Consider the following 57671-nt stretch of genomic DNA (forward strand, 5'->3'; position numbering starts at 1 on the left):
CTCCCTGAGATAGCCGCGGCCCTTGAAGACCGGGGCCAGAAGGGCAAGACCTGCAAGGTCTCCGCTGGCCGCAGCGTAGCGATAGGCGAGACCTGCGCCCAGGCCCTGCCCGACCACCGCGATCCGGGAGACGCCGGACAGCGCCTTCAACTCCTCGGCGGATCTTTCAAGCGCAGCGGCGAAGGCCTCGATACCGTCCTCGGTCGGATTGTCCGTTGCGTTGCCTGTTCCGGGAAAATCAAAGCGAAGGCTGGCGATACCTTCGGCCGAGAACCGCTCGGCGAGATGCCTGAAGAATTTCCGTGTCAGGAATTCCTCCAGCCCCCAGGGGCTGACAAACAGAACCGCGAGGTTGCGCGGTGCCCCGGCGGCGGCAGTGAACAGTCCGGGAAGGTTGGCATAGGTCACGGGCCGGGCTGCCGAAAGCCCTGGTACGTCCCGTTCCTGCTCCACCGTCACGTCCATGTTCTTGCCTGCCCTCGTCGAGGGCTTTTCCTCTTTTCCTGTGATTTCAGGTGTTTGTAGGCTCGTTAGTTTAACGGAGTTTTTAAGGCCGACGGACAAGTGCCCTTCAGACCGGTTTCAGCCTGTTCAGCACCACACCGCGCAGACCGGCGACGTTGAGAACAAGAACGGCGATTCCATAGCTTATCGCCCCGGTCATGACGGGTACAGCGAGCGCAAGGAAATCGTTCGTCAGTCCAAGATGCAGCGACAGATAGGTCGGGAGCGCCATGAGGGCCGTGGCCAGGCAGATCCGCAAGGTCGGCCCGATCACGACAGGAAGGGGATAGGCGTATCTGGACAGGGCGAACCCTGCGACCACACCGACGACCTCCGCGACGACCAGGGAAAAGGCGGCCGCCGGAAGTCCGTAGCGGGGCACAAAGACCAGCATGGAGACAACGCTGATCGTTGCGATGACAAGCCCTTGAATGCCCATCAGAAACGGCTTCTTGGCAAGCTGGAAGCTTACATGCACATACTGGTAGTTGATGGAACGGAACAGCCACGCGAAAACCAGCACCGGGATAAGCACCGTTGCAGCATCCCGGAAATCCTCGCCGAGAATGAAGGTTGCCAGTTGCCTGGCCGTCAGCGCCATGCCGACCGTCGCGGGCAGGATAAGCGTCATCAGAAGCTCGAAGCTTCTTGCCATGTGCTCGTTTGTGGCTTCCAGGCCGCTCTTCGCATAGAGCCGGATGGCGATCGGCACCACCGCGGATCCGATCGCTACACCGAGCATGAGGATGATCTGCCGTACGAAGTCGGCGGAGGCACCGTAAACGCCGGCCGAGGCCTCGCCCAGGATGGAAACGATCAAGATGCGGTCGAAATAAGCGTGCAGGGTGAATGCCGCGCCTGAGATGGTCATCGGCACGCCGAATTGCAGCATCATCTTCAAAATGGCGGGATCGAACCCGTGCAGCGGCCGCTGGCACACCTTCGGCAGGTAGAGCAAGAGCGTGAGAAGGTAACCGCCCGCCACGCCAAGCAGCAGCCCCTCTCCGCCGAGATCGAACACGATCACAAACAGGCAGGAAAGCGCAAAGGCGAGCGCGCTGCGCAGGATCATGGACGTTGTGAAAAGGGCAGTTTTCTGGTGCGCACGGAACAAGTCCTGCATGAACTCGAACAGGCCGACACCGATCGCGACGCACAAGGCCTCGGTGATATAGCTGATCGGCTCGCCCGTCGTCAGAATGAGGATCTCGAACAGCACCGGGCTGAGCAAAAGGATCGCCGCAAAGGCCACCAGCGCGGTGACGCGCATGTCGAAGCTTTCACCCTCCGAACTGAAGCGTAGCAGGGAGGTCTTGATCCAGTTGAACAGCAGCGAAGAAAACAGGGTGGCGATGCCCATGCCGACGACATAGATGCCATATTCCTCCGGCGAGAGCACACGCGTGAACAGCATCACAAGCGCAAAGCCGAAGATGGCCGAGACCACGTTCGCGGTCATGTAGGACGAGATCTGGCGAAGCACTATGAACCTGCTCGGGTAAATTTCTGCAAGATCTGCATCATCGCCTTGGGTTGATAATTTTCATCTAACGGCAGCGGCCGGTTCGGCATTCCGTCGCGGCGGGAGAACCAGATCGGAACCCAGGTGTATTTGTCGGATATGCCCCAGGTGAGGATCGCCTTCGGCTCCACGGCGTCGCAGATCGCCGTGAGATAGTCGTTGACGCGCGTTGCGACGATCTGGTCGCGGACACCGACATTCGCCGGCAGATTGTTGTCGATGACGTCCAGTTCGGTCACGAGGATGTCGAGGCCAAGTGCCGACACGTCCTCCACGAAACGAGACAGGCCTTCCTTGTCGATTTCCGCTTCCCCGGTCAGATGACCCTGCAGACCGAGTGCATGAACCGGCACGTCCCTGTCCTTGAGGCTTTTGAGGAGATCGAGCATCAGCACCCGCCGCTGGCGGCAGACAGGCAGGGTCTTTTCGAAATTGAAGTCGTTCAGGACCAGCTGGGCGTTTCCGTCAGTCGCAGCGGCCGTGCGGAACGCCATTTCGATATATCCCTCGCCGAGCTGCTGCAGCCACAGGGAATCGCGCAAGGGTCCTTCCTTGTCCGGATCCTCGGAGATCGGTTCGTTGACCACGTCCCAGCTCGGAATGCGTCCCCGGTAACGGCCGGCAACCACCTCGATGTGATGGATCAGCTCGTATTCCGCCTCTTTCGGTGTGTCGATTTCAGAGGTCCAGTCCGGCATCGCCGCGTACCAGATGAGCGTGTGTCCGCGCATCGTCATGCCGTTGGCATCGGCAAAGGCGATCAGCCGGTCGGGCTGGTCGAACTCGAAGGTGGAGCGTGAAGGACGCAGATCAATCCATTTCAGACCACCCTCGCCGACAAGCTGCTGGCAATATTTGCGGACGGCTTCCGCGTAAGGCGGATCGCTTTCCAGGAAGTCGGTCCGGATCGCCGCCCCGTAGGGGATGGACCCGTTGGTCGCTGCCCGGACGGGCGGCGCGACGAAATCGAGCGGGACGGCAGACATCAGTCCGGCCCCGAGGCCTCCCAGCAAAAAGTCCCGTCTGTCCATTGAATTCATATCCTTGGCGCCGGGAGGAAAGTTGCAACGCCGATGGTCGCAAGGCGCGTTTGAGATGGGTCGTAACATAGCTTGCCGTTGCGTGAATACTAAATTATCAGACAGGTTAGCGTATGCTTAATCGGTTCGCGGTCTGCTTGAGATACGATTCGCCGCACCAATCGGATGAGACGCTTTTCGCAATGTATACCGCTGCACCATATGGCCAGGGTCCCGGCGTCGTTTCCGCCGCCGGAGCGCGCGGTGCACCCCTGTCCCGTCTGCTGGCGGCGGCGCTCTTTCTCGGCGTGTTTTTCTATTTCTGGATCGGTCTCAATCCGTTTCCCGACCCGAACGCAAGCAACCTGACCACTCCCTATGGCGGCAGCTCCAACAAACTGAACCAGATTGTCGTGGTGCTGATGTCCGGCTTGCTGCTTTTCGCCGTGCTCGGCAAGCAAAACCGGTGCTACCTCCTTTGTCCCCGCATTTTCCTCGGCGTGCTGCTGGCCTGGTTCTCCTTTGCCAGCCTCTTTGCCGGTGATCCGGGGACGGCCTTCCGCCGGATCGTCTTTGCCATCCTGGTCGTGAGTTGCAGCAGCGCGATCCTGCTGTTGCCGAAGTCCCGGGAGCAGTTCACCAATCTGGTCTGCATCGGCTTGCTGGCGGTCATCGGTATCGCCTATTACGGCATCGTCGCCCTGCCGCATCTGGCCATTCACCAGTTGACCGATGCGCTGGAGCAGAACCTTGCCGGCGACTGGCGCGGCCATATGGGGCACAAGAACGCCGCGGCCGCGGCCATGGTCTTCGCGGTCTTTTTCGGGCTTTACCTTACAAAATCGAAGTCCGTTCTCCTGGGCGCGGTGCTTGTGGTGCTCGCAACGCTCTTTCTCTGGAAATCGGGCAGCAAGACCTCCTTTGCGATGATGCCGATGGTACTTGTACTGGCCTGGTTGTTCGAACGGATCGCCCTGCTGCGCCCGCTGATCGTGATCGGCGGCATTGCCCTGATCAATGCGCTTCTGATCTCGGCCGCCGCGTCCGACAGCGTGCAGCAGCTGCTTGCCGCGGCCGGCATCGATCCGACCTTCACGGACCGGACGTCGATCTGGGGCATTGCCCTCAACGTGATCGGCCAGAGCCCGTTCACCGGTTACGGCTTCCAGTCCTTCTGGCAGACAGAGGCACTGTTTCGAAGCGGCTTCTCGCTCTACAGCTGGGCCGTGACCGCCGCGAATTCGCACAACGGCTATCTCGAACAGTTCATCAACGCCGGCATTCCGGGATTTCTCCTCACGATCACCTGGCTGATTTTTTTGCCGCTGTCCTATGCCAACCGGGCCCTGGCAGGCGGCAACGACATCCTTCTGACCCGGCTGTTCCTGAGGATCTGGATCTTTTCGCTGTTCTTTGCCTGCCTCGAGAGCCCGTTTTTCAGCAACGTGGGGCCGATCTGGTTCACCACGCTGATCGGTATCTTCGGCCTCAGGCTGCAGGCGTTTGCACATCTCATCGTCGAAGCGCCTGTCCGCACTGCGATGTCTCCCGCAAGACCGCTTGCAACAAACGCACGTTAACTTCTTGCCTTTAAAGACCTCTCTAGTGGTTCGATTCTGACATTTGCATCCCCTTGCTGCTAGTTCTGGAGCAAATGTCAGAATCATAAGAACCACTAGATAAATATATGATTCTAGTGGAGCTATTGAATTTGACATTTGAGCATCAGCCTAGCCGCGAGCGGGACTCAAATGTCAAATTCGCTCCACTAGGACACGCCCTAACGGCATCGGCGCAGCGAAGGACTTCTACGGAGCAATGGACGGCATGAAAGAGCAGGGGAAGATCAGCGCCGTCGTCTGCATACCGACCTTCCGCAGACCCGACTGGCTCGCCCGGACACTTGCGTCCCTGGCCGCCCAGACAGCGGAGTTCCGCTTCGCGGTCGTGGTGGTCGACAACGACGCTGCCAATCCTCAGGGCGCAGCGGTGGCACGGGATTTCTTTGCCCGCCAGGCGTTGCCGAATGCTGTGTTTCTGGAAGAAAACCAGGGCAATTGCCACGCCATCAACCGGGCCTTCAGCGAAGCCCTGACAAGCTTCCCGGACGCCGACCACCTCCTCATGATCGACGACGACGAAATCGCCCATCCCGACTGGCTGCGCGAGATGGTGGGCCTGGCCGAGGTCAGGTCGGCGGATATCGTCGGCGGACCGGTTTTCAGGCTGTTCGAAAGCGACGCCCCGGCAGGCATCCGCACTCATCAGCTTTTCATTTCCATCAACGGCGAGACACGCCAGATCGACCAGTTGCACGGGTCCGGCAACTGCCTTATCCGCCGCCACGTCTTCGGCAAGCTGGGCGCGCCGTTCTTCGATCTGCAGTTCAATTTTCTCGGCGGCGGCGATCTGGACTTCTTCACCAGGTGCCGCAAGGCCGGGTTCAAAACCTGGTGGTGCTCGGAAGCGGAAATCAGCGAGTTCGTGCCTGACAGCCGGATGACCTCCAGGTTTCTGATGACCCGTTCCATCCGTACCGGTTCGATCAACTATCTGGTAGATCGCAAAAACGGCCTGCCGGCACCCGCCGCGCTCGCCAAGAACGTGATCAGTCTCGGGCTCAGTCTGGGGCGGTCGCTTTTGGTGCTTGTGCGGACCGGCCGCGCGTTGCCGGCGAGCCATCCCTTCCTGGTCTCGGTCGGACGGTTCTACGCCGCGCTCGGATTTCTCCCGGCTCCCTACAAGGCAGCCCAGAAGTCCTAGTTGAGCCCTCTGATCGCAAGCGCGACGTGCCGGACCTCCGGAATTGACTAGGCGTTTGCCCCCCTTGGCGTATCGCCAAACGCAACGTCGCGAATGACGTCGAGAGGCGTTGCCGTATGCGACTGGATGGTGATCGCGTGCTGGTAGGGCTGTAGATCCTTCATGAAATCGATGAGGCCTGCCTTGTCGAGCTTCGGGCCGGCCCAATAGGTCAGGCAATAGTTCCGGTTTGTCAGTTCATGACGGGCGGCAAGTTCCGGATCGTTGGCGACCGCGATACCGTAAGTCAGATACTCCGAAAAATGCCGCTGCCGCGCCAGACCCACCCACCACGGCAGACCGCTGACGCGTTCGATCCTGGACAGGATCTTGCGGACGGTGTCCCGGTCCCAGACGATCAACGGGCCGATATAATCGTTCCCCGGAAGGTCCGGCGCATCGAGCCCGAGAACCCGGTGCGCATTCTTCCACCAGGTCACGTGGCGGGGCCGGGTGGCATTGATGTCTCCAGGCACCTGGAAATGTGGCACTTTTTCCCCGCAAACCAGGGCCTGCATATCTGTCGGCCTGCAGAAGACACAATCGCTGTCGGCGAAGATCACACGGTCGCTGTCCTGCGCAGCGGTCATTGCGAACTTGCGCAGTTGCTGGAGATGCCAGCCATAGATCGGCAACCTGATCTGCGGAGACCACCAGTAGCGCCGCCCGCGCCACTTCGGCAATGGCAGCATGCGCGGCAACAGGCTTGATGAGGCTATGACCTGCCGCCCTGGCCCGGCCAGCTTTTCAAACAGCGGAACGTCCTCGTCACCAACCACGATATAGTGGGTGTCGAAGCCGGTGACATGCCTGTCGACAGTTTCGCACAGCAGCTCGCAGCGCTGCAGGTCAGCGTGATAGCTGGGCGTGATGAGGGAAACCGACGGCGACGGCATGGTCTTGCCTCTTGCAATGGAGGATGCGCTTGAGCGGCAGGCGCGCCCTGTCCGGGCTTTGTTCGCCGTCCTCAAAAGTGCGAATGTCATTCGTGTCACTTTTTTGGACACTTCTTCTAAAGATCTTCTTTATATCGATGTCCCTTGACGGCACGACACCACGCAACCGGCAACTTTCGGCATGGCTTCGCAGCACTATCTCGTTCTGATCTCGAACGCTTCCCAGACCTGCGGCGTCGAGGAGTTTTCGCGGCTCCTGGCGCAGCGGCTTGAAGCGCGCGCGCGGACGCATGTGCTGGACTTCAGGATTTCGAACCTTCTCGCGGCGCTGAAAGGACACGACACGCTGGTGCTGAACTTTCCGGTGGTGGCGTGGAAGAAAAAACTCCTGGAACCGGCTCTGGCGGCGCTTGCCGCAAGGATCACGGGAAGGAAAGTTGTTGCCATCCTGCATGAATGGGCCGCCCTGGACTGGAAACGGCGCATCGTGCTGGCACCTGTCGCGCTGCTGGCGAACAGGATCTGCTTCTCGGCACCGGAAATTGCCGCAGAATTCGCCGCAAGCCCCTTGTCGCGTCTTGCCACAACGGCCCGCACCCTGATCCCGATCCCGCCCAATCTGACGGCGCCGTCAGCCCTTCAACCGGGAAGTTTCTCAAACCGGCTTAAGGAGGAACGGAGCAAGGGACGTCTGATCCTGGGTCAGTTCGGTTCGATCTACCCGCAGAAACAGGTGACCTCGGTGCTTGCCGTCGCCGCCGAACTGAAGGCGCGCGGCGAAGACGTCTTCGTTGCCTTTGCCGGGTCCTTCATCAAGGGCCTCGATACGGTCGAGGCGGATTTCTTCGCCGCGGCCGACCGGCTCGGCCTCGCCGACAGGGTCGCCGTCAGCGGCTTCATCGACAGCGAAGAAGAGCTCTATGCGATTTTCGAGGAGATCGACGTCTTCTGCTATCTCCTGCCCGGCGGACTGACTGCGCGCCGCGCCAGCGTGCTGGCAGCCGCCGCTTCAGGCAAGCCTGTCGTTGTCAATGCGCCGCAGGACGGGACTGCTCTCAACCATCACCGGCTGTTTCAGCGCCTGATTGCCGGTGGACAGGTGCGTCTTATCCCGACGGATGCAGGCGCAGCGGAAGCGGCGGAGGCGGTTCTCGAAGCCGGCCGGACAGAGATTGTTCCGGCGGATCTCTCAGCTGAAATCGATGCGCTCTGGGACGATGTCATCGCAAGGGTCGACGAAGAAACCTGAACCAACCCGCCTCGCACCCGGTGCAGCCATGCTGACGATCTCTATTTGGAATTGCGGAGAATTTCGCGGACAGCGATCGGATTCGTGACGAGATAGCGTTTCGTCAGACGGCGCGGCTCCAGGATGGTGCGGTAGAGCCATTCCAGCCCGAGATTCTGCATCCACACGGGCGCCCGGCTGTTCTTTCCCGACAGAAAGTCAAACAGGCCGCCGCTTGTCTTGATAACGCCGATGCCGCGCAGTTTCTGCAGGTTGCGGACGACGAACTTCTGCTCCCCCGGCACTCCGAGACCGATCCAGAGGATGTCCGGCTTCGCCCGGACGATGCCATCGACTACCGCCTCTTCTTCCTCGGCGGTGAAATAACCGTTCCGGCGGCCGGCAAAAACGAGGTTCGGATAGCGCTCCTGCATGCGCTCGACGGCTAGTTTGTTGACCGCTTCCTGCGCCCCGAGAAAATAGAAACTGACGCCGGCCCTTTCGGCGTCGCGTGCCACCGCATGCACAAGATCGGTGGTGGCGACCCGCTCGCTCAGGGGATGTTGGGTAACATGGCGCGACAGCAGCACCATCGGCATGCCGTCGGCATGGATCTGGTCGGCGCACAGAAGCAGTTTCTTGAACTCTGCATCCTTTGCGGCCATGGCGATGACCTGCCCGTTTGCCGAGGTCGAATAGAACGGCAAACCGTTTTTGCCCCTCGCCTCAAGTGCAATCGCGACGAACTGATGCGCCGTCTCGTCCATGCCGATATTCGCAATAGGCAGGCCGCCGAGCACGGTTTTCACCTGGGTCCAGGTCTGGTCAAGGTGCTGCCAATGGTCGGCGTTGGTCGAAATCATTCAGGATCTTGGCTCGGTTGGAAGTGACGGCATTATGCCTAGGCGATAGCATGTCGACAGTTAAGCACGGGTTAGACCTGCTAAATAGTTACGGTTATTTCATTTTTCCAGTTCGAATAGCGTTAGCCCCGTCTTAATCAAATTGCTAAAATCGAGCGTGACAGGCTGCAAGGCCCAGCCGGCAACGGAAAGGTCGGTATGCCACGATGTCAATTTGAAAGACATTAGCCAGTTGCTAACCAAGTTTGGCTATTTTAGCCGAATGTACAGAGTTAACAGTGTCTTAAGACAACGACGCGGACAGGACGGATAAGTGGCGGAGAAAGCGCCGACATTTCAGGATATTCTGGATCTACTCGCCGTTTTGCGGCGCAGGCTCTGGCTGGTCGCCGCCTGCTGCCTGATCGGTGCGGTTGCGGCTGCAGCGATTTCGACGACGCTGAAGCCGATCTACCGCGCGACAACCCAGGTCCTGATCGACCCCTCCGTGCGTCAGCCCTTCGAGGACAAGGGAACTCCAGCGCGGTATCTGGAGGATACGTTCGTCGTCGACAGCCAGGTGACCGTGCTGCAATCCACATCGGTGCTGCGCAGCGTCGTCACCCAGCTCAACCTGACTGAAGATCCCGAATTCGGAGACGGCGCGCCGAGCGGCGGCTTGTTGTCCTCCCTCTTCGGCGGAGCGGGTGCCCGCTCGCCGGAAACCCAGGAAATTGCCGCCAACAAATCGGTCGAGGCGCTGCGCGATGCGATGCAGGTCGGCCGCGAAGGCCTGACCTTCGTCATCAACGTCTCGGTGGATTCCGGGTCGCCGGTGCAGTCTGCCATTTTGTCCAACGCCATTGTCGAGACCTATATCACCGACCAGAAGGGCCAGGTCTCCAACATCTCGCGCACCGTCGAGGAAAAGGTCGGCGACCGCTTGAAGGTGCTGCGGGACCAGCTGCGCGAGGCCGAGGCGAAGGTCGAGGCCTTCAAGGCGGAGAACAATCTGCAGTCCACGGGTCAGAACGGGCTCCTGACCGACCAGGAACTGACCGACCTCAACAAGCAGCTGACGGAGGACCGGGCGGCCATGGCCGCGGCCGAGGCCAAGGCCTCCGAGATCCAGCGCCTGATTGAATCCGGCGCCAGCGTCGATGCGTTGAGCGACGTGACCACGTCAACGACGATCGCCAATCTGCGCCAGCAATATGCGACCGCCGCGCGCGCCCAGGCGAACCTGTCGGCCGAGTTGCTGCCGTCCCATCCGGAGCTGATCCGGGCCCGCGCACAGACCCAGGAAATCCGGAGCCTTATCGAATCGGAAGTGCGACGGATTGCCAGCACGGCGCGGCTCGAGGCGGACGTTCTGAAAGACCGCGTCGCCAAGCTCGAGCTCCAGCTCGACGATGTCCGTGCGAAATCGAATATCGATCAGAAATCGCGGATCGAGCTGCAGGAATTGCAGATCGAGGCGGAAGCCAGCCGGACGCTTTACGAGAACCTGCTCAGCCGGACCAAGGAAATCACCGAGATCGAGCAGATCAACATTCCGAATGCCCGCATCATTTCGGCCGCCATTCCGCCGGAAACACCGGTCTGGCCGAAGAAAAAACTCCTGGTGCTGGCTGGTCTCGTGCTTGGCGGCATGATCGGAGTGCTGCTTGCCATCGGCCGCGAAACCGTCGCGCTCGTAATCCGGTATCTGCTCAATCCGCAGCAGGATGTCGCCTATGCGGCGGCCGGACCTGCCGCAATCATGCCGGCTCCGAGGGAAGCGCCCGTATTGGCGGCACAGTCATTCGGCGTGCCTGCCAATCCGGCTGCGCTTGCGGTCTCCTACCTGCCGCGGCTGCCCTATGCCGGGCGCGCGGCGGAGATGGATCCGGAAGAACTGCTGCAGTCCCTGTGGGATTTCAAGGGCGGCACAGTCGACCGGGACATGCGGCCCTACTGGAAATCCGTCTTCACCATCCTGAAGCAGATCCAGGGTGCCCGTGTCGACGGGTTCGCCAGCACGGTGGCCGTGACCAGCATCGACGGCAATCACGCCATGGCCGCCCTGTCGGTGGTGTTCGCCGCGGCCAGCCTGAAGAATTTCCGGGTGCTGCTGGTGGACAACAATGCAGCCGGCGCCCGCCTGCCGACAAGGCTGCTGACACAGCAGCGTCCGGCCATGGATCTGAAGAATGCGATCAAGCTCGCCGACCTCGACATCGACTTCCTCAGCCTTGTCCATGGACGCCGCAAATATCAGGGCGAGGAAAAGGGCAGCTATCAGCTTCTGAACGAATCCGGCCTCGATCCGGAATTCGACCTGATCGTCATTTCTGAATCGCCGATGGCGCCGAAGCAGATCGAGATCATGCTGCAGGACACCGCCGATCATGTTGTCGTGTCGATGGAGCGGCCTGCGGCGCTTATCTGAAGGTTGATGTCCCGGAGAAGGTCAGCGCGGTGACACTTCCTGCGGGCCTCTGCCCGGCGTCAGTGCCCGTTTCCGGCTGCAGCTCAACCCTGCGCGCGTCCCCCGGGGACAGGTGAAAGCCGTTCTCTACCGGACGGAACCCCTCCACCCGAATCGTGAGGGCGCAGAGAAGCCGGTCCGTTTTCAGCTCCAGCCACCAGCGTCCATCTTCCTCGATGAGATCTGCCGCCAGGTTTGCCTGCACCCGCGCCGCTGTCCGTCCAAGCGGGAAATGAAAGGCATCTGCCAGCAACTCACCGGAAGTCTCATCGCGCAGTTCGACGACGGTGACATCGTGGGAGGGCGGGCCGAAGCGATAGGCATAGGTCACGTCGAAGAAGGCGCCGATCAGGTCGACCGCGTTGAAGGAGCGCGCGCTGTTCGGGCCCAGGTCCAGTTGCCTTTCTCCGGACACGACCGGCACCTGGCCATCGCGCAGGCATTTGAGACTGAGCTTGACCGGCCTTGCCTGCGGCCGCTCGTTGATCACATGGATCGCAAGGCCGTTTGTCCCCTCGTCGGTGAGGCAGACCTGAAGCGGCCGGAAGGCGCGTTTCAGAGCGTAGTAAGCGGGTTTTGGCCGGCCGGTTGCATCGATCAGGCCCCATCCGGCTCCAAGTGCCAGATCCAGGAAAGTCCAGACCAGCCCCCCCCGGCAGGAGGAGCCTGAACGGCGCCATTCTGCAAAGGTCGCCTCCATCACCTCACCGGTGACAGCGCGTCCGAGATCGAGGTACCGGTCGGGGTCGCCGTAGCGCAGTGTTGCTGGATCGACGCCGTAGAGTGCCTTCAGATAATGATCGCGCACATCCTCGAAATCCCAACCCGCCCCACGGTCGCGCGGAACCCGCGCCTTCCAGCGCGGATCGTAACCGGGTTTCACGGCCAGGCCCTCGTCGAAGCTCTGCTGGTCCGGAATGTTGGAAAAGGCGAGGCACTCGCCGGCAAAACGGACTTCGGTCCTTCGCGCATCTTCAAGCGGCCTGAGATAGGCACCGACACCGTAATAGTGGGCGATGCCTTCACCCGGCAGGAAAGGCAAGGCCCCGCCGCAGGGAGAATTCGGCGCGTAGGGAACATCCGGGCGCAGCTCCGCCGCGAGAGCGGGCAGAATTTCCTCGCAGAGCGGTCCCTTCCAGCGGTCCTCGGCAAGCCCCATCATGGCGCCCTGCTGGTAGATCTCGCTGCCGCCGCACAGGACCGCCAGCGACGGTGAGCCCATGCTGACATCGAGCTGGTCGCGGATCTCGGCGTCGATCTCGGCCAGAAACGCCTCGTCCTTGACCGGATAGTCGTAATTCGCGAACTGGAAGTCCTGCCAGACCAGAAGGCCGAGTTCGTCGCAGAGCTCGAAGAAGGCGCGGCTTTCGTAAAGCATGGTGCCGCCGATGCGCAGCATGTTCATGCCGGCATCGCGCGCAGCTTCCAGAAGCGGGCGATAGGTTTCCCTGTCCGAGGAAAGGGTCAGGAGATCCGCATTGGTCCAGACGGCACCACGGCAGAAAACCGGAACGCCGTTGACCTTCAGACCGAAGCCCTTGCCGTCGGGGCCATCGTCCGGCTCGATGCGGCGGAACCCGGTGCGGCCGAGGGAAAGACGTTCTTCACCGGCCTGTACCATCACATCATAAAGTGCCGGCTCGCCATGCGTATGCGGCATCCAGGGTTTCACGCCATCTGGTCTGAGCGTTGCGGCAAAAGACCCGTCTTCCTGCCGGGTCATCGCCACAGATGCGCCGGCGCAGGCCAGGACGGGGACGGCCTCGGAGTTTTCCAGCGTCAGCGACACCGTCAGGGCAGCACTGCCGTCCGGCGCCAGATCGGCCAGGATATGCTTCCTAGAAATTCGAGGTAGATCATCCCGTTCGATCCGAATCGGCCGGTAGGGGCCGACGGCATGGATCTCCGGGCACCAGCCGGGCATATGGCCGAGCAAAGTGGTGCGGACAAGCCGCAGCCCCTGGCTCGTCGCCAGTTGCGGTTTCCAGCGGGCACGGGGACCTTTGGCGGCAAGTTCCGGCTCCAGCGCCCGGAAGCAGATCTTCAGGACGTTCTTTGCCTGAAGCGTGACCGTCACCGCGTAGCGGCGGAACATATTGCGGCTGGAAAGGACACGTTCGTCGTTGAGATAGACTTCGGCAATGGTGGCCAGACCGTCGAGGCAAAGGCGGCAGGTGCCCGGTTCCGCATCGAACCAGGTTTCGTACCAGGCATCCTTGCCGTGGAGCGGAACGGGATGATCCAGATCATAGCGCCCGGCCGCGGCAAGCGCGCCAGCCACCGTCCCCGGGACCTCAGCCGGAACATGGTCCCACAGGTGACCTATCGGCAGCGCGCTTGCAAAAGCGCCCGGTTCCGTCAACGCCAGTGACCAGGACAGGCTGGAAAGATCGATCATCCGGACCCTTTCAATCCAGCCTTGAGAGACTGGAAGTCTGCGAGCGACAGATTGTTCGGCGAGAAGAATGCATACGCACCACCAATCTCTCCCTCATCCTGAGGAGGGCCAAAGGCCCGTCTCGAAGGATGGGCCAAGGGCACCGGAGCAAGCAGCCCATCCTTCGAGACGGACCTGGCGGTCCTCCTCAGGATGAGGTGGAAAGTGTCGCTGTCATTGGTGTGCACAGCGGTTTGAAAATCCACATTCACACCCCGGCGGCACTGACGACGGGGGTAAACCTGGCCTCGCTTGAGCCATAGTGGCGCTCCAGAAGCGCCACCAGGGCATCCCAGGCATTGACGGCGGGCAGCAGGCCCTCGTCGAGCCCCTGGAACTTCTTGCGCATCACCGCACGGGCCAGCTTGAACTGCACCATCTTGCAGGTAGAGGAAATGGTTCTGGCCAGATCGGCTCCTTCCGCCAATTCACTCCTGCCCTGGCCTGCGAGCCAGTCCAGATAAGACGAGAAGAGCTCGAAGTTGGCTCCGAGCTGGCGCAGCGTGTTGAAAGCGTAGAGATGGAAGAAGCCGAATTCCCGCTCGCTGACCTTCTCCACCTGCGCCGGGAAGACGCGGGCAAAGGACGCCACCGGGTTTGTCGCCGGCCGGCGTTTCAGGTGATGGCGCAGCAGGTCTTCCGAAACGCTCAGAACATGCTCGGGTGACGGCAGAACCTCCGGGAACTTGACGAACTCGGTATAGGGCAGGAACGGCATCGGCTTTTGATGCGCACCGCGCTGGAAAATGCCGTCGAAATCGTCGCCCTCGAGTCGGTGCAGGCCGAGGCCGTGAAAATATTCCATCTCCCGCTTGTCGAAATCCATCAGGTTGACCGCGACTGTGGTCTTGCCGTGGGCCTCGTGATAGCCGACGCCATGGGTGTCGGGCAGGAAATAGCTGTCGACTTCCACCAGCGACAGGCGGCCGCGGCTTATCTGCTGCAGAACATGGCTCTCGACCCGGTCGTAGATCGCAAGCTCGGTCACCTTCAGGCCGTAGAGCGCCTCAAGATCCTCCAGCGGCACCTTGAAGAACGTGAACTGGTCGCCTTCGAAATCCTGGGTGATGGAATAGGCAAGACAGGCTTCCGGCGGCAGGCCGAGCGACGGCAGCACCTCGATCCAGACGTCGAGATAACAGTTGGTCTCGGGCCAGTCCCGCTCCTGGGCATGGAGCGGGCTGCGCTGATAGGTGGCCGCGTTGAGGCGGTCGAAGACGGCATCAACCATATCGTTGCGGTTCCTCAGCCCCACAGCGTCGCGCGGACGCCTTCAGGCCATTTGGACGTTTCGAAGCCGTGGTGGCGGAAAAGCGCCAGTGCCAGGCGTTCCAGGCCGAAACCGACACAGGCGGTGTGGGCCGGCGAGCCGTCCGCCTGCCGGATGTCCCAGGCCTTGCCGAAATTGTCCATGTGATAGTTGAAGCTCATGCAGGCGGTCGGCTTTTCTTCCGACGTGATCGGCACCAGCATTTCGAACTTCAGTTCCTGGTCGCGCTGGCCGGACGCCATGATCTTGCCGGCCCGGCCGAAGAAAGGATCGTTGGCGACATCGACGTGATGCGGCAGCTGAAGCCGTTCCATCATGTCCGAGCCGCGCTGTTTCCAGGTCTCGCGGAAAGCCATGGTCTGCTCGGCGGAGCCGACGCGCACATATTCGCGCTGGCGGAACATCTGCATGCGGGCCGGATCCTTGGACGGCTCATGCCGGAAACAGTAGGACTGCAGCGCCACATAAGCCCCTTCCGCCGGCAACTGGCCGCGGCGCGAAAGGATCGGATAGAGCGGATAACAGGCGGCGGGTGTCAGGGCGACCTGGGTCGGCTTCTGATCCTTGGACCAGTCTTCGCCCGCGGCCATGCACTGCAGCAGGCCCATGTGATCGCGGTCGTTGCCGCAGAACGCATGAACCGTGCCCGCGAGCTGCGGGAAGTTCTTCATGTAGCCGCTGGTCTCGAAATCCTGCATGGTCATGCCCGGCGGAAAGACCATGGCTTCGGAAATCTCGTCCTGGCCATAGGTCAGGGCAAAGGTCTCGAAGCGGGAAATCACCTCTTCGAATTCGCCGCTGCGGGCATAAAGCCCATCGACGCCGCTGTCATGCAGCACGCCCTTGGCGAACAGCTGATCGAGAAAAGAAACTTGCGCGTCCATGGTCACCCCAACAGGCTTGTGTCTTGTTTGTTGACCAAAAGCATCGTCGACGTGTTGCCAAGGATCCGGTCGTTGGAAATCATCAACTGCGCCGAATGGGCGTCCCGCAGATGGCGGCCAAGGCTGAACGGCGTGCCGTTCTTGTAGCCGGCGATCCCGCAAATCAGCATGCAGTGGTTGATGATCGTCAGGATGGTCTGGGACGTGCCGATCTTCACGTTGTTCATGGCAACGGAAAAGCTCATGGCGTTGAGCGCATCGCTGTCGCCTTTGCAGCCCTCGAACTGCTTCAGGCCGGCGACCACATTCGCCTTGACGAGTTGCAGGAGGCTGGAGGCTTCCGCCAGCCTCAATGCGCCGGGAGGAACCTGACCCGGAGCCTTGCGGGCGGCGTTCTTGACGAAGGCCTGGCCGCGGGCCACCGCGTCGGCGGCAATGCCGTACCAGAGCGCGCCCCAGAGCAGATGCGATACGGCAAGCATGGACTGCGCCGCGATTTCGGCGAAGGGACGCGGCAGGATCTGCTCTGCGGGCGCTTCCGCCTTGAAGATGTAGCCGTCGGAGCAGGTGCCGCGCATGCCGAGCGTGTCCCACTTGCTGGTCTGCTCGAGCGTGAACTGGTCCTTCAGGTAAATGGTCGCGACCTGGTCCGAATGGGCCGCGTCCGGATGACGGCGGGAGGTGACCATGATGGCATCCGAATGGGCGCCATAGGAGATCACTGTCGCATCCTTGGTCAGGCGCGCAATGTCGCCGTCGACCTCGATGGCACAGATGGAATTGCGCAGGTTCCCGCCGATGCCGGCCTCGCTGGTGGCGGAGGCGATCAGCAATTGATCGTCACAGATCCGCTTCTGGAACGCTTCATGCCAGGCACTGCCCACGGCATAGTCCGCCAGGCTGGCGATCTGGATCTGGTGCATGGCATAGGTCATCGCGGTGGCCGCGCAAGCCTGCCCGAGAATGGCACAGATATCGGCGACTTCCGTCAGTGTCGCACCTTCACCGCCCAGTTCCGGACGGATCATGATGCCCATCAGCCTCTCGGCTTTCAACGCCTCCATGCCCTCAGCCGGGAAACGGCCTTCGATATCGACCCTGTCGGCGAATTCGGCGGCGACCTTGGCGGCGCGCTTCGCGCGCTCGGTCAGGCCGATGGCGGTGATCCTGGCTGCGGCGGTCATGGATCAGGCTGCCTGGTCTTCGAGAATTTCGGTGAGTGCCGCTTCGATCGCTTCAACGGAAGAAAAGGATTTGCGGTTCAGAAGGTGTTCCGGAAACTCGACATCGAATTCCTCTTCCAGCGCCAGCATTACCTGAACGGAAGCAAAGGAGGACAGGCCGGCATTGTAGAGGTCCGCACCGTCCGCGACGTCTTCAATCGCGACGGGAAGATTGCCGTGTTTTGCCAGAAGGGTCCGAATGGTCTGTTTCATGTTCGTCCTTGCCACTGTCTGTCGTTCGGTTACGTGAACCATTGATTGAACTTTGAAGCGACTTTTACCGCAAAAAAGAATAAACCGCACTTAAGGGGCATGGTAAAAAATTACAAAACAAAAGAATTAAATTTTCTTAAGTTAATCCTTCATTAATCTTTCAATCCCGCCCGAAGAACAAACCGTCCCCTGCGGCATTTTAGTTCCATTGCTCAAACCATCCGGCTCAAAACACCGTCTCGGCGGATAATGCCATGATAGAGCGCTGCGGCAACGTGAAGGAGCACTGCGGCAGTAAAGAGCAATCCCAGCGCCATGTGGACCTGGAAAAGCTGGTCGGCAAGGGCCCGGTCCTTGGCGACGATGGCCGGCATGGTGAAAAGGCCGAAGACGGAAATCGCCGCTCCGTAGGCCGAGGTTGCCACCCAGCCGATGAAGGGATTGATCAGGAGAAATCCATAGAGAAAAACGTGGGTCGCCTTGGCGGCAAATTTCTGCCAGCCGGGCATGCTGTCCGGCAGCGGCGCCGGTTTGTGCGTGAGCCTGTAGGCGAGCCGGATCAGGGTCAGCACCATCAGCGTCACACCGACGGAGCGGTGAAAATCGAAGAGCTGGTTCTGCAGCGGACCGCTGCCGATGCGGATCATGGCGAGGCCGGCCGGAACCATGGTGAAGACCAGAAGCACGGTCAGCCAGTGGATCAGCCGCGCTATCAGGCTGTATCGCTCGTTGACCTCACCCATCGCGCCTCTCCTCTCCCGGTTGCGCTCATCCTAACGCCTTTGCAAGAAACAACAATAGAGCACAGACGCTGCCCTCTCAGGATCTATGGCCCTCTCCTCTAAGGACAAGCCAGAAAGTCGATGTGGCCGACCGTCATGGAAAGCTGCTCGGTGCCGATGCTGCGCACCCTGTCCAGCCACCAGGCTTCAAGCTGCAGCGGATCGACATTGCACTCCCTGCCGACCCGCTTCCAGCCACTCAGGAATTCCGACAGAAAACTGCTTGCTGACGGTGCAATCTTCCAGTCGGACGTCCCAACGACGACGCGATAGCCTCTCGCTTCAAACAGCTCGATGGCCTTTTGCGCCGCATTCGGTCCAAGAGCGGGCCCAAAGCCCTTGTCCGTCTGCTGGTGCGCGTTGAGGGCGTTGGTGAGCGTGGCATCGAAAGGGTGCTGCGGTGTAAATTCCGCGCGGCCGTCATAGGTCAGGCTTGCCAGGAAGGGTTTCCCGGCGGAAACGACCTGCTCCACCAGCCGGTCCAGAAAACTTTCGGAGACCAGATCCAGAAACGCCGAAGTCGTCACCGCATCCACCTTCGGGAACGGCAGTGTTTCAAGATCCGCCGACAGATCGATCCGCTCGCTCGAGATTTCGGCCTGCGCAATGCCCTTCAACCTCTCTTCCGCCAGTTCAAGCAGTGCCGGGTCATAGTCAGTCAACAGCCAGTCGACCGGCCGATCCAGCTTGCCCTGCAGCGCCCTGACGGTCGCCCCCGTACCGCTGGCAAGGTCCATCAGCCTGACAGGCCCTGCAGGCAAGATGTCGAGGAATGCTGCCTCAACCGCTTGATTTCTGGCAGCAAGATCAAGTGGATGGCGCAGGGCCAGCCAGTCGGCGGCAAATCCGCTCATTTCCTCGTCTCCATCAGAGTTCTCGCAAAGACAGCGGCCGCATCCTGCCAGGTCGGAAGGGACGCTGCCGCTGATTGCGCAGCCCTGGCAAGCTCGCCGCGATCGTCCTTGCTGGCGATAAGGCGGGCAAGAGCGGCTTCCAGTGCATCGACATTCTCTGTGCCGCAATAGATCGCCGCACCTTCCGGCAGGGTTTGCCGCACGGCGCCACCACCGCTGCCGATCACCGGCAAGCCATGAGCCAAGGCTTCCGTATAAGCCATGCCATAACCTTCGTAGCGGCTGGCAAGCACGAAGATATCTGCCTGCCGGTAGAACCCGGGAAGATGATCCGAGGAGACTGCGCCATGGAAGGTGAGGCGTTCCTTCAGGTCAAGGCGTGTCACCTGCTGCTGCAAGGCCGCATAACAGGCCGGATCAGCATCCAGGCCACCGACAATGTCGAGGTGCCAGCCGTACTCACGCAAGCGCGCGAGCGCATCGAACAGCAAGTCATAGCCTTTGCGCGGAACCACCGTGCCGACGGAAAGCAGCCGCACGCAGTCCGAACCTGGACGGTCATAGGGTTCCGGTCTTTCCGTGCCGGGCAGGATCACGGTGATCCGGTCTGCCGTGACACCGAAGAGATCCGTCACCTGGTCCGCTGTTGCCGGGCTGGTGACGATGACATGCCGGGCCTGTCCGAGCGCGGATTTTTCGCTCGCCAGCAGGAGGTCCGCCGCCTCAGTGTCGAGACCGTTCTCCTTGCACAGCGGATGGTGCACGAGCGCCACCAGATCGAGGTGACCGGCGAGCCTTCCGGCAATTCCGGCCATGGCACCGAAGGCGAGGCCATCGACAAGCGTGAGCGTTCTTTCAGGCAAGGCAGCCAGCCGACGCTCCGCCTCCTCCAGTGTTGCTGAAGAGGGAAACGGAAACCCCTCGCCAAGGCTGAGGAGGTCCACCTTCCAGCCAAGCGCGCGCAGGCCGGCGACGATGCGGCGGTCGTAGCCGTAGCCGCCGGTCGGCGTATCGATATCGCCGGGATAGGCAAAGACGAGAGCGGGCATCGGCGGATCAGATCGCAGCTTCGTACCAGGCGCGGGCGACGTGGGATTCGGAGATCGTCACCCTGATCGCAGCGAGTTCCCCACCCGGGCGGCCGAGGCGATTGTCGCGGGCGGCCTTTGCCAGATGGTCGTGCACGTGTTTGGTCAGGAATTCGGTGGTGGTGTTGATGCCGGCAAATTCCGGCACCTCGTCGAGGTTCTTGTAGTTCAGCGGCTGCAACACCTCCTTTAGCGCCTCATGCGCCCGGCCGATGTCGATAACGACGCCGTTGGCATCGAGGCTGTCGGCCAGGAAAGCGGCATCGAAGACGAAGGTGGCGCCGTGAAGGGCCTGGGCGGGACCGAACAGCTCGCCCTTGAAGGAATGGGCAATCATCACATGGTCGCGAACTTCAACTGCAAACATACTGTGTCCTGAAATTTTGAGGGCAATGGAAGAGATCTAGGCAACAGTGCCGGTCGCACCGTCATAGACGACGAGAGCGGCGAGAACATCTGCCGCCTTGTTCAACAATTCGGGAAGTCGATCCGGCAGGGTCCCGAAAGGCACCCGATGACTGATCAGGCGGTCGAGCGCAGGATCTGCCAGAAGGTTCAAGGCCGTTTCAAGCCGGCGCCGATAGGTCCAGCGAGCCTGGCGCTCCGGCGGGATAGTGCCGACCTGGCTGGAGACGAGTTTCAACCGGCGGCAATGAAAGTCGGCGCCGAGCGGCGCGTCGACATGATTGGCGCCGTACCAGCTCATTTCGACGACGGCGGTGCCGTCGCCGGCGCAGGCCAGTGCGGTTGCCAGGCCTTGGGCACTGGCACTCGTGTGAAAGACGAGGTCCTGATCCCGCGGGGCATCTTGCGGCAGGGCGAAAGACAGGCCGAGCGCCCCGGCAACCTCGGCCCGGGCGGGATTTATGTCGACCAGCGTCACCCGTGATCCGGGGAGCCGGCCGGCAACGTAAGCGGTCAAGAGGCCGACGACACCACCGCCGACCACGCAGATGTGATCCCCGGGTGATGGTTTTCCGTCCCATAACGCATTAATTGCCGTTTCCATGTTGGCTGCCAGCACCGCCCTTTCGGCGGAGACACCGTCCGGAACCGGCACACAGGATTTGGAAGGGAGCGTGAAGACGCTTTGATGAGGGTAGAGCGAGAATACGAGGCGCCCCTTGAGGCCGGGATCTCCGTCAAGAACCCTGCCGACATTGGCGTAGCCGTATTTGACCGGAAACGGAAAATCGCCGTCCTGGAACGGCGCGCGCATGCGCTGCCATTCGCTTTCCGGCACCTCGCCGCGAAAGACAAGCCCTTCCGTTCCGCGGCTGATACCGCTAAAGAGCGTCTCGATCAGAACCTCTCCGGTTCCAGGCTCATTCAAGGCAGCTGCCCCCAATTCACATTGTCGAGGTCCCGTGTACCAAAGCGCCTGCGTTTTGCCTGTGTCGCGCGTCACCGGTCTCTCCGCGGTCATCCTCTATCCTCAGCGTCCATCACCTTTGCCTTGTCAACGTTAGGACATTTTGACATGCGCACTATTGCGATGATCGCTCCGATTGGAAGTCAAAAAAATGTTTCGGGTCTTTGACATGCCGCTTTCCGCACGATCTGGCGCCTCCATGGCAGCACGACGCGTTACCTTCCTGACGCTTGTCGCAGGCAGCTTTGCCGGTCTTGCCACCCTGATGACGCTGACGCTGTCGCCGGGTGGCTACACGCCTCTCGACCTCTTCATTCTGGCCTGTTTTCTGGTCACACTGCCCTGGACCATCATCGGCTTCTGGAACGCGGTGATCGGCCTGCTCGTGATGCGGCTGGCCAAATCCCCAATCGATGCGGTCTGCCCGATCGAACATGGCGATGCGAAGAGCTCCTTACAAAGTTCGACCGCACTTCTGTCCTGCGTGCGCAACGAGGACACCGCCAGCCTGGAAACCAATCTCGGCGCCATGGTGTCGCACCTGATCCGCGCGGGTCAGGCGCAGCAATTCACGCTCTATGTCCTCAGCGACACCAACATGGACGAGATTGCCCATCTGGAAGAGGAGATGTCCGAACGGCTCCGGCAGCGGTTCGACGGCCAGATGGCTGTCCATTACCGCAGGCGGACGGACAACCGCGGCTTCAAGGCCGGAAATATCGAGGATTTCTGCGACCGCTGGGGTGACAAACACGATTTTGCACTCGTGCTGGACGCCGACAGCTACATGTCGGCGGATGCGATCATCGGGCTTGTCCGCCGGATGGAAGCCAATCCACGGCTCGGCATCCTGCAGAGCCTCGTCGTCGGCCTGCCGACAGACAGCGCCTTTGCCCGCGTCTTCCAGTTCGGTATGCGTCTCGGCATGCGTTCCTACACCATCGGCAGCGCCTGGTGGCAGGGCGATTGCGGCCCCTATTGGGGCCATAACGCAATCCTGCGCATCGCGCCATTCAAGCAGAACTGCCGACTGCCGGAGCTGCCCGGCAAGGGACCGCTGTCCGGCACCATCCTCTCCCACGACCAGGTGGAAGCGGTGCTGATGCGCCGTGCGGGCTATGAGGTGCGCGTGCTGCCTCTGGAGACAGGCAGCTACGAGGCCAACCCGCCGCATCTGCTGGAGTTCATCCGCCGGGATCTGCGCTGGTGCCAGGGCAACCTGCAATACCGCCGCCTGCTCTCCCTGCCGGGCCTGAAACCCGTCAGCCGGATGCAGCTTCTCCTCGCCATCCTGATGTTCCTGGGCTCGCCCGCCTGGATCGGCTTCATGACGGGCTGCGCCATTCTGGGCTTCACCACCGATTATATGCCCTTCCGCGCCGATACGGGTGCCCTGCTCTTTGTGACCGTGCTGACCATGGTGTTCGCGCCCAAACTGGCGACTGTGGCCGATGTGCTTGTCCGCGCCGATCTGCGCAAAGCCTTCGGTGGTCCGGTCCGGGTACTGATGAGCGTCCTGGCGGAGATCGTCTATGCGGCGATGCTGGCACCGATCATGGCGGTGGCGCATACGCTCTTCATGGGCGGATTGATCTTCGGCAAGACGATCGGCTGGGGCGCTCAGGCGCGCGGTGTCGAGCGGCTGCCGGTGCCTCTCGCGCTCGCCAAATTGTGGCCGCAGACCCTGTTCGGCCTGGCGGGTCTTGCCTGGCTGACCAGCCAGCCGATAGCGCTCGTCTGGCCGGTGATCCCGGTCGCCATCGGGCCGCTGCTGGCCATCGTGATTGCAGTTGCCACGTCAACGCAGACACTTGGCCGGTTGGCCATCCGCTCCACCCTGTGGCGCATTCCGGAAGAAACGTCGCCGCCTGCGGAACTCGGCGATTTGCTTCTGCCGGCGCTGACGCAAGGCGTTGCTGCAGCCAAGCAGCCCGCGCTGGTTCAAGGGGATGCAAAGCCGGCGGAAGCCTGAGGCCAGGATCAACCGCCTCACGCACGGTGCCGTCCCGGACAAGCGTAGCGCTGAGCCGGGACCTACTCGCAAGACAACTTGCGTTGACTTTCGCACATTGGCGACGTGTTGCTGCAACCTGACGGTCTCTGGAAACGAGTAGCCCCGGCTCTCCGCTTCGCTACGGCCAGGGTGACGTCAGGAGAAACACCGTCAAACGACTATCTCTACCAAGTAGCGTCTGTTCAGACACCAAAAGACCGGCCAGCGTGCCGGTCTTTTGGTGTCAGGAAAACTGAAACGCTCTAAGCGGCGTTGGACGAGGTTAGCGGTTGGGTCAGCAGGCTGTAGATCTCGTCCGCGTCGTGGGAGGCGCGCACGCCCTTTGTCACGGCGCTGTCGCGCAACTGGCGCGCAATCCGGGCCAGGGCTTTCAGGTGATCCGCGCCGGCGCCTTCCGGGGCGAGCAGCAGGAACACGAGGTCCACCGGCTCGTCGTCGAGAGAATCGAAATCGACCGGCTTGTCGAGCTTGGCAAAGAGGCCCACCAGACGGTCGAGGCGGATCAGCTTGCCATGAGGAATGGCGATACCGTGGCCGACACCGGTGGATCCCAGACGCTCGCGCTGCAGCAGCGTGTCGAAAATTTCCCGTTCCGAAAGACCGGTCAGCTCCGCCGCCCTTGCGGCAAGTTCCTGGATCGCCTGCTTCTTACTTTTGGCCTTCAGGCCGGCGATCACCGCATCTTTACCCAGAAGATCACTAAGATCCATTCTTCCGCCTACATGTTTCAGGAACCGGCTTCCATCCGGAAGCCGGCCCTGTCTCGCATCACTACTCGGCGGCCACGTTGGCCACCAGTGCTGGGTCGATCCAGCCAATATTGCCATCGGCTCTGCGATAGACAACATTGACACCGCCGTTTGCCGCATTTTTGAACAGGACAACCGGCGCTTCCGTCAGATCCAGCTCCATGACCGCCATACCGACGGTCATCGTCTTAACTTTCGCGGAAGTCTCGGCAATGACGAGCGGATTGAAATCCGCCGGCACTTCCTCGTCTTCCTCCGGGGAGGCAAGCACGTAAGACGCCGCCTCATAGGCTTCCCGGTCGTGGCCGTTCGGACCGTGATGATCCTTCAGCTTGCGCTTGTAGCGGCGCAGCCGCTTTTCAATCTTGTCCGCCGCCAGATCGAAGCTGGTACGCGGGTCTTGGTCCTGCGCGGACACCTGCAGCACAATACCGGTGTCCAAATGCAGGCTGCACTCGGACTTGAAGCCCGTGCCCTCCCTGCTGAGCGTTACGTGGCCTGTGAATCCGCCTGTGAAATATTTATCCAGAGCGTCTTCGATTCGGTCTGTGACGTGGACGCGCAAAGCATCGCCTACATCAACATTCTTACCCGAAATCCGCAAAGCCATGGGGACCTCTTCTTTTTCTATTGACCGATAGGTCACCGGCGGAGCCGGTGTTGAAACGCGGAACGTTTCAAGCTTACAGAATGGACCAGTCAGCGCCGAAGCGCCATCCCCTGATTACGTCACGAGGGCGGTGCTATAATTGCGCGTTCTCCAAGAGTCAATTGATTATGAATTAGCGTAACAATGTTCACCCGGGCCCGTGTAAATGCCCTGTATTGTTTCAGTGGAAATCTCGGAAACATTTGGAAAATTGCGCAGGCAGGCCAATCCACATAGACCAGCGTGAACGCTAGATTCCGGAATTCTTCTCACGCCGCCGCTGAACGGAAGATCCGATTTTCATCGCCTCGCGGTATTTTGCCACGGTCCTGCGGGCGATATCGACGCCGTCGTCCTTCAGAATTTTGACGATCGTATCATCTGACAGGATCGCCTTGGGATCCTCCGCATCGATCATCTGCTTGATCCGGTGGCGGACCGATTCCGCCGAATGGGCATCGCCGCCGACGGTCGCCGAGATCGCGGAGGAGAAGAAGTATTTCAGCTCATAGATGCCGCGAGGCGTTGCCATGAACTTGTTGGAGGTGACGCGGCTGACCGTCGATTCGTGCATGCCGATGGCCTCGGCGACCGTCTTCAGGTTCAGCGGGCGCAAATGGGCGATGCCGTAAGTCAGGAAGCCGTCCTGCTGGCGGACGATTTCCGTCGATACCTTCAGGATCGTTCGGGCCCGCTGATCGAGGCTCTTGGCCAGCCAGTTGGCCGTCTGCAGAGACTCGGTGAGATATTCCTTCTCCGTCTCGTTGCGGGCGGTCTTGATGACCCGGGCGAAATAGGTCTGATTGACGAGCACCTTCGGCAGCGTGTCGGAATTCAGCTCCACCGCCCAGGTACCGTCATTTGCGGGCCTGACGAAAACGTCCGGCACTACCGGTTGCACCAGCGACGAACCGAAAACGCTGCCGGGTTTGGGGTCAAGCGCGCGGATCTCCGAGATCATCTCGATGAGATCCTCGTCGTCCACCCGGCAGATCTTCTTCAGGGCGGCAAGCTCCCGCCGTGCGAGCAGCTCGATGTTGTCGATCAGGGCTTCCATGGCCGGATCGAAGCGGTTCTTGTCGATCAGTTGCAGCTTCAGGCACTCTGCCAGATTGCGCGCAAAGACACCGGGGGGCTCGAAGGTCTGCAGAACGGCAAGGACCCGCTCAAGACGCTCGATATCGACACCAAGCTGTTCGGCCGCCTCGGCGAGGTCGGCATAGAGATAGCCGTTCTCGTCGAGCGAATTGATCAGATGGGTGGCAATAAGCTTGTCCGCTTCATCACTGAGCGCCAGATGCATCTGCTCTTCCAGCGAGGTGACCAGCGAAGCTTCGTCGGCGACAAAGGCTTCCAGATTGTAGTCGTCCGATGCCCCGCCGCTGGTGGCGTTCTTGTAACTGTCCCCGGCCTTGAGCAGGGCCGGATCTGGAGAGGCCGGCACGCCTGGTTCGTCCGGAAAGACATTGCCGAGATCAGTGTCCATGCGCGAGGCGATCGCCTCCGACCCGGTTTCCAGGTCCCTCTGCATCCAGTCGCTCGTGTCCGGCTCGTCACCGGAGCGGGAGCCGCTGTCCGCGCCATTCTCGAAGGGGTCTGAAGCGGCATCGGATCCGCCGTCGGAACCGGCATCCCCGCTGTCGGCATCGCTCTTTTCAAGAAGAGGATTGCGCTCCAGCTCGGCTTCCACATAGGCAACGAGATCGAGATTGGACATCTGCAACAGCTTGATCGCCTGCATGAGCTGAGGCGTCATGATCAGCGACTGGCTCTGTCGCATCTCCAGCTTTGTCGAAATGGCCATCTATGTCCCAGGCGCTTGTTATACCGAAATGGTCTGCTTTTTGCTTATTCGCGTCAGACCGAGTGTATAACGTAGCCGCAGGCATGTCATCAAAGCGTAAATTGTTCACCCAGATAAAGCCGGCGCACGTCCGGATTGGTCACAATTTCCTGCGGCAGGCCTTCGGTGAGAACCTCGCCGGCGGCAATGATATAGGCCCGGTCGATCAGGCCGAGCGTCTCGCGCACATTGTGGTCGGTGATGAGAACACCGATGCCGCGCTGGGTCAGGTGGCGAACCAGCTGCTGGATATCGCCCACCGCGATCGGGTCGATACCGGCGAAAGGTTCGTCAAGCAGCATGAAGGACGGCCGGCTCGCCAGCGCGCGGGCGATTTCCACGCGGCGGCGCTCACCGCCCGAAAGCGCAATACTGGGGGACTTGCGCAGATGCGTCAGGCCGAATTCGGCCAGGAGCTCGTCTAGCTCCTCGCGGCGTTTCTGCCGGTTCGGTTCGATCACTTCCAGAACCGCGCGGATGTTTTCCTCAACCGTCAAACCGCGAAAGATCGACGCTTCCTGGGGCAGGTAGCCGATGCCGAGCCGGGCACGCCGGTACATCGGCATGCGCGTGATGTCGAAGCCTTCCAGGGAGATCCTGCCCTGGTCCGGGCGGATCAGCCCGGTGATCATGTAGAAGGTGGTGGTCTTGCCGGCGCCATTCGGGCCCAGGAGGCCGACCGCCTCGCCGGGCTTGACGGACAAGCTGACATATTTCACCACCTGACGGCGGCCATAGGTCTTGCCGATGCCGTCGACGACCAGCGCCTGCGACAGGTCCACGCCATGCTCATCCGCAGCCGGATAGGCACCGTGCAGGCCGTTGAAATCCGAAGATGTTCTCTTCACTGGTGCGCCGTCCATCCGATCCATGCCGGGGCTTCACATAAGCTCTGCAACGGAAAGTGTCGAGAGCAACCTTGTTCCAATATCAATTGCCGGTGCTGCCGTTGTTGACGCTGTTGGGCTGAATGCGCACTTTCACGCGACCGCCGTCACCCTGACCGCCAACCTTGCCGCCACCCGCAGTCAGATTGGCCTGGCCGGTCTTCAGGTTCACCGTCAGCTTGTTGCCGACCACAACGTTCGGACCCTGGCTGAGCACGACTTCGCGGCCCGTCATCACCATGAATTCCGTATTCATGTCAAAGCTGGCGGCATCGCCGCGCGCGGTCTGGTCCTTGGAGGTGATGAAAACACCTCCGGCCGCCTCCAGCTTGGAGATACGCTGCTGAACGGCGCTTTCCTGGGTCTTGGCGCCCGAGCCGACATAAAAGACCTTCAGTCGCTCCGTCTTCAGACTGGTTTCACCCTGGGTCACCACCACATCGCCGACAAAGGTCGCCGTGTTGTTGCCGTCCTCGACGCGCAGCTCGCTCGCCTCGATCTCAATCGGTTCGCCGTCGTTGGAGCCGAAGCCGGCAAAGGCGTCGGAAAAGGTCTGGGCATGGGCAGATCCCGCCAGGACGACGGCGGCCGATGCGATCAACAGGCGCTTGAAAAAGGTCATCGCTTATTTTCCTTGCGAAGCCGGATTGAGGGTCATCTTGATCCCGTCGGAAAAACGGACCAGCCCTTTTGACTTATCATACGAGAGTTTTCCAGCCGCGACATGCCCTTGTTCGGAGCGGATCTCGACCGGCTCAGATGTGGACATGGCGCCGTTGCTGAGATCGATCTCCACATCCTTCAGCTCGACCTGATAGCCTTCGCTCCAATCGAGCTGGACACCCTCGTAGAGCCGCAGAGTTTCCGCGGCGTTGTTGTAGATGCCTTTCAGCGCCACGATTTGAGCGGTCTGATCCTTGCCAAGCACGATATCGGCACTGATCCTTTCCAGGTCGATGATGCGCGGATCGCTGAGACGCTGGATGGCGCGGGTAGCGGTGACCTTGTAGGACCGCTCGCCGTCGTGTCCGGAAAGCTCGGGATGGTCCATCACGAGGCCTTCGCTGGTCAGCATCATGTTGGTCGCGCCAAATCCGCTGAGGATCTGGAACAGCACCACGAGACCGACCATGCCTGCCAGGATCATGAGACCGATCCCGGGTAGCAGCCAGCGCAGAATGCGGACCGCCAGGCTGTGCCGGCGGGCCGCCCGCTGGGCCCGGCTCAGAACCTTGCCCCGGGACGGACCCCGAGCCCGGCCCTGCTGGCGGCTCTGCGGCCGGGTAGGAGTACGGTCTCCCATATGCTCGCCGACAACGTTCAATCGGATCTCCGAAAACCGGGGTAAATGCCGGCGGAATGTTTTCCGCAGGATCAGGACCCCAGAATGCGCAAACATCTTAAGATCCGGCTACCGCCCGTATTATTGTTCAGTTTCCTGAATGCGGGCTGAACCGTCCCGCCGCCTAGGAATGGGCGAAAATATCCTCTACTTCCCAGCCTTTCAGATCGAGCTCCGCACGCGTCGGCAGAAACTCGAAACAGGCGGCTGCAATGTCACCCCGGCCTTCCCGGGCAAGCATGAATTCCAGGCGTTGCTTCAGCGCATGCAGATGCAGGACGTCGGACGCTGCATATGCAAGCTGTGCTTCGCTCAAGGTTTCCGCCGCCCAGTCCGAGCTTTGCTGCTGCTTGGACAGTTCGATGCCGAGCAGTTCGCGGGTGATGTCCTTCAGGCCATGGCGGTCCGTATAGGTCCGCACCAGCTTGGAGGCAATCTTGGTGCACCAGACGGGCGACACACGAATGTTCAGATAGTGCTGCAGCACAGCAACATCAAACCGGGCGAAGTGAAATATTTTCGGTTTCGACGCATCGGTCATCAGCGCGGCAAGGTTTGGCGCGGCGGCCTGCCCCTTGGCGATCTGGACGACGTCGGCCGATCCGTCCCCCGGCGACAGCTGCACGACACAGAGCCGGTCGCGATGGGGATTGAGGCCAAGGGTCTCCGAATCGACCGCCACCGCCTCGGCGGTCTCGTAGGCCTTGAGATCGGGCAGGTCACCCTTGTGATAGCGGATGGTCATGACGGATCGTCTCCTGTGGCCGGACCGGCGCAACGCGTTTGGTAAACTAGGAATTGACCGTCAGGTAGAACATGCTGCCAAGCGTGGCAAGCCGGATAGGTGCTGAAAAGCGCTGAAACGCAAAGAGATTGCTACTTCTTGACCCGAAAGGCTTTGTGGCAGGACTTGCAAGTGCGGCTGAGCGCGTCAAAGGCAGAAGAGAGGTTCTGTCTCTCCGCACCGTCCTGTGCAAGGTCCTTAAGTTTCAACGCAGCTGTCCGAAGGTCGCCAGCATGAATCTCAAATTGCGGCCAGTCGGTCCAGATTGCCGGGCTCGCCTCGCTCGGGGTCTTGAGACTGCCTTCCGGGAAAAGCACGGTGAGTGCATCACCTGCGTGACTGGCGATCGTGTTTGCTGCCAGTGCGATTTTCCCGGGTTCGTGGGAGCCACCTCTAAGCATTTTTGCAATCGACTTCATATTGCCGCCAATTGTTTCCATCGCATCCATGCGCTTCTTGACGACACCGCTCGCGCCGCCATGGGCAAATGCGCCCCCTACTCCGAGCCCCACTAAAAGCACGGCCATGCCGGCTTGTTTGATCTGCATCCCCTACACCTCTTTTGCATTGGACTTTTCAGTTAATCCCGTTCGCCCGCTGCAGCGCGCGCACATAAGCGACGATTTTCGTCACATCCGTTTCACCGACCGTCTCGACCGGCGGCATGTCGCCGAAGGACCAGTGATGCGCCCGCACGCCACGTGCGGCGGCCATGAAGAACGCGCCGTCCGCATGGTGGTTCGGCTCATAGATCTTGTGCACCAGGGGCGGGCCGGAGCCTTCGCGACCGGCGGCGTTGTCGCCATGGCAGGCGGCACAGTTTTCAGCGAACAGCGCTGCACCCGCCTGCGCGTCGCCGGAAAGCTGCGGCACGGTGACGGCAACCAACGCCGCTCCGGCCGAAGCTTTCTCGTCTTTTTTCTCCGAAATAAGGCCCCAGAGCAGAACCGCGAGCACGGCGAGGGAGAGGATGGCGGAAACGGTCAAAAATACCTTGCGCATCAGTTCTTGCTGCTCCCGTCCCGGGTCTCGTCTTCTTCGTGCCCTCCGGCAAGGTCGTCAATGATCGGACAGTCCGGCCGGCCGTCGCCGTGGCAGGCCTTGACCAGATCCGACAGCACCCGCTTCAGCGATTGCAGCTCGGCGATCTTGCGGTCGACCTCCCTGATCTTGGACCGCGTCAGCGCCTTGACGTCGGCGCTTGCCCGGTTCCGGTCCTCGTAGAGCGACAGCAGTTCCCGGCACTCCTCGATGGAGAAGCCGAGGCTGCGGGCCCGCTGCAGGAATTTCAGCCGCTGCAGGTCGGTTTCCAGGAACTCCCGGTAGCCGTTTTCGCTGCGCAGTGGCCGGACGAGGCCGATTTCTTCGTAATAGCGGATGGTCTTGACCGGCAGACCGCTTTTCTCGGACGCTGTTCCGATATTCATCGGCGTTCTCCCTAAAGCTTCAGCGTGCGCAGGCGCAGCGCGTTGCTGATGACCGACACGGAGGAGAGGCTCATGGCGGCAGCCGCCAGCATGGGCGACAGCAGAATGCCGAAGACCGGATAGAGGATGCCGGCTGCAACCGGCACCCCGACCGCGTTGTAGACAAAGGCGAAGAAGAGGTTCTGGCGGATGTTCCGCACGGTCTCGCGCGCCAGCGTCCGCGCCCTGAGGATGCCATCAAGGTCGCCCTTCAACAGCGTCAGACCGGCGCTTTCCACGGCGACATCCGCGCCCGTTCCCATGGCAAGACCGACATCGGCGGCGGCAAGAGCCGGCGCATCGTTGACGCCGTCACCGGCCATGGCAACGATGCTGCCACCGGCTTTCAGGTCCTCGATCAGCTTCTTCTTGCCCTCCGGCAGCACGCCGGCGCGAACCTCGTCGATGCCGAGAGCCTTGGCGACGGCTTGCGCAGTCCTGGGCGCATCGCCAGTTGCCATGACGATCTTGATATTGTCGTCATGCAGCGCCTTGATCGCCGCCCTCGCGCTCGGCTTCACCGGATCGGCAACGGCAACAAGTCCGAGCAGACGGGCAGCATCCCCCTCGCCCTTCACCAGATACATCACCGTCTTGCCGAGTTCCGAAAGCTCTTCGGCCCGGTCGTTCAAGGACGAGAGATCCGCGCCGCTGTCGGCGGCAAAACCGGCATTGCCGAAAAGCACCGTGTCGCCGTCCACTATTGCCCGCACGCCCTTGCCCGTGACGGCTTCGAAATCTTCCGCCGAAGGCAGATCGGCCTGCTGCCGCTTCACCTCCGCCAGGATCGCTTCGGCGAGCGGGTGCTCCGAGCCTTTTTCGAGAGCGCCAGCGAAACGCAGCAGATCGTTTGCTGTCGCGCCGTCCGCCGGCACGATCTCGTCGACCGCCGGTTTGCCTTCGGTCAATGTGCCGGTCTTATCGACGACAATCGTATCCACCGAGGCAAGGCGCTCCAGCGCTTCGGCGGTCTTCACCAGAACCCCGGCCTGCGCCCCGCGGCCGGTTGCCGTCATGATGGACATCGGTGTAGCGAGGCCGAGCGCACAGGGGCAGGCAATGATCAGCACCGAGACGGCGGCGATCACCGCATGGACCAGCGCCGGGCTCGGCCCGACAACCAGCCAGACCATAAACGCCAGAGCGGCTACACCAATGACGGTCGGGACAAAATAACCGGCGACCTTGTCGGCGAGCCCCTGGATCGGCGCGCGCGAACGTTGCGCCGAGGCAACCATGTCGACGATCTTCGACAGCATGGTGTCGGCCCCGACGAGCTTGGCCTCCATTACGAAGGACCCGGTCTTGTTGAGCGTGCCACCGGTAACGCTGTCGCCAGGACTCTTCTCCACCGGAACCGGCTCGCCGGTCACCAGGCTCTCGTCCACGGACGAGCCGCCCTCCAGCACCTCGCCATCCACCGGCACGGCTTCGCCGGGGCGCACGCGCAGCCGGTCGCCTGCCAGGATATTCTCCAGCGGCGCATCATATTCATCGCCATCCGGCGTGATGCGCCGCGCGGTCTTGGGCGCCAGACCCAAAAGAGCCCGGATGGCATCGCCGGTGCGCTCCCGCGCCCTGAGTTCCAGAACCTGGCCCACAAAAACAAGCGCGATGATGACCACCGCAGCCTCGAAATAGACCGGCATGTGGCCGCTCTGCATCTTGAGCGTATCGGGGAACAGGAACGGCAGAAAGGCGGCGACCATGGAATAGAGATAGGCCGCGCCGACGCCGATCATGATCAGCGTCCACATGTTGAAATGGCGGGTGACCAGAGACGTCCAGCCGCGCTTGAAGAACGGCAGAGCCGCCCACAGCACCACCGGCGTTGCAAGCAGCGCTTCAAGATAGATGGCGACGCCTTCGCCGATCCAGTCGCGGACCGGCACGCCCAGCATCGGCCCCATGGTGAGGATCAAGAGCGGGATCGCCGCCAGCGCGCTCACCCAAAGCCGCCGCGTGAAATCAATCAGCTCGTGATTGGGTTCGTCCGAGACACCGCTCATCGGCTCCAGCGCCATGCCGCAGATCGGGCAGGTGCCGGGGCCTTCCTGGACGATTTCCGGATGCATCGGGCAGGTGTAAAGCGCGCCCTCGGCGGAGCGCTCCGCTTCCAGCGCCGTCTTCCTTCCGTTGTTGCCGGAAAGATAGAAATAAGGGTCGCCCTCGAACTTGTCGTGGCACTTCGGATTGCAGAAATGGTAGACCTTGCCCTTGTATTTCAGGCTCGGCTTGCCCTTGCCGAGCGTGACAGACATACCGCAGACCGGGTCCGTGACCTTGCCTTCTTCCTCGGTTTTTTCAGGTTTGACAGCTGTGTCTTGCATGGTTTTCACGGCTCTGCTTGATATCGATGAACCAGCAGTTAGCGCCTCCAGTCACTGGAAGGTCAAGCCGTGAAAATGCTTAGGAATGCGATGGCGTCTAGCCCGCTCCGAGATACGCCTTTTGCACCGCCGGGTCTTCCAGCAAAGCCGCTGCTCTGTCCGTACCGGTTATGCGGCCGTTCTCGATCAGGTAGCCCCGGTCGGCGATGGCAAGGCTCTGGCGGGCGTTCTGCTCAACCAAAAGGACGCCGATACCGGTCTCGCGGATGTGCCTGAGATTGTCGAAGAGCTCCCGGCAGAGGAGCGGTGACAGACCGAGGGACGGTTCGTCCAGCATCAGGATATCCGGACTGGACATCATCGCCCGTCCGATGGCGACCATCTGCTGTTCCCCTCCGGACATGGTCCGGGCCACCTGGTTGCGGCGTTGCGCCAGCTTCGGGAAGAGCCCGACGACCTTTTCCAGGTTTTCCTTGCGCCGTTGCCTGGCGCGTTCCGGGTAAGCACCGAGCATCAGGTTCTCCCAGACGGTGAGATCGCCAAAGATGCCGCGCCCTTCCGGCACGAAGGCAATGCCGGCTTCAACGATGCGGTCCGTCGGCAGATTGCGGAGCGGCCCGCCGTTGAGACTGACGCCGCCGGTGACCGTGCCCTCGCTGATGCCCGCAACTGCGCGCAGGAGCGAGCTCTTGCCGGCGCCATTGGCACCGAGGATCACCACGATCTCCCCCTTCGCCGTCGCAAGAGTGACACCCTGCAGAGCAGCGTGCAGGCCATAGGCGACCGAAAGCGCATCGATCTCCAGCATCATCCGTCTCCCAGATAGGCCCGGATCACTTCCGGATCGGAAAGCACGTCTTCCGGCGTGCCCTCGGCGATCCTGGCACCGGAATTGATGACAAGACACCGGTCGCAAAGGGAACGGATCGCGTCCATGACATGTTCGACCAGAATGATGGTGCGCCCCTCCGCGCGCAGGCTGGCGATGAGATCGATCCCGAGCTTCAGTTCCGAAGGATTGAGTCCGGCAAGCCATTCGTCGAGCAGCAGCACTTCCGGCTCGCCCGCCAGCGCCCGGGCAAGCTCCAGCCGCTTCTGGTCGATATAGGTGAGAGCCGAGACCGGTTTGCCGGCCTTGTCCGACAGCCCCACCCGGTCCAGCAAGCCTTCGGAAAATATCTCGGCCTCCCGGCCCCAGCGGCGCTTGTGGCCGAAAACCGCCCCCGCCAGGGTATTTTCCAGAACGGTCAGTTCCGGCAGCACCCGGACGAGCTGGAAGGTGCGCGACACGCCGAAGCGTGCGGTCTCATGCGGCTTTGCCCTGGTGAGATCCCGGCCCTTCAGCCGGATCGAACCGGAAGTCGCCTTCAGGGCGCCGGAAATCATGTTCATGGTCGTCGACTTGCCCGACCCGTTCGGCCCGATCAGCCCCATGACCTCGTGCTCACGCACATGGAAGCTGACATCGTTGACCGCCACCAGTCCGCCGAAGCGCTTGGTCAGGTTTTCGACATGGAGGATCGGCTCGCCCGGGGTCATGACGGTCTCCCCGTCCGAAAGCGCCCAAGCAACCCGGTGACGCCGCCGGGCAGGAAATAGACGATCAGGAGGAATGCCAGCCCGAGCACCAGTGTGGTCGCGTTCGGAAAGGTGACGGAGATCAGTTCCCAGAGCAGAGTGAAGGGAATGACGCCGAGGATCGGGCCGTAGAGCGACCGTGTGCCGCCGAGCAGAGCCATGATGACGACAATGAAGCTGAGCTCTGGCGAGAACACCACATTCGGCTCGATGTAATAATACCGCGGCGCGACGATTGCCCCGACCAGCGCGGCAACGAAGCCCGTCGTCATGAATAGCAGGATTTTTGTCCGCGCCGTGTCGATGCCGACATGGCGGGCAACCTCCTCGTCATTGCCGAGAATGCGCAGCGCAAAGCCGAGCCGTGAGCGGCCAAGCTGCCAGCCGAACAGGAAGACGGCCGCAGTGATGGCGAGCAGCAGGTAGTAGATGTGAACCTCTTCCAGATCGGTCAGCACATAGAGACCGCGGCTGCCAAGGAAGTTGTTCTGTATCCAGCTGATGAGGTTGCGGATCATCTCGGCGAGGCCCAGCGTGAAGATGACGAAATAGACACCGGAGAGGCGCAGCGTTGCCCAGCCGATCAGGGCGGCAAGCACCGTGGCCACGAACGGAGCGATGGCTGCCATCAGCCAGAAGCTCTGGTCGTAGTCGCTCATGCCGAGGCCGACGAGATAGCCGCCGATGCCGAAAAAGGCGCCGGTGGAAAGGGCGATGTAATGCGTCGGACCCGAAAACAGCGCCCAGGACGTCGACAGCGCGGCATACATCAGCACGGTGACGCCTATGGAAAGCCAGTAACCGTCGGCATCAAGGGGCAAGGCAGCGGCGCAGGCAAACGCAAGTCCGGCAGCCAGCCCGTTGGCGAGAGAGGATGAAGTCATGCGGATCTCCGCCCGAACAAGCCCTGCGGTCGGAACAGCAGCACGAGAAGAAAGATCAGATAGGCGGCGGCGAGTGTCAGGCCGGGATCGATCAGCGTCGCCACAGCCGTTTCGACGACGCCGAGCAGAAGAGCCGCAACCACCGCGCCGCGGATGTCGCCGACGCCGCCCATTATGACGATGATGAGCGCCTTCATGGTGAAGATCACCCCGAAGGACGGGTCGAGCGTGACGAAGGTGGATATCAGCACCCCGCCCATTGCCGTGATCATCCCGCCGACGGCAAAGGCGAGCGCGCTGATGCGTTCCACGTTGATGCCGACAAGACCGGCCGCCAGAGGGCTGACCGCAACCGCGCGGACTGCAAGGCCCGCATTCGAGCGGTTGAGCCAGCCATAAAGCGCAAGACCGATGACGGTAGCCCCTGAAAAGGCGACCAGCCTGTTGGCGGCAACCGTCGTACCGGCGAGATCGACCGGCACTGCCAGGTAGGAATAGGCGAAAAGCTCGGGATAGATGAAGACCATGATCCCGACCAGGATGAACCCCATGCCGAAGGTGGCGAGGATCGAATCCACCTCCAGCTGCCCCTGGTGTTTGGCCCGCCGAACCAGGGGCAGCATCAGCACGCGATAGACCAGCCAGCTGGCTGCAAAGGCCAGCGGCGCCACAACGAAGACGGTGACAAGCGGGCTGACGGACGCGGCCGTAAAGGCCAGAAAGGACGCCAGAGCCCCCAGCACCAGCACCTCGCCATTGGCAAGGTTCATGATGCGGGCGACGCCATATTGCAGCGTCAGGCCCATGGCGATCAGCGCATAGGTTCCGCCCAGAAGCAGGCCGGAAATCAGGATGTCCATTCAGCGGTTCCGTTGTCGGGGATGGTCTTCATTGCGCTTTGCCCTGAACTTCCGATCTTGCACCGGCTTGCACGTTTCACCCACAGCCAAATCAGCTTGCACCACTCTCCCCCCTTGCGGGGGAGATGTCCGCTTGCGGACAGAGGGGGGTGACAGCCCATCGGCAAATCATAAGGTCCGAATTCGCGGTAAGGGTTTACCCCCCTCTGTCCGGTTCCCGGACATCTCCCCCGCAAGGGGGGAGAGGGGAGCAAGAATTTACGCCATGGAACATCCCACGATCCGACACGCGCTTGGACATTCAGACCCGGACGAGCGCAGGCCGAAAGCTCCGGCCTGCATCTACCTTTCGGAACCTACTTCCAGCCATCCTTCGCAACCGGCTCCACCGCGACCGGCACGCCGACGCCGGCGACTGCGTTGAACTGGCCGCCGCTCCATTGGCCCACGGTCCAGTAGTGCTTCGATTCATTGTGTTCGTCGAAGCTGACGGTTCCGATTGCGGTGTCGAAGCTGTTGGCCCTGATGAAGTCGGTGACCGCCTGCCTGTCGGTGCTGCCGGCTCCTTCGATCGCCTGCTCCAGCACCTGAAGACCGGCATAGTACGTGGCCGCGGCCCAGTATTCCGGCGGATTGCCGTGGAGTTCGGTAAAGGCAGAACGATAAGCCTGCATCGGCTCCAGTTCCAGATTGACACCGCCCGCGCCGAGATTGCCCTCGATCTTGGAACCGAATTTTCCGGCATAGGCGGGGAAGGCCGTTGCGACGGCGGTGTAAAAGGCGCCGACATCCAGATCCTCGATGATCGCCTGTTCCGTCAGCGCGAAGGTATCTGGCGGATAGGAAAAGGCGATGAACGCATCGGGTTCCGCAGCCTTGGCGCCCTTGACCACCGGCGAAAGGTCCGCAGTTCCAAGCGGATAGGATTTGTCGAAGACGATCTCGTAGCCTGCCGCCGGCAGGACCTCGCGAGCGACCGCGGCAAGCTCGATGCCGAAGGCGTCGGCGACGTTGACCATGGCGACCTTGTTTCCGATGGCGCCGCTGTCGCGCAGCTTGTTCAACGTGTCGCGCAGACCTTCCACGAAGCCCGTGGTGCTGCCGAGGGTGAAGAACATGTTCGGGAAGCGTTCCGACAGTTCCTCGATCTCGTCGGTGATGTTCGTCACCGAGATCTGCGGATAGCCGTTCTTGGCAAAGACGGGAGCTGCCGCAAGATTGAAGCCCGTGCCCCAGGGTGACAGCAGGAAGTCGACCTCGTCCTGGGTCGCCAGACGCTGCACCGCCTTGATCATCTCGGCCGGATTGGACTTGTCGTCATATTCGATGAGTTCCACCAGGCGCTGTTCGCCGCCGACGGTCAGCCCACCGCGATCGTTTACTTGGCTTACCCAGAGCTCCACATTCGGCGTGTGGCTGGCCGCATCGCCACCGGCCGCCGGGCCGGTCTGGTGCACCACCCGGCCGATCTTGATCGGGTCGGCGGCGAAGGCCACCGAAGCCAGCAGCGCCGCGGTCAGCGCGGTGGCTGCAAAGATTGTCTTACGCATTGCAATTCCTCCCAGTCGTGCCCGCACTGCGTTTCTGGAGCACCTCAACTTTGTATCCATAAATATCTTGATTGGCAACATAATGAATTCAAATTCGCTAGTTTTTGAAATAATAGGATGACAAATCTACATTTTTGGATACATAAATGAGAAATCGCACGTGATAAGGTCGACGCCCCCGAGGCACTACGGATGCAAAAAGACTTAGAAAATGACGACCAAGGCAATTGAAGGCGCCCCTTCCGACAAGCGTGTGCTGGCGGTCCTGCACCGCATGATCATGGACGGCTCGCTGGCGCCGGGCGAAAAGATCAGCGAGGTCAGCGTCGCCGACATGTTCAGCGTGTCGCGGACCCCTGCCCGCCTTGCCCTGCGCGCGCTAGAAGTGGAGGGCCTCATCAAGAAGCGCGACGGGCGTGGCTTCACCGTGCAGGAATTCAATCTCGGTGACATCAAGCACGCCTACGAGGTGCGCGGCGTGCTGGAAGGCCTCGCCGCAGGGACGCTCGCCAAGGCCGGCATGAGCCGGGAGGTCGATGCGACGCTGCGCCAGGTGATCCGCGCCATGGACGAAGCGCTGACCGGCGGCTTCGAGGTCGGCGAAAAGGTGTCGCGCTACCAGGACGGCAATGTCACCTTCCACGAAACCATCATGCGCCAGTGCGGCAACGACTATATCGGCTTTGCCTTCGACCGGATGGAAAGCCTGCCCATGCTGAAGCTCGGCACCGTCGTCTTCAGCGCCGACAAGGCGGACGACGACCTGATGCGCCTGCGCCTCGGCAACATGCAGCATCGGCTGATCTACGACGCCATTTCGAAGCGCGATCCGCAGCGGGCGGAATCGATCATGCGCGAACATGCCAACCAGACCCTCGTCTACTCGGCCCTCTTCACGGGACCGGACGAGGCTTGAAACGACGAACCTTCGGGAGCCTCCAATGGACTACGGCCTATTCATCGACAACGAGGACCAGACGGCGGCAGGTGCGGCGGTGTTCGAGCGCCGCAATCCGGTGACCGGCACGCGGGCAAGCCTGGCAGCGGCAGCGACCGCAGCCGATGTCGACAAGGCCGTGCAGTCCGCTCAGGCTGCTTTCGCAACATGGTCCAGGACGGGCCCGAACGAGCGCCGCAAGATCCTGAGCAAGGCCGCCGACCTTCTGGAGGAACGCACGCCGCAATTCGTCGAGGTCGGTATCCGGGAAACCGGCGCGACCGCGCCCTGGCTCGGTTTCAACAACATGTTTGCGGCCAAGATCCTGCGCGAGGCGGCCGCCTCGACCACGCAGATCAAGGGCGAGATCATTCCCTCCGACAAGCCGGGTTCCTTTTCCATGGGGTATCGCCAGCCGATTGGCGTGCTCGTCGGCATGGCGCCTTGGAACGCGCCGACGATCCTCGGCGTGCGCTGTTTCGCCCTGCCGATCGCCTGCGGCAACACGGTGGTGATGAAGGCGTCCGAGAAATGCCCCGGCCTGCATCGGCTTCTTGGCGATGTCCTTGCCGATGCCGGACTGCCGAAGGGCGTCCTCAACATCCTCACCCACGATGCCGCCAATGCACCGGATGTGGTGAATGCCCTGATCGATCATCCGCTGACGCGGCGGATCAATTTCACCGGCTCGACACGGGTCGGCCGGATCATCGCCGAACGCGCCGCACGGCATCTGAAGCCTTGCCTCCTGGAACTTGGCGGCAAGGCGGCGCTCGTGGTGCTGGACGACGCGGATCTGGACGGCGCCGTCAACGCTGCCCGCTTCGGCGCCTTCATGAACCAGGGCCAGATCTGCATGTCGACGGAAAAGGTCGTCGTCGACGAGACAATCGCCGATGCCTTCGCCGAAAAATTCGCCGCCAGCGCTTCTGCTCTCAAGGTTGGGGATCCGGCGGACCAGGTGCATATCGGCTCGGTCGTCGACCGCGACACCGTCGATCATGTGCGTGCGCTGATCGAAGATGCGCTCCTGAAAGGCGCGAAAGTGCTTTGTGGCGGCGTACCGGAAACCGGCACCATCATGGCGCCGACCATCGTCGACCATGTCACACCGGAAATGCGCATCTATGGCGAGGAAAGCTTCGGCCCGGTGACGACGATGATCCGCGCCCGCAACACCGCCCATGCCATCGTGATCGCCAACGACACGGAATATGGCCTGTCGGCCGCGGTCTTCGGCCAGGACGTGCGCCGGGCAATGGAGGTCGCCAGGGAAATCCAGTCCGGCATCTGCCACATCAACGGCCCGACGGTTTTCGACGAAGCCCAGATGCCATTTGGCGGCGTCAAGGCCTCCGGCTACGGCCGCTTTGGCGGCTCCGCCGGCATCAACGAGTTCACGGAACTGCGCTGGATCACCATCGAGGACCCGGGCCAGGGCTACCCGATCTGAGGAACCGTCCGCTTCCCGGTATTGCCAGGCAGGTCCAAGCGACCCGCATATCCGCTTGCGACGCTACGGCAGCCCGATCCTTGCAAGAAATGAGGCGTGGTTTCACGTCTCATTAACCATAAGTGGCAATACACTGATGCACTCATAGCGCGAATCTGCGCGGCAATTTCATAAGCGGTGCTCCAGTGATGAAAAGCCTTTTTCTGTCGCTGCCGGCGGTATTCTGCCTGGCAACCCCTCTTCTTGCGGCTGACATGTCCTATCCGGGCTCATCGGAACTCTATCAGCCGTCGAGCCTGCGCGGCAGCATCGGTGTCAGGTACTGGTACAGCCAGTCGCAAACGGATCTCGACAACGAGCGGTTCAACATTTCCGGCACCGACAACGTGTCCTCGCATACGGCGGAACTGGTCGGAACGCTGGAGGACGTGACCGAAGGCACCTTCGTGCGAGCCTATGTCGGCCTCGGCCGCAATGTCAGCGGCGACGCGGAATATGCCGGTTTCACGATGGACGACTATGACGACACCTCCCTCGGCTATGTCGTCGTCGACGGCGGCTGGCAATTTGCCAATTTTGCCAACAATCAGGTCAGGCTCAAGGGGTTCGTCGGCTATCAGTATCTCGCCGACGACTACTCGGCCAGATATGGCACGATAACCATCGAGCAGGAACGCCGGTGGCACGCGCTGCGCATGGGTGTGACGGCCGAAGGCGACATCGGCTCGCGTGTCGGCTGGGCCGTCGATGTGGCCGGGGTTCCGTGGAGCTACAACAACGCCGAAACCTGGGAGAGCGACTGGAGCTACGGCCTGGAAGCCGACGCGATGCTGAATGTCGACCTGACGCGGAACTGGCAGTTGGGCGTCGGCGGCCGCTACTGGTGGCTCCACTCGAATTTCGACCGTCGTTATGTCGTAACCGGCGAAAAGGTCGTGCTCGACCAGAACTACCATCGCTATGGCCTGCTGCTGGAAAGCAAATACACGTTCTGAGGAGAGGCCGGTTTCCGGGTGAAGGACGCCTAGATCAGCGGACGCACATCCGGAACCGGTTGAGCGTCCGCTGATCGATCTTAAGATGCTCGAGCACTGGCGCGAGCTGCGCGCTCCTTGAGAGCGGTGGACACCCGCACGAATTCCGGTCCAGCCGGAATGCCTGACTTTTCCAGCACCTGGCGGCAACTTCCCTGACATTCAGACTAGGCAGGAGACGCGGCCTGATCAGCCAAGTCCCTGTCGCTTTGCCGCACCCGGCCGCGTCGCTGAGTTGATACTTTCAGCGCAAATCTCTTCCATTCCAGGACGATCGATCAATGCCCGCCAATGCCGTTGCCACCTACCTGATCCTTGCCGCCGCCATCGTCGCCGAGGTCATCGCGACTTCCGCGCTCGCCAGAACCGAGAATTTCACGCGCCTCCTGCCGACGCTGATCACTGTGGTCGGCTATGCGCTCTCCTTCTGGCTGCTTTCCTACCCGATCCGCGTGCTGCCGACCGGCATCGTCTACGCGGTCTGGTCCGGTGCCGGCATTGTGCTGATCACGCTCGTCGCCTGGCTGGTCTTCAAACAGACCCTGGACCTTCCCGCCATTCTCGGCCTCGGACTGATCGTTGCCGGGGTTCTGGTGATCAACCTGTTTTCAAAGGCGGTCACGCATTGAGGGAGGGGACGCTGAACGGGACGCCGGCACAAGGCGCCGGGCTCAGCTTCCGGCATCTTCACGGCTCCCCGGCACCGCCCCGCTTCGCGGCAAGGTGAGCGCGGCGACAAGTGGCTAAGATTTGAAGAAGAAAGGTTCGTTTCACAACGGACCGCACCTGTCCTTCGAACCTCTTTTCGGTTCAAGGTGCTTCAACGCGCGACAGATGACCGGATTTTACACTAGCGAAAGGTCCCCCCGGTAAACTGCTCGAAACCTCCCAGAGACGAGAGACATATGCCGTCTTCCAGTTCCGCAGCCCTCGAAATTGTCGATCTTCATAAGCGCTTCAGAGAACCGGCAGTCAACGGCCTGTCCCTGCAAGTGCGTGATGGCGAGTTCTATGCGTTGCTCGGCCCGAACGGCGCAGGCAAAACGACAACGCTGCGGATGGTGGCGGGATTGCTCCAGGCCGATGCGGGCAGCGTCAGGATCTGCGGCATCGACGCGTTTGCGGACCCGATTGCCGCCAAGCAGGTCCTGGCCTGGGTTCCCGACGAACCCATGGTCTATGACAAGCTGACGCCGCTCGAATATCTCGAGTTCGTGGCAGGCCTCTGGAACATGCCGCCGGACCTCGCGCGCTTCAAGGCCGATACTCTGCTCGACTCCTTTGGACTTGGGCCCCATGCCAATGAACGCTGTGGCGGGTTCTCGAAAGGGATGCGTCAGAAGGTGGCGCTTGCCGGTGCCTTGATCCATGAACCGCGATTGATCATCCTCGATGAACCGCTCACCGGACTTGATGCAGGATCCGCCCGGCAGGTGAAGAAGGTGCTGAGCGGCCTTGTCGCGCAAGGCGTGTCGATCATCATGACGACGCATATCCTTGAGGTCGCGGAGCGCATGGCTGACCGGATCGGGATTATCGCCCGCGGTGAACTCGTTGCCGAAGGAACGCTGGAAGAGTTGCGCGCACGCGCGAGCGCCGGAGGCCATTCCCTGGAGGATATTTTCCTTGAAATCGTGGGCGGCGCTGACGGCGAAGCACATCAAGGCAAGGCAAATTACCTTGACGAGAAGGTGGCATGAGAGCGATCGCGGCTCCTTCCGCCCTGATACGTTTTTCAAGGCATGAATTGCGGCTCGCCTGGCGCGACTGGGCCTGGATGTTTTCAGGCTGGCGGAATACGAGCCTGCGGCGCGCCCTGATCGGCATGGGCCTATTCTATGCGATCATGCATCTGATCGCCTATGCCGTGCTTTCACCTCATTTCACCGCCGGGCTTGTGCTCGATCAGACCACGCTGGCGGTGATTTCGGTCACGATCCTGCTCAGCTTCACCATGATGCTCTCACAGGCAATGGAATCGGTAACACGAGCGTTCTACGCCCGCGATGACCTCGACCTGATCCTGTCTTCCCCCGCGCCCTCGCGTGACTTGTTTCTTGTGCGCATCGTCATGATGGCTTTGACGAGTTGGGCGATGTCGGCGCTGGTTATTTCCCCATTCCTCAACGTTGCGGTGGCGCTTGGCGGCGAGCGGTGGATTGCAGGATATGCGGTTCTCCTGGCGGTATCGCTGTCAGCAACCGGGCTGGGTGTGTTGATCACACTCGCGCTGTTTCGAACGGTCGGAGCGCAGCGCACGCGCTTCTACGCGCAAATCCTGGCCGCGGTCGTCGGCGCCGCCTTTCTGATCGGCATGCAGGTGGTCGCGATCCTGTCCTTCGGATCAATGTCCCGCTTCACGCTCTTCGATCCGGCCTTCCTGGCAAACCAGTTGCCAGATGCTGGGTCAGCTTGGTGGTTCCTTTCCCATGCGGCCGCCAGACAGACCGGTGCCGTGTTTCTGGTCCTGGCAGTATCGGTCGCGTTTTTTGCGGTAGGAGCCTGGCGCGGCGCAGTCCAGTTTCGCAGCATCGTCGTGATGGCACTCGGTGTCACGGAAAAGACCCCGCGCGGACGCACCCTTGAGCGAACCTTTCGCAATTATTCGCCACTCGGCGCGCTGGTTTACAAGGAACTCAAGTTGATCGCCCGCGATCCCTGGCTGGTTTCCCAGACGTTGATGCAGGTTCTCTATCTCATCCCGCCGGCTGTCATGCTCTGGGTTAGTTTTGGCGAGAACAACGAGATTTCCGTGATCGTCGCCCCTGTTGTCGTGATGGCAGTCGGACAGCTTGCCGGCGGCCTTGCCTGGCTGACCATCTCCGGCGAGGATGCCCCGGACCTCATTGCAACAGCCCCGATTTCTGCGTTTACACGCCTGTGGGCGAAGGTGCTGTCGGTCCTGACGCTTATCGCAGCAATCATGCTGCCGATTTCTCTGAGCCTTGCGCTCATATCGTTCTCGAGTGCCGTGGTCACCTTCGCCGGCGCAATGGTCGCGGCGGCATGTGCAATCCTAGTCCAGCTCTGGTTTCGCGCGCAAGCCAAACGCACCACCTTCCGGCGCCGGCAGGTCGCTTCGAAGGCCTCGACGCTCGCGGAAGCAGCGTCGTCCATTGCCTGCGCCGCGGGCACAGCCCTTGTCGTGGCGGGAAGCCCGTTGGCGCTCCTCCCCGCTATTCTGCTCTTGTGTGTACTTGGAACCTCCTGGAGCATCAGTCCGAAGTACGGCGCAAACACCTGACAGGTTAGCGCGCCTGGATTGTGCAGTTTCTTGCCATCACCCAGCCGCATCCGATTCGAGACCACACGATGCGGACAACTTTCGTGACGCCGGCCGCATGGCGGCGGCTTCACCATCCGCCTGGGCGAGGACATGGGCAGCCCATCCCTGATCAAGGTCGCCCTAGGCGGCACCAGGGGCGCGCCGGTTCGTGTTTCCGGCGGGACAAGAGCATCGTGCGTTCAGGAGAACGCACATAAGATGCTCTACCACTTTAAGGTCGATCAGCCACCCGCTTGTGCATCACGGTGGCGCAATGCTCGCATAATGCCCTCAGATTGCCGCCTGTGGCCGTGAGGGATTGAATTCAACTTCGTCGAAGGCCGGTCGCCTTCGCGCCTTACAGGACATGCAGAAGCATTCGTCGATTTGGCAGGTTTGTTTCGGCTTTCGCCGTCCATCGAGAAAGGCCTTCAAATCCTGCCCAAGGATCAAGACGGGCCGTTGTTCCTTGAGGCAGGGAAGCCCCCGCCTTTCTACCAACGCCTAACCGTGCCCTTGGCAACGCCCAGCGCGCGAGCAGCTTCGGCAACGTCGTAGCTTCGATGGCCTTGATCCGGTGCCCGTTCGGACGTTTGCCAGCCACGTTAAGCCGCTCCGGTTTCCAAGAGCGCGCGAATATCCTCCACCCGCCAAACGGTGATGCGCTCGCCCAGCTTTACCGGCTTGGGAAGGCGCCCATCCTTTGTACCCGCCCACCAAGTGGACGTAAGCATCCTGTGATGCTTGCTGTTACCCATAAGTTCACGGTTCATGATGGGGCAGTTGCGCGATGCGGGCTCCTTCGACCAGATCTGCGAGTCGAGAGAAGCCTCGCCATATGACGGTTGTTCCTGGCGGCGGGTCGGAGGCGCGGTCGAGATAACCACCGAGCCGTGCGACTGCCCTGAGGTAGAATTCTAAGTCTCGCGAGACATAGATTTGTTTTCTGGAGTTGAGCGCTCATGCAAACGGCGCTCGATTTCGGTGAATACGGCAGCGGGAGATGCATCCGGTGCCTCGCGCCCGAGCATCGTTAGCCAAGAGACACGCCAGGCCAAAACGCAGCACAGCGCGATACAGTTTGCCAATCGGTCAGCCGTGGTGAGGAGCAACTCCTCGATACGGAATCCGGTCTTCAGTGTTCTGAAGAAGGTCTCAATCTTCCAGCGTAGACCCGCGCACCTGCAAGAATGGTCAGCACCAGATCGGCGGCTACCTTCGCCAGTCAGTCTTTTCCCGACTGACAGGCTGGGAGGATGTGAACAACGCCGACCGGCTTCGGTCTGATCCTGTGATGCGGCAGGTCGTTGGCGGCAAGGCGGTGAAGATCAGTGCCGCATCGGCGTCGGCCATGGGACGGTTCGAGACAGAGATGCTGACACTGCCCGGCAAGCTTGCGACTCTTGCTGAACTGCCCGGGCGCTGGTTCGACGCGGTGCACGACAAACAACCGCCGAAGTTCATCACACTGGGCATGGATAGCTCCGAAAGCCCCGTGCATGGCGAGCAGGAAGGGGCGATGTGGAACGGGCACTTCTGTTCCAAATGCCTGCATCCCTTGTTCGTGTTCAATCAGTACGGCGATATGGAACACTGCGCGCTTCGGCCCGGCAACGTCCATAGCGCTGACGGCTGGAAAGATGTCCTGAAGCCGGTGCTGGCGCGCTATTCCCGTTCGGCCCGCCCCTCACTCAAGCGGCGGCGCTTCCGTGCCGATGCGGCCTTCGCCATTCCCGCGCTCCTTGATCTGCTTGAGGATGAAGACTGGGATTACGCCATCCGGATCAAGGGCAATCCGAAGCTGCACTCCCAGGTCGACTGGCTGAGCAAGCGCTGCCCGGGCCGCCCGCCGAACCACATCGTCCGTCATTACACCAGCTTCCACTACCGGGCGAAGAGCTGGTCAAAGCCGCGCCGCGTGGTCGCCAAGGTCGAGTTCCATCCAGGCGAGCTGTTCCCGCGCGTGGGCTTCATCGTCACCAACCGCAGCCTGCCAAACGAGCGGGTGCCGGCCTTCTACAATGACAGAGGAACAGCCGAGCAGCACATCAAGGAAGGCAAGTACGCGATCAAGTGGACCCGGCTCTCCTGCATGCGTTTCGCGGCGAACGCTGTCCGGCTTCAGCTTCATGCGCTGGCCTACAACCTCGCGAACTTCCTGCGCACGTTGGCGACGCCGGAGGTATTCGAGACGTGGTCCCTAAAAAGCCTGCGCGAACGCCTGATCAAGACCGGCGCGCGCCTTGTGCGTCATGGGCGCTACGCCATCTTCCAGATGGCCGCCGCCACGCTGCCGAGGAAGATATTCGTGGGGGTACTCGACTTGATCAATGGCCTGCGCGGGCCGCCAGACAACCCGGCTCCGGCATGAGCGTCACCGCGATCAGATATGTTCAGCGCCGATTCAGGGACAGAATTGGCGTGTCTGCCTTTCCGACCAGCCCATCACAAACAGCGTTCGAAGCGCCAAACTCACGCTCCGCGTCGATGAAATCGCTAACACAAGCGCTCGGCGCTCGCCGCTCAAGCTTGATCCCGCCGCCACTTCGCGCCTACGATGGAGACCGAAGAACAAATGGGAAATCCGCATTTATACAATCAGGTTGCATTTATACAGTCAGGTTGTATATCGATTATTTCATTGACCGTTGCAACCCATAAAAACTTGTTTATTGGTCCATCACATTTTGGAGGGTGCTAATCCATGCCCACGCATGACGAACTCGTTAATCGCTTCAACTTGAATGATTCATCTTTGCTTAATGGCGTTCGAGGTCTGACAACCGTTACGATCTCCGGTCGAACCTTCGTTCTCGGAGCCTCGTCAAATGCCAACAGCGTTGTTGTTTATGAAGCTCTGCCAGGAGGGCAACTTACCTTCATCTCATCGTTTGACGATGATGCTGCGATCAACATGAATTCGCCGCAAAACATCGTAACGACGGAGATAGGGGGGGCGACCTATGTCTACGTCAATTCGTTTTATGGTGATGCCATTCAGATCTTCACGCTCGCTGCGGACGGTACTCTTGCCTTTGTACAGGAAGTGGTGGATTCGGCGTCTACTGAGTTCAGTGGCACTGAAGGTGAGATGACAATAATTGATGTCAGCGGCGCACTCTACCTGGTGGCGGGTGGCAACGACGACAACGGCATTACATCGTTCCGTATTGGCGCCGATGGACGACTCTCCGAACGGTCCAGCTTAGATGATGCTGATGACACAGCCTATGGTTTGGGCGGGGCCACATCCATCGCTTCCGTCAGTTTCGGCACGACGACCTTGCTTTACGTCGCAAGTTACGATGAGGATGCGATCGCGGTCATCTCCATTGATGCGGCAGGCAATCTAAACCATCTCGGCGCTGTCTATGACAGCGATAACAACAATTACGAACTCAATGGCGTTTATGCGCTTGAGACCGTCCGAATAGACGGAAAGACATATTTGATCGCCGCAGGCTTTCAGGATGCTGGTATCAGCATCTTCCGAGCACGTCCCGACGGCTCTCTGACAAACGTCACAAATATTGCCGATACCGCGCAGCTTGGCCTCTATGGAGTCACAGAACTCGATGTCTTCGAGTTCGACGGACGTTGCTTTGTAGCCGCAGTCGGTCAGTACGACGATGCTGCTTCCTATTTCGAACTGGGATCGGATGGTTCTCTTAGTGTCGTCGACACGGTCTTCGACGATGTAGAACTCAATCTCGACAACGCAGTCGACGTCACTACGATGGTTATCAATGATCGGGTGTTTCTGGTGACATCGAGCAACAACGAAGACGGCCTCTCTGTCTTCGAAGTGGGTGTCTCCAGCGATACGATAGAGGGCACATCGAACGACGACGTCATTGTCGGCACGCAACTCGACGACACCATCGAAGCGCTCAGAGGAAATGATGTCGTCCTGTCCGAGGACGGAGATGACACCGTTATCGGAGGAGACGGCGACGATATTCTGCAGGGCGGTGCAGGAAACGATATTCTCATCGGTGACGAAAACGAAGTACAGACAGATTTCGACACGACCACGATTCCGTCAACGGACCAGGAATTATCGATCTCTCTCACTCTCCCCGCGGATTCCAGCAGCGGAACGATCGACATCGAAGGATTCATTAGCCGCGTTCCGGTTCAAGGCAACGAGTTCAATATTGTCTATGTCGTTGACGTATCGAGTTCGATGGCTTCTCAATTTTCGGGAGCTGAGACCGTTGGAGACATCAACGGAAACAATAGCTCCGACGAGCTTATCGATGGTACGATTCTCGCTTTCGAAGCGGTGCACCAATCGATCATCGACGCCGGTCTAGGTGGCTCCGATGTCGGCATCGTGACCTTCAACTCTGCAGCCGGCCTGGTGTACTCCGGCTCTGCGAGTGGCGACGTTTCCGGCACGTTGCGCAGTCTCACTGCCAGCGGCAACACCGATTTTGAAGCAGCGCTTCAGGAAACTATAAGCTATCTACAGGGTGCAGGGACGGGCGAGAACCGCATCTTCTTCATCTCGGACGGCGCAAATAATGGTGGCAGCACGGCTTTTGCCGATGAAGTTGCGACCCTACTGGATGAAAATGGTCTGAACGCAGAGATCCGCGCAATCGGACTTGGTAACAATGCGAACCTGGACCAGTTGGACTTGTTGGATGACGGAATTGACAATGACTCGTCCGAACGTGTCGTGACACCCTCGACCTTGACGGCCTTGCTGTCGGGAACGCCGGTAGAGACGAGCGAGGTCGCCCACCTCGAAATCCTTGTTAACGGGACCGTCGTTCGTACCTTATTTCCGGACGAGTTTGAAGTCACACCACTTGGTTTGCGCTATGAGGCGAGCATCTCCGGCCTGAATGTAGACGCCGACGACGTTATTACGGCGCGGTTGGTGGCGTCCGATCCGGCGAGCACAATGGCGACCGTCAGCATCGTACTGGACAACTCGGCGCAGGCGAGTGGTGACGACGTACTCATCGGCGGTGAAGGCAGCGATGAATTGCGGGGCGGAGGTGGCGCCGACACGCTGATCGGCGATGCGGGCAATGACCGATTGCTTGGCGGCACCGGCACCGATACGCTGATTGGCGGCGAAGGTAATGACCGCTTGGAAGGTGGCGGTGGGGTCGATATCCTCAATGGTGGCGAAGGTGAAGATGTCATCGATGGCGGCGGCGGCATGGACATAGTCAACTATAGCGGCTCGACCGCACGCGTCGTCGTCAATCTTGGATCGCAACAGGCGATCGGTGGTGACGCTGATGGAGACCACTTATCATCGATAGAAGGTGTCACCGGCACTGTTTATCGTGATACGCTTCTGGGCAGCGCAGGCGACAACATCCTTGAAGGCGGTGACGAGAGCGATCTGCTCGACGGTCGTGAAGGCAACGATACTTTGCGTGGCGATAATGGCAATGACATTCTCAAGGGTGGCGGTGGCGACGACATACTGTCGGGAGGTGACGGCGAGGATCTGATTTTCGCCGGGTCGGGCAACGATACCGTCTTCGGAGGGGATGGCTTCGATCGCATCTACGGTGGAGCCGGTGACGATCAGATCTATGCCGGTTCGTCGAACGATATCGTCAATGCCGGCGACGGTGCCGATGTCATCAATGGTGGTTCAGGCAACGATCTGATCTACGGGCAGGCTGGGTCGGACAACATTTTCGGGGCGGATGGTAACGACAAGCTCTATGGTGGTGATGGCAACGACATATTGTCGGGCGGCTCAGGGGGCGACCGCCTCTATTCCGGACAGGGAAACGACGCCATATTCGGTGGCGGTGGCAGCGATCTGATCTATTTCGACGCAGGAGACGACAAGCTGTACGGCGGCTCCGGCGCGGATCGCTTTGTTATCTTCGCAGATCAAGGCGCCGACCACCTGTTCGACTACACCAGCGCGGATATTCTAGACATTTCCGGCTTCGGCCTGACCGATGGCGCCGGTTCGGACACAGACTGGCTAGTGGCAACGACATCCGTCATCTCCGTAGGCGGTGGCGCGGATACGCTTATCACCTGGGATGGTGGTGGAACCTTGCGCATCGAAAACACCACTGTGGCTCAATTGATGGATGATGATTTCATCTTCTTCTGAGGTGCCTCTGATCTACTCCCCAATCGTTGGATAGTTTTCGAGGTGATTAAGCTACTCTGTAACCGCTGTTCTGTCCCCACGTTGCTCTGTCTCTCAAGATCTGTGATCGGCTGATCATGTTGGATTGAGAGGGAGTTTCTCCATGGAGACTACGATTGAGGTTCTGACGGACGGGCGTGAGACTGGCACCCCGCGCCGTTGGCCAGACGATGTAAAGGCGCGGATCGTTGCGGAGAGCTTGCGTCCAGGCGTGACGGTGAACGAAGTTGCCGGCCGTTCCGGTCTGAAGCCGAACCACCTGTCGGCATGGCGAACCCTGGCACGGCGCGGCAAGCTGGTTTTGCCCGCTCCGGAAGATGACGTGGAGTTTGCGGCCATGATTGTCGCGGCGCCGGGTGAACCAGAAACTGCCGTTGAAACGGAACGCCCTGAGATCCTTATGTAAGCGGCGGCTGGATCCCACCTGTTCGCTCCCGTCGTGATGCTGGAATCCATACCCATTGTCGATTTGGGGATGGAGGCAGGTTTGGGAGTCCATAGAGAGCTCCATATGGAGTCCGTATGCGGTTATGAGATTTTGCCGCGCGACACGGGAATGCGCCGTTGGCCCAATGAAGTGAAGGGGCAGCTTGTCGCGGAGACCTATCTTCCCGAGGTGACAGTGAACGAGGTCGCCCGGCGTGTCGGCATGAAGCCCAACCATCTCTCGGCATGGCGGCGTTTGGCGCGGGAGGGCAAACTTGTGGTGCCGGATCTTCCGGGAGCGGAGTTTGTACCGGCCGTTCTGGAACCGTCTCCGGCGCCCGTTTAAGAGGATGCGAAGCCGCTGGCCGCGGTGGAGATCATTTACGGCGGAACCATAATCCGGCTGGAAGCTTCCGTGAGCCCGGACAGGATTGCTGGGATCGTGCGCGCTCTTGGGCGTGGATCATGATTTTCCCCTCGATACCATTGGCTGACAGGCGAATGGTACATTCGCCGAGAGGCCGGGTGCGTATCCTCGTGGCGACAAAGCCAGTCGACTTCTGAAAAGGACATGATGGGCTAAGCGCCCTGGTCCAGTCCGTTTTGCGCAAGGACCCGTTCACCGGCACGGTTTTTGTGTTCCGGTCCAGGCGAGCCGACCGCTTGAAGCTCCTGTATTTTGACGGCACCGGCCTGGTCATGGCTTACAAGCAGCTGAGCGAGGACAAGTTCCGTTGGCCCCGGCGCCAGGATACGGTGGTGCGGCTGACGAGCGAACAATTGCACTGGATCCTCGACGGCATCGATATCGATGCAATGGTCCGCCATCCAGTGCGGCACTACCAGGTCGCTGGTTGAAGGTTCTCGCATTCCGCGGTTGACGCAGCCGGGCGGTTCAGATTCAAGAATCCGATGAATCGAACCGGCAAACCGACTGTTGAAGAACTGATGGCGCAGTTGGCCGCCAATGCCGCCGAAATCGCCGCGTTGAAAGCGGAGAAAGAAGCGCTCTCGCAGCGCGTCGTCAAACTCGAGGAAGAGCTGGCGCTTGCTCGGCTGCATCGGTTTGAGCCGCGTAGCGAAAAGCGTGCTGATAGGGTCTTCAATGAAGCCGAGCAGGTTGCAGCCGAGGACGAAGCCGACGGCGAAGATGGCGCTGTTGTTGACCTGCCGGACACCGGATTGCCGTCTGCGGACAAACCGGAAGGCAAGAAGCGCGGCCGCAAGCCGCTGCCGGAAAACCTGCCGCGCGAGCGCGTCGAATATGACCTACCCGACGATTAGAAGGCCTGCCCGTGCTGTCATGGCCAGATGCATCGCATGGGCGAGACGGTTACCGAGCAGCTTCATATCGAGGTGAAGGCGAAGGTCTTGCAGAATGTGCGGTTCAAATATGCTTGCCGCCATTGCGACCGCACCGGCATCAACACGCCGGTCGTGACCGCGCCGATGCCCGTGCAACCGTTGCCGGGCAGTATCGCCACGGCCTCGACGCTGGCCTTCGCCCTGGTTCACAAATACGTCGATGGCACGCCGCTCTACCGCTTAGCTCAGACCTTCGAGCGTGCGGGCGTTCCTGTCAGCCGTGGTGCTCTCGGCCACTGGGTGATCGGTTCGAGCGAGAGGCATCTCGCCCGCATCTATGACGCGCTGAAGCTGCGGCTCAGATCGCAGTCCCTCATCCATGGCGACGAGACGACGGTCCAGGTGCTGAAGGAAAAGGACAAGCAAGCCACCAGCACATCGTACATGTGGGCTTATCGGAGCGGCGAGGACAGCGACGAGCCGATCGTGCTGCTCGACTATCAGCCGGGCCGCGGCCAGATCTACCCGCAGGCCTTTCTCGGCGACTATCGCGGCCTGTTGATGAGCGACGGTTATTCCGCTTGGCGCACGCTGGAGAGCGCCACCCACCTTGGATGCAGGGCTCATTCAAGACGGCGCTTTGTCAATGCGCTCAAGACGAGAAACAAACCCGGCGGGCCGCCGGAGCAGGCGCTCAAGTTCTTCGAACAGCTCTACCGGGTTGAAGGCCAAGCGCGAAACGAAAAGCCGAACAAGGGGGAAACGCGAGATCACTGCATTTGCCGCTTTCGTCAGCAGCACAGCGTCCCCGTCCTGAACGCCCTCAAGGAATGGCTCGACGCGATCGCTCCGAAGGTCTTGCCGGACAGCAAGCTCGGCGATGCCGTCTCCTATACGCTGAACCAATGGGACTATCTGACGCGCTACACCGAGGACGGCAGGATGCCGATAGACAACAACCTTCTGGAACGCGACATCAGAATCTTTGCGACGCGTGTTTCATTATGCACTCCATATTCAAGTGTCTGTAAACATTGGAAGTGTGTCCGCGTCGAGTTTGCGACACGGGCGACCCTTTCGGGCTATCGCAGTTTTGACGGACTCCGACGCCAGGTCGTCAGCGCGAATTTGATACGGCGCGCCCGGCACGACCTGCACAGCTGGAAGAATACCGGTCTTGATAAGTCGCCGTACGGCGTGGTGTGTCACGCCTAAAGCCCTTGCGGCTTCACTCATGGTGAGCCAGTCGCCACCTTTTTCGGCAGAACGGTAGGCGTGGATGCCGCGAACCCGTCGAACCGATGAGACACGGTGCGCCGTCCACGTCTTGCCCTGGCCAGTAGGCAAACCCATACGATTAAGCGACGCGGCGATATGCTCGTCAGACCAACGGCCAGCCATGCTGCGCATCACTGCCAACGCATCGTCAGTTGTCGCGCAACCATGCTCTCCCGGTTGGGGTTTGCGAACGCGCAACTCTGAATGCTGGCCACCTCGCCAGTGGATCGTAAGGACAATGTCGCGCACCGTATCGTCGACATCGACGATGATGTCGGCGATTAAAGTCCGTAGCAGCTGCTGACGGGCACGCATTGTGACATCGGGGGCGTTCCAGGCTGCGGACAGGTTTTCCGCCATGTTGGCAAAAGCGCTTGGGTCAACCTCGATGGTCGATGAGTTTTCGGCCGGCTTGCGTGCTTCAAGATCTCGCACACGGCGTAACGCTATTTCCCAGTTTTTCTCCAACTGGGCGGCGATTAGACGATTGTCGGGATCACAGGCTGCGTAGCGGCGCTCGGCGAGATTGGCGTCGTAGCGCGCTTGCCGAAGTTCCAGATCGAGGATCTGGCGTTGATCATCTTGTCGTTCCCGGTGCATCCGCTCCGCCTCAAACGCAGCCTCGATCGCCAAGGGTTCTACCGCGCGCAGCAGTTCACGCGCAACAGCCGCATCCGCCCGGGGCCCACCGAAGGTCATGCACCTGGGCAAGCCCATCATCAGGTTGGGCTTGTCGCAGCGATAGACCGGCCGACTTTGCGGGTTCCCTGTATAGGTAACGGTCAGCCGCCGGCCACACCGGCCACATGTAAGGATGCCTGAGAGCAAAGCTCGGCCTCCGCGGCCCGATTTCACACCGTCGGCGCGACCGTAGTTGTTGAGCGCCAACTGTTTTTGGTTTCGTTCGTATTCGTCCCAGCTGATGTACCCTTCGTGATGATCCTTGATAAACACTTCCCAGGTCCCAACCGGCTTGCGGTGGCCATAGCTCCGCCGCGCGCGCCCATCGACGATGGAGGTCCGTTTCTCGCTTTTCCCGTAAACATAAACGCCTGCGTAAAACGGATTTTTGAGAACGGATATCACGTTGCGATAGCGGATCGGCAACCAGGTAAAGCTGGTCATACGACCCTCATCCGAAGGTCGAGGGAAGTGGATTTGGTCAGCCGTCATCGATAACAACACCTGGCGCGCGCTGCCCAACTCCCCGAAGCGGGCGAATATGAGCCGGATCACCTCCTGCAAGCGTAGATCAGGATCGAGCCCCAGACCCGCTTCGCGGTGCCAGATGTAACCGAATGGGACTGATAAGCGTAGTTCGCCCCGGCGCGCCTTCGACCTGGCGGCATCCAGCATCCGCGTCCTGAGCACGCCGAGCTCGAACTCGCTGATGCTGCCTTTCATACCCAAGAGCAGACGATCATTGGGTTGGCTGGGATTGTATATGCCGTCGTGGTCAAGGACACGGGCTTCAACGAGTCCGCACAACTCCAGAAGATGGTGCCAGTCACGGCCATTTCGCGCGAGCCTTGACGCATCCTGGCACAAAACAGCGCCCACTTTGCCTGCACACAGCCATGCCACCAGACGATCAAAACCGGGGCGCGCCACTGTCCCGCTCGCGGATCGCCCGAGATCGTCATCGATAACCTCAACGTCGATGAATCCGTGCTGGCGGGCAATGTTGACGAGGTCGTATTGCCGCCGCTGGCTCTCCAGGTTGGTCATGACCTGGGACTGCGTCGATTGCCGCACATAAACGACGGCTTTGCGCTTCAGGAGTTGCGTGGGGATCAATTCAACGCCGGTCATCATCGAGATCCTCCACGATGAGGCCGGCTGCCTGCATCAGAACTTGCGCAAGCGCGGTTACGACCTCCGTCCGCTCCGCCTCGTTCATCCCGTCCACCTTGCAGGGCTCGAACATCATGCTCATCTGCCTTCCCGCAGTCGGCGCGGGCGCGTTGTGCTGCTTCATCGACTTTCTCCCTTGCGATTCCATTTTCGCTCTGGGAGTGTGCGGGAGCAGCAGACGGCGTGACCAGCCTCTTGAGATCCGACAGCGCTGCAAGATCAACCTGTGGCTGGCCAATTCTCATGTCGGCGCAGACGAGGGGATCCACCATCCAGCCAGGAACGGAGACAACAATGCCAGACGGTCCTTCTATTTTGAGAAACTGACCAGTGGCCCGCTGCTCTACCTGCCGCACGATAACCTTCTGACCGAAATAGGGATGCCAACGATAATGAACTTCCCACTCTTCGCCGACATGGGCAGAATGAACGGGTGATGGGCACCGGCAGGAAGAGTTGGCTGTTCAGCGACACTGTCGAGGGAGCCAGGGCCAGCGCCGTTGCCTACAGCCTGATGTTGACCTGCCGGGCTTGCGGCGTCGAGCCGTTAGCGTGGTTGCGCCACGTCCTCACCGAATTGCCTCAGCGCGCCAGCGACGCCGACATCAACGATCTGCTGCCCTTCAACTTCCCCAAAACCACGGCCGTCTGAGCCGATACGATGCCTTCCTCTGTCGCAAGGCAATCCGTCGAAATCGCCAGCGTCAACGTGCAGGGAAATGAGCGCTTACGCTCAATCCACTTTCTTGCTCGGCATAAATGTTGTCGTCTCTCGACGTCATTTTATCTCGGGAGGAGACCACATTGTCAAAGTCGAAGGAAGTTCTGCTCGAATGTACGCGATTGATGGACCCTGGCGCCTTGCGACCGTTCGTGGAAGCGTTCACGAGCCGATTGTCGAGCCTGGGACACACCCGCTTGACGGTGTCAGGCTACGAAGCTTCGGCCCGTCACTTCGGACATTGGCTGCAAAGCACCAAGATCGCTGTCGCGGAGATCAACGAGGATACGGTTCGCCGCTTTGCGCGACATCGATGCCGCTGCGCCGGCGTCCGACGAGCCGATCGCCTGTCCGCCAAATACGTGAACCGGACGCGGCGGTTCGTAAGCTTTCTGGCGGAATGCGGGGTCGTAATGCCATTGACGCAGGATGAGCCGCGTGCCCACGACGACCAAGTTCTTGCATTCCAGATTTGGCTGAGACGGCACCGGGGCATTTCTGAGCGTACAATCGGTCGCCATGGCCGGATGGTGATGCGGCTGCTTCCCGCTTTGGGTCCCGATCCAAGACACTACGATGCCGGTCTCATTCGGCAAGCGATCCTGGGGGAAGCGCAGCGCAATTCGCCGGCAAACCTCAAGACGATGACGATGGCGTTACGAGGCTACCTCAGATATTTGGCAACCCAAGGCCTGTGCCAACCGGGCCTTGATCATGCGATCCCGACGGTTCCGCTATGGCGGTTGTCGGCCTTGCTGCGCTGCATCTCAACAGCGGAAGTCGAGCGGGTCATTGCGTCGTGCGACGTAACGACGCCAATGGGCATCCGCGACCGCGCGGTGCTTCTGCTACTTGCACGACTCGGCCTACGCGCCAGCGACATTTCAGGCATGCGCCTCAACGATATTGACTGG

General features: G+C 60.7%; 49 protein-coding genes and 4 pseudogenes (2 of these 53 running past the window's edge). 19 read left to right on the forward strand and 34 right to left on the reverse strand.

The window, feature by feature from the left end; all coding sequences use genetic code 11:
* From ACX3M4_RS12895 to ACX3M4_RS12905, 3 genes are all read right to left on the reverse strand, one after another.
* On the reverse strand, window positions 1-465 hold the start of the coding sequence (locus tag ACX3M4_RS12895) for an alpha/beta fold hydrolase (RefSeq protein ID WP_459358961.1). 1299 nt of this gene lie to the left of the window's left edge; the window shows 465 of its 1764 coding nt (coding positions 1-465); it begins with the start codon at window positions 463-465; its stop codon lies beyond the left edge, outside the window.
* Between the two features lie 106 nt (window positions 466-571).
* Complete coding sequence (locus ACX3M4_RS12900; RefSeq protein WP_459358962.1) at window positions 572-1987, reverse strand: lipopolysaccharide biosynthesis protein; 1416 nt, start codon at window positions 1985-1987, stop codon at window positions 572-574.
* Window positions 1987-3057: an endo-1,4-beta-xylanase gene (locus tag ACX3M4_RS12905; protein WP_459358963.1), complete on the reverse strand. Its 1071-nt coding sequence runs from the start codon at window positions 3055-3057 to the stop codon at window positions 1987-1989. Before ACX3M4_RS12905 ends, ACX3M4_RS12900 begins: the two co-directional genes overlap by 1 nt.
* A 191-nt stretch (window positions 3058-3248) precedes the next feature.
* On the opposite strand from ACX3M4_RS12905, the gene ACX3M4_RS12910 reads away from it, so the two are divergent.
* Both ACX3M4_RS12910 and ACX3M4_RS12915 read left to right on the forward strand, forming a co-directional pair.
* Complete coding sequence (locus ACX3M4_RS12910) at window positions 3249-4625, forward strand: O-antigen ligase family protein (protein ID WP_459358964.1); 1377 nt, start codon at window positions 3249-3251, stop codon at window positions 4623-4625.
* Between the two features lie 247 nt (window positions 4626-4872).
* On the forward strand, window positions 4873-5808 hold the full coding sequence (locus ACX3M4_RS12915; RefSeq protein ID WP_459358965.1) for a glycosyltransferase family 2 protein: 936 nt from the start codon (window positions 4873-4875) through the stop codon (window positions 5806-5808).
* 47 nt (window positions 5809-5855) lie between these two features.
* Here ACX3M4_RS12915 and ACX3M4_RS12920 read toward each other — a convergent pair whose 3' ends face one another.
* Complete coding sequence (locus tag ACX3M4_RS12920) at window positions 5856-6743, reverse strand: DUF6492 family protein (RefSeq protein ID WP_459358966.1); 888 nt, start codon at window positions 6741-6743, stop codon at window positions 5856-5858.
* Between the two features lie 181 nt (window positions 6744-6924).
* Between ACX3M4_RS12920 and ACX3M4_RS12925 the strand changes: the two genes are divergently transcribed.
* Window positions 6925-7992: a glycosyltransferase gene (locus ACX3M4_RS12925; RefSeq protein ID WP_459358967.1), complete on the forward strand. Its 1068-nt coding sequence runs from the start codon at window positions 6925-6927 to the stop codon at window positions 7990-7992.
* Between the two features lie 41 nt (window positions 7993-8033).
* Here the strand turns inward: ACX3M4_RS12925 and ACX3M4_RS12930 are convergent, their stop codons facing one another.
* Window positions 8034-8738 (reverse strand): WecB/TagA/CpsF family glycosyltransferase, encoded by a 705-nt coding sequence (locus tag ACX3M4_RS12930; protein WP_459359424.1) that lies wholly within the window; start codon window positions 8736-8738, stop codon window positions 8034-8036.
* A 409-nt stretch (window positions 8739-9147) separates the two neighbouring features.
* Between ACX3M4_RS12930 and ACX3M4_RS12935 the strand changes: the two genes are divergently transcribed.
* Window positions 9148-11244, forward strand: coding sequence for a GumC family protein (locus ACX3M4_RS12935; protein WP_459358968.1), 2097 nt, complete (start codon window positions 9148-9150; stop codon window positions 11242-11244).
* On the opposite strand, the gene ACX3M4_RS12940 is transcribed toward ACX3M4_RS12935, so the two are convergent.
* The 10 genes from ACX3M4_RS12940 to ACX3M4_RS12985 form a co-directional block, all read right to left on the reverse strand.
* Window positions 11237-13681, reverse strand: a complete 2445-nt coding sequence (locus ACX3M4_RS12940; protein ID WP_459358969.1) for a glycoside hydrolase family 2 protein — start codon at window positions 13679-13681, stop codon at window positions 11237-11239. The two genes, ACX3M4_RS12935 and ACX3M4_RS12940, sit on opposite strands and share 8 nt — an antisense overlap.
* Before the next feature lie 247 nt (window positions 13682-13928).
* Entirely contained in the window at window positions 13929-14951 is a 1023-nt protein-coding gene (locus ACX3M4_RS12945; RefSeq protein ID WP_459358970.1) for a DUF1839 family protein, read from the reverse strand.
* A 14-nt stretch (window positions 14952-14965) separates the two neighbouring features.
* The gene (locus ACX3M4_RS12950; protein ID WP_459358971.1) at window positions 14966-15874 is read right to left on the reverse strand and encodes an amino acid--[acyl-carrier-protein] ligase; all 909 of its coding nucleotides are present in this window, start codon (window positions 15872-15874) and stop codon (window positions 14966-14968) included.
* 2 nt (window positions 15875-15876) lie between these two features.
* Window positions 15877-17058 carry an acyl-CoA dehydrogenase family protein gene (locus tag ACX3M4_RS12955; protein ID WP_459358972.1) on the reverse strand — a complete coding sequence of 394 codons (1182 nt, stop codon included), beginning with the start codon at window positions 17056-17058 and terminating at the stop codon, window positions 15877-15879.
* A 3-nt stretch (window positions 17059-17061) separates the two neighbouring features.
* Window positions 17062-17310, reverse strand: a complete 249-nt coding sequence (locus ACX3M4_RS12960) for an acyl carrier protein (protein WP_459358973.1) — start codon at window positions 17308-17310, stop codon at window positions 17062-17064.
* 212 nt (window positions 17311-17522) lie between these two features.
* Window positions 17523-18053, reverse strand: a complete 531-nt coding sequence (locus ACX3M4_RS12965) for a cytochrome b (protein ID WP_459358974.1) — start codon at window positions 18051-18053, stop codon at window positions 17523-17525.
* A gap of 98 nt (window positions 18054-18151) precedes the next feature.
* Window positions 18152-18946, reverse strand: coding sequence for a class I SAM-dependent methyltransferase (locus ACX3M4_RS12970; protein ID WP_459358975.1), 795 nt, complete (start codon window positions 18944-18946; stop codon window positions 18152-18154).
* Window positions 18943-19995 carry a glycosyltransferase family 4 protein gene (locus ACX3M4_RS12975; RefSeq protein WP_459358976.1) on the reverse strand — a complete coding sequence of 351 codons (1053 nt, stop codon included), beginning with the start codon at window positions 19993-19995 and terminating at the stop codon, window positions 18943-18945. The genes ACX3M4_RS12970 and ACX3M4_RS12975 overlap by 4 nt, the downstream gene beginning before the upstream one ends.
* A gap of 7 nt (window positions 19996-20002) precedes the next feature.
* A complete protein-coding gene (locus ACX3M4_RS12980) occupies window positions 20003-20401 on the reverse strand; it encodes a 6-pyruvoyl trahydropterin synthase family protein (protein ID WP_459358977.1) in 399 nt (132 codons plus the stop codon).
* Window positions 20402-20437: 36 nt separating this feature from the next.
* Window positions 20438-21460 (reverse strand): zinc-dependent alcohol dehydrogenase, encoded by a 1023-nt coding sequence (locus tag ACX3M4_RS12985; protein WP_459358978.1) that lies wholly within the window; start codon window positions 21458-21460, stop codon window positions 20438-20440.
* 145 nt (window positions 21461-21605) lie between these two features.
* Between ACX3M4_RS12985 and mdoH the strand changes: the two genes are divergently transcribed.
* Window positions 21606-23378 (forward strand): glucans biosynthesis glucosyltransferase MdoH, encoded by a 1773-nt coding sequence (mdoH, locus tag ACX3M4_RS12990; RefSeq protein ID WP_459358979.1) that lies wholly within the window; start codon window positions 21606-21608, stop codon window positions 23376-23378.
* A 284-nt stretch (window positions 23379-23662) separates the two neighbouring features.
* On the opposite strand, the gene ptsN is transcribed toward mdoH, so the two are convergent.
* The 16 genes from ptsN to ACX3M4_RS13070 all read right to left on the reverse strand — a co-directional run bounded on the left by ptsN (window position 23663) and on the right by ACX3M4_RS13070 (window position 38342).
* Window positions 23663-24130: a PTS IIA-like nitrogen regulatory protein PtsN gene (gene ptsN / locus ACX3M4_RS12995; protein ID WP_459358980.1), complete on the reverse strand. Its 468-nt coding sequence runs from the start codon at window positions 24128-24130 to the stop codon at window positions 23663-23665.
* Window positions 24131-24191: 61 nt separating this feature from the next.
* Window positions 24192-24815 (reverse strand): ribosome hibernation-promoting factor, HPF/YfiA family, encoded by a 624-nt coding sequence (gene hpf, locus ACX3M4_RS13000; protein ID WP_459358981.1) that lies wholly within the window; start codon window positions 24813-24815, stop codon window positions 24192-24194.
* 253 nt (window positions 24816-25068) lie between these two features.
* On the reverse strand, window positions 25069-26622 hold the full coding sequence (gene rpoN, locus ACX3M4_RS13005; protein ID WP_459358982.1) for an RNA polymerase factor sigma-54: 1554 nt from the start codon (window positions 26620-26622) through the stop codon (window positions 25069-25071).
* Between the two features lie 89 nt (window positions 26623-26711).
* Window positions 26712-27524 (reverse strand): LPS export ABC transporter ATP-binding protein, encoded by an 813-nt coding sequence (gene lptB, locus ACX3M4_RS13010; protein ID WP_459359425.1) that lies wholly within the window; start codon window positions 27522-27524, stop codon window positions 26712-26714.
* A gap of 67 nt (window positions 27525-27591) precedes the next feature.
* Complete coding sequence (locus tag ACX3M4_RS13015; RefSeq protein WP_459358983.1) at window positions 27592-28170, reverse strand: LptA/OstA family protein; 579 nt, start codon at window positions 28168-28170, stop codon at window positions 27592-27594.
* Between the two features lie 3 nt (window positions 28171-28173).
* Complete coding sequence (gene lptC, locus ACX3M4_RS13020) at window positions 28174-28872, reverse strand: LPS export ABC transporter periplasmic protein LptC (protein WP_459358984.1); 699 nt, start codon at window positions 28870-28872, stop codon at window positions 28174-28176.
* Between the two features lie 142 nt (window positions 28873-29014).
* Complete coding sequence (locus ACX3M4_RS13025) at window positions 29015-29635, reverse strand: ribonuclease D (RefSeq protein WP_459358985.1); 621 nt, start codon at window positions 29633-29635, stop codon at window positions 29015-29017.
* Window positions 29636-29766: 131 nt separating this feature from the next.
* A complete protein-coding gene (locus ACX3M4_RS13030) occupies window positions 29767-30222 on the reverse strand; it encodes a c-type cytochrome (RefSeq protein ID WP_459358986.1) in 456 nt (151 codons plus the stop codon).
* Between the two features lie 28 nt (window positions 30223-30250).
* Complete coding sequence (locus ACX3M4_RS13035; protein WP_459358987.1) at window positions 30251-30676, reverse strand: c-type cytochrome; 426 nt, start codon at window positions 30674-30676, stop codon at window positions 30251-30253.
* Window positions 30676-31101 carry a Cu(I)-responsive transcriptional regulator gene (gene cueR, locus ACX3M4_RS13040; protein WP_459358988.1) on the reverse strand — a complete coding sequence of 142 codons (426 nt, stop codon included), beginning with the start codon at window positions 31099-31101 and terminating at the stop codon, window positions 30676-30678. The genes ACX3M4_RS13035 and cueR overlap by 1 nt, the downstream gene beginning before the upstream one ends.
* Before the next feature lie 11 nt (window positions 31102-31112).
* Entirely contained in the window at window positions 31113-33470 is a 2358-nt protein-coding gene (locus tag ACX3M4_RS13045; protein WP_459358989.1) for a heavy metal translocating P-type ATPase, read from the reverse strand.
* A gap of 97 nt (window positions 33471-33567) precedes the next feature.
* Window positions 33568-34278: an ABC transporter ATP-binding protein gene (locus ACX3M4_RS13050; protein ID WP_459358990.1), complete on the reverse strand. Its 711-nt coding sequence runs from the start codon at window positions 34276-34278 to the stop codon at window positions 33568-33570.
* The gene (locus tag ACX3M4_RS13055) at window positions 34278-35009 is read right to left on the reverse strand and encodes an ABC transporter ATP-binding protein (RefSeq protein WP_459358991.1); all 732 of its coding nucleotides are present in this window, start codon (window positions 35007-35009) and stop codon (window positions 34278-34280) included. Before ACX3M4_RS13055 ends, ACX3M4_RS13050 begins: the two co-directional genes overlap by 1 nt.
* Window positions 35006-35932, reverse strand: coding sequence for a branched-chain amino acid ABC transporter permease (locus tag ACX3M4_RS13060; protein ID WP_459358992.1), 927 nt, complete (start codon window positions 35930-35932; stop codon window positions 35006-35008). The genes ACX3M4_RS13055 and ACX3M4_RS13060 overlap by 4 nt, the downstream gene beginning before the upstream one ends.
* Window positions 35929-36792, reverse strand: coding sequence for a branched-chain amino acid ABC transporter permease (locus tag ACX3M4_RS13065; protein ID WP_459358993.1), 864 nt, complete (start codon window positions 36790-36792; stop codon window positions 35929-35931). Before ACX3M4_RS13065 ends, ACX3M4_RS13060 begins: the two co-directional genes overlap by 4 nt.
* A 356-nt stretch (window positions 36793-37148) precedes the next feature.
* Window positions 37149-38342, reverse strand: a complete 1194-nt coding sequence (locus ACX3M4_RS13070; RefSeq protein ID WP_459358994.1) for an amino acid ABC transporter substrate-binding protein — start codon at window positions 38340-38342, stop codon at window positions 37149-37151.
* A 211-nt stretch (window positions 38343-38553) separates the two neighbouring features.
* Between ACX3M4_RS13070 and ACX3M4_RS13075 the strand changes: the two genes are divergently transcribed.
* The 6 genes from ACX3M4_RS13075 to ACX3M4_RS13100 all read left to right on the forward strand — a co-directional run bounded on the left by ACX3M4_RS13075 (window position 38554) and on the right by ACX3M4_RS13100 (window position 45010).
* On the forward strand, window positions 38554-39258 hold the full coding sequence (locus ACX3M4_RS13075) for a GntR family transcriptional regulator (protein ID WP_459358995.1): 705 nt from the start codon (window positions 38554-38556) through the stop codon (window positions 39256-39258).
* 25 nt (window positions 39259-39283) lie between these two features.
* Entirely contained in the window at window positions 39284-40732 is a 1449-nt protein-coding gene (locus ACX3M4_RS13080) for an aldehyde dehydrogenase (RefSeq protein WP_459358996.1), read from the forward strand.
* A 188-nt stretch (window positions 40733-40920) separates the two neighbouring features.
* Window positions 40921-41727 carry a hypothetical protein gene (locus ACX3M4_RS13085; protein ID WP_459358997.1) on the forward strand — a complete coding sequence of 269 codons (807 nt, stop codon included), beginning with the start codon at window positions 40921-40923 and terminating at the stop codon, window positions 41725-41727.
* Between the two features lie 320 nt (window positions 41728-42047).
* Window positions 42048-42395 carry an SMR family transporter gene (locus ACX3M4_RS13090; protein ID WP_459358998.1) on the forward strand — a complete coding sequence of 116 codons (348 nt, stop codon included), beginning with the start codon at window positions 42048-42050 and terminating at the stop codon, window positions 42393-42395.
* Between the two features lie 276 nt (window positions 42396-42671).
* On the forward strand, window positions 42672-43466 hold the full coding sequence (locus ACX3M4_RS13095) for an ABC transporter ATP-binding protein (RefSeq protein WP_459358999.1): 795 nt from the start codon (window positions 42672-42674) through the stop codon (window positions 43464-43466).
* On the forward strand, window positions 43463-45010 hold the full coding sequence (locus tag ACX3M4_RS13100) for a permease (protein ID WP_459359000.1): 1548 nt from the start codon (window positions 43463-43465) through the stop codon (window positions 45008-45010). The genes ACX3M4_RS13095 and ACX3M4_RS13100 overlap by 4 nt, the downstream gene beginning before the upstream one ends.
* Before the next feature lie 783 nt (window positions 45011-45793).
* Here the strand turns inward: ACX3M4_RS13100 and ACX3M4_RS13105 are convergent.
* The gene (locus tag ACX3M4_RS13105) at window positions 45794-45970 is read right to left on the reverse strand and encodes an IS4 family transposase (protein WP_459359426.1); all 177 of its coding nucleotides are present in this window, start codon (window positions 45968-45970) and stop codon (window positions 45794-45796) included.
* A gap of 232 nt (window positions 45971-46202) precedes the next feature.
* Here ACX3M4_RS13105 and ACX3M4_RS13110 point away from each other — a divergent pair.
* The 6 genes and pseudogenes from ACX3M4_RS13110 to tnpC form a co-directional block, all read left to right on the forward strand.
* Window positions 46203-47402 (forward strand): annotated as a pseudogene (locus ACX3M4_RS13110) (IS1380 family transposase); the annotation flags it as partial.
* A gap of 333 nt (window positions 47403-47735) precedes the next feature.
* Window positions 47736-51134: a VWA domain-containing protein gene (locus ACX3M4_RS13115; RefSeq protein WP_459359001.1), complete on the forward strand. Its 3399-nt coding sequence runs from the start codon at window positions 47736-47738 to the stop codon at window positions 51132-51134.
* A 142-nt stretch (window positions 51135-51276) separates the two neighbouring features.
* Entirely contained in the window at window positions 51277-51579 is a 303-nt protein-coding gene (locus tag ACX3M4_RS13120; protein WP_459359002.1) for a transposase, read from the forward strand.
* 105 nt (window positions 51580-51684) lie between these two features.
* Window positions 51685-51945, forward strand: a complete 261-nt coding sequence (locus ACX3M4_RS13125; protein ID WP_459359003.1) for a transposase — start codon at window positions 51685-51687, stop codon at window positions 51943-51945.
* A 230-nt stretch (window positions 51946-52175) separates the two neighbouring features.
* Window positions 52176-52457, forward strand: a pseudogene (gene tnpB, locus ACX3M4_RS13130) (IS66 family insertion sequence element accessory protein TnpB); the annotation flags it as partial.
* Window positions 52458-52511: 54 nt separating this feature from the next.
* A pseudogene (gene tnpC / locus ACX3M4_RS13135) lies at window positions 52512-53897 on the forward strand (IS66 family transposase); the annotation flags it as partial.
* A 24-nt stretch (window positions 53898-53921) separates the two neighbouring features.
* Here the strand turns inward: tnpC and ACX3M4_RS13140 are convergent.
* Together ACX3M4_RS13140 and ACX3M4_RS13145 are read right to left on the reverse strand one after the other, a co-directional pair.
* Window positions 53922-55994, reverse strand: a complete 2073-nt coding sequence (locus tag ACX3M4_RS13140; RefSeq protein WP_459359421.1) for a recombinase family protein — start codon at window positions 55992-55994, stop codon at window positions 53922-53924.
* Window positions 55981-56160 (reverse strand): hypothetical protein, encoded by a 180-nt coding sequence (locus ACX3M4_RS13145; RefSeq protein WP_459356458.1) that lies wholly within the window; start codon window positions 56158-56160, stop codon window positions 55981-55983. Before ACX3M4_RS13145 ends, ACX3M4_RS13140 begins: the two co-directional genes overlap by 14 nt.
* Before the next feature lie 306 nt (window positions 56161-56466).
* On the opposite strand from ACX3M4_RS13145, the pseudogene ACX3M4_RS13150 reads away from it, so the two are divergent.
* A pseudogene (locus ACX3M4_RS13150) lies at window positions 56467-56688 on the forward strand (transposase domain-containing protein); the annotation flags it as partial.
* Between the two features lie 152 nt (window positions 56689-56840).
* Window positions 56841-57671: the 5' portion of a tyrosine-type recombinase/integrase gene (locus tag ACX3M4_RS13155; protein ID WP_459359004.1), read on the forward strand. Its footprint extends 393 nt past the window's final position; 831 of the gene's 1224 nt are visible here — the first part of the coding sequence; its start codon is at window positions 56841-56843; its stop codon lies off the right edge, out of view.

Source organism: Roseibium sp. M-1 (assembly GCF_054515675.1).

Excerpts from the sequence above, each read along its gene's own strand:
- ACX3M4_RS12930 (WP_459359424.1), bottom strand. The coding sequence starts at position 8,738 with ATGGACGAGACGGCGCATCAGTTCGTCGCGATTGCACTTGAGGCGAGG.
- ACX3M4_RS12940 (WP_459358969.1), bottom strand. The coding sequence starts at position 13,681 with ATGATCGATCTTTCCAGCCTGTCCTGGTCACTGGCGTTGACGGAACCG.
- ACX3M4_RS12945 (WP_459358970.1), bottom strand. The coding sequence starts at position 14,951 with ATGGTTGATGCCGTCTTCGACCGCCTCAACGCGGCCACCTATCAGCGC.
- ACX3M4_RS13045 (WP_459358989.1), bottom strand. The coding sequence starts at position 33,470 with ATGCAAGACACAGCTGTCAAACCTGAAAAAACCGAGGAAGAAGGCAAG.
- ACX3M4_RS13070 (WP_459358994.1), bottom strand. The coding sequence starts at position 38,342 with ATGCGTAAGACAATCTTTGCAGCCACCGCGCTGACCGCGGCGCTGCTG.
- ACX3M4_RS12920 (WP_459358966.1), bottom strand. The coding sequence starts at position 6,743 with ATGCCGTCGCCGTCGGTTTCCCTCATCACGCCCAGCTATCACGCTGAC.
- ACX3M4_RS13065 (WP_459358993.1), bottom strand. The coding sequence starts at position 36,792 with ATGGACATCCTGATTTCCGGCCTGCTTCTGGGCGGAACCTATGCGCTG.
- ACX3M4_RS13145 (WP_459356458.1), bottom strand. The coding sequence starts at position 56,160 with ATGAAGCAGCACAACGCGCCCGCGCCGACTGCGGGAAGGCAGATGAGC.
- ACX3M4_RS13125 (WP_459359003.1), top strand. The coding sequence starts at position 51,685 with ATGGAGTCCGTATGCGGTTATGAGATTTTGCCGCGCGACACGGGAATG.
- ACX3M4_RS13095 (WP_459358999.1), top strand. The coding sequence starts at position 42,672 with ATGCCGTCTTCCAGTTCCGCAGCCCTCGAAATTGTCGATCTTCATAAG.
- ACX3M4_RS12955 (WP_459358972.1), bottom strand. The coding sequence starts at position 17,058 with ATGACCGCCGCAGCCAGGATCACCGCCATCGGCCTGACCGAGCGCGCG.
- ACX3M4_RS13050 (WP_459358990.1), bottom strand. The coding sequence starts at position 34,278 with ATGCTGGAGATCGATGCGCTTTCGGTCGCCTATGGCCTGCACGCTGCT.
- ACX3M4_RS12905 (WP_459358963.1), bottom strand. The coding sequence starts at position 3,057 with ATGGACAGACGGGACTTTTTGCTGGGAGGCCTCGGGGCCGGACTGATG.
- ACX3M4_RS12950 (WP_459358971.1), bottom strand. The coding sequence starts at position 15,874 with ATGGACGCGCAAGTTTCTTTTCTCGATCAGCTGTTCGCCAAGGGCGTG.
- ACX3M4_RS12910 (WP_459358964.1), top strand. The coding sequence starts at position 3,249 with ATGTATACCGCTGCACCATATGGCCAGGGTCCCGGCGTCGTTTCCGCC.
- ACX3M4_RS13055 (WP_459358991.1), bottom strand. The coding sequence starts at position 35,009 with ATGACCCCGGGCGAGCCGATCCTCCATGTCGAAAACCTGACCAAGCGC.
- ACX3M4_RS13080 (WP_459358996.1), top strand. The coding sequence starts at position 39,284 with ATGGACTACGGCCTATTCATCGACAACGAGGACCAGACGGCGGCAGGT.
- ACX3M4_RS13025 (WP_459358985.1), bottom strand. The coding sequence starts at position 29,635 with ATGACCATCCGCTATCACAAGGGTGACCTGCCCGATCTCAAGGCCTAC.
- ACX3M4_RS12975 (WP_459358976.1), bottom strand. The coding sequence starts at position 19,995 with ATGCCCGCTCTCGTCTTTGCCTATCCCGGCGATATCGATACGCCGACC.
- ACX3M4_RS12985 (WP_459358978.1), bottom strand. The coding sequence starts at position 21,460 with ATGACCGCGGAGAGACCGGTGACGCGCGACACAGGCAAAACGCAGGCG.
- ACX3M4_RS13120 (WP_459359002.1), top strand. The coding sequence starts at position 51,277 with ATGGAGACTACGATTGAGGTTCTGACGGACGGGCGTGAGACTGGCACC.
- ACX3M4_RS12925 (WP_459358967.1), top strand. The coding sequence starts at position 6,925 with ATGGCTTCGCAGCACTATCTCGTTCTGATCTCGAACGCTTCCCAGACC.
- ACX3M4_RS12960 (WP_459358973.1), bottom strand. The coding sequence starts at position 17,310 with ATGAAACAGACCATTCGGACCCTTCTGGCAAAACACGGCAATCTTCCC.
- cueR (WP_459358988.1), bottom strand. The coding sequence starts at position 31,101 with ATGAATATCGGAACAGCGTCCGAGAAAAGCGGTCTGCCGGTCAAGACC.
- mdoH (WP_459358979.1), top strand. The coding sequence starts at position 21,606 with ATGGCAGCACGACGCGTTACCTTCCTGACGCTTGTCGCAGGCAGCTTT.
- ACX3M4_RS13075 (WP_459358995.1), top strand. The coding sequence starts at position 38,554 with ATGACGACCAAGGCAATTGAAGGCGCCCCTTCCGACAAGCGTGTGCTG.
- ACX3M4_RS13140 (WP_459359421.1), bottom strand. The coding sequence starts at position 55,994 with ATGACCGGCGTTGAATTGATCCCCACGCAACTCCTGAAGCGCAAAGCC.
- lptB (WP_459359425.1), bottom strand. The coding sequence starts at position 27,524 with ATGGACGGCGCACCAGTGAAGAGAACATCTTCGGATTTCAACGGCCTG.
- ACX3M4_RS12915 (WP_459358965.1), top strand. The coding sequence starts at position 4,873 with ATGAAAGAGCAGGGGAAGATCAGCGCCGTCGTCTGCATACCGACCTTC.
- ACX3M4_RS13015 (WP_459358983.1), bottom strand. The coding sequence starts at position 28,170 with ATGACCTTTTTCAAGCGCCTGTTGATCGCATCGGCCGCCGTCGTCCTG.
- ACX3M4_RS12980 (WP_459358977.1), bottom strand. The coding sequence starts at position 20,401 with ATGTTTGCAGTTGAAGTTCGCGACCATGTGATGATTGCCCATTCCTTC.
- ACX3M4_RS12970 (WP_459358975.1), bottom strand. The coding sequence starts at position 18,946 with ATGAGCGGATTTGCCGCCGACTGGCTGGCCCTGCGCCATCCACTTGAT.
- ACX3M4_RS13030 (WP_459358986.1), bottom strand. The coding sequence starts at position 30,222 with ATGCAGATCAAACAAGCCGGCATGGCCGTGCTTTTAGTGGGGCTCGGA.
- ACX3M4_RS13060 (WP_459358992.1), bottom strand. The coding sequence starts at position 35,932 with ATGACTTCATCCTCTCTCGCCAACGGGCTGGCTGCCGGACTTGCGTTT.
- rpoN (WP_459358982.1), bottom strand. The coding sequence starts at position 26,622 with ATGGCCATTTCGACAAAGCTGGAGATGCGACAGAGCCAGTCGCTGATC.
- ACX3M4_RS13115 (WP_459359001.1), top strand. The coding sequence starts at position 47,736 with ATGCCCACGCATGACGAACTCGTTAATCGCTTCAACTTGAATGATTCA.
- ACX3M4_RS13100 (WP_459359000.1), top strand. The coding sequence starts at position 43,463 with ATGAGAGCGATCGCGGCTCCTTCCGCCCTGATACGTTTTTCAAGGCAT.
- ACX3M4_RS13090 (WP_459358998.1), top strand. The coding sequence starts at position 42,048 with ATGCCCGCCAATGCCGTTGCCACCTACCTGATCCTTGCCGCCGCCATC.
- ptsN (WP_459358980.1), bottom strand. The coding sequence starts at position 24,130 with ATGGATCTTAGTGATCTTCTGGGTAAAGATGCGGTGATCGCCGGCCTG.
- ACX3M4_RS12965 (WP_459358974.1), bottom strand. The coding sequence starts at position 18,053 with ATGGGTGAGGTCAACGAGCGATACAGCCTGATAGCGCGGCTGATCCAC.
- ACX3M4_RS13035 (WP_459358987.1), bottom strand. The coding sequence starts at position 30,676 with ATGCGCAAGGTATTTTTGACCGTTTCCGCCATCCTCTCCCTCGCCGTG.
- ACX3M4_RS13085 (WP_459358997.1), top strand. The coding sequence starts at position 40,921 with ATGAAAAGCCTTTTTCTGTCGCTGCCGGCGGTATTCTGCCTGGCAACC.